Genomic DNA, 44761 nt, shown 5'->3' with positions numbered 1-44761 from the left:
TTGGTCTTTTTCGCTCCTGTTCTTCGTCAGATAGCCCGCTATCTTCCTCATCACAGAAGCGAAAATGCCTCAAAAACTCATCCCAAATCATCGCACGATAAATTCAAAACAGCTTCTAAGTACGCCCACAAAAAGGAAAAGTTGAAAGTAAAAGAACTTTTTTCCTGATAAATATTTGGATATTACACGCAAACACTTTACATTTGCAAACGAAAGAAAAAAACAAGAGAACAAATATGAGAAATTACACAACACATCGCCACCATCATTACCTGACGTAAATATACGGTAGGCTGAAGGTCGTGTAATTTGATTATTATAAGATAAAAAAGGCTTGCCGTAAATACGGTAAGCCTTTTTGCTTTTTGAAACAACTAAAAAACAGAAATAACATGCTAAGAATTGCCGTACAATCCAAAGGTCGTTTATTCGACGACACCATGGCTCTGCTTTCCGAAGCAGACATTAAAATCTCTACATCGAAACGGACATTGCTCACCCAAGCCAGCAATTTCCCAGTCGAAGTTTTATTCCTGCGCGATGATGACATTCCGCAAACCATAGCCAGCGGAGTGGCAGACATAGGCATTGTAGGCGAAAACGAATTTGTAGAACGCAACGAAAAAGCAGACATCATCTATCGTCTCGGATTCAGTAAATGCCGTCTCTCACTAGCCATACACAAAGAAGAAAATTATCAAGGGCTATCGTGGTTTAACGGCAAGAAAATTGCCACTTCGTACCCGGGGATACTACGCAACTTCCTCGAACGCAACGGTATCCAGGCAGACATCCACGTTATAACCGGCTCTGTAGAGATAGCTCCAGGTATCGGACTGGCAGATGCCATCTTCGATATTGTCAGTTCCGGCTCCACACTTATCAGCAACAACCTGAAAGAAGTGGAAGTAGTAATGAAAAGCGAAGCCGTACTAATCGGTTATCCCGGACTCTCGCCCGAAAAGAAAACCATTCTTGACGAACTTCTCTTCCGCATCGAAGCCGTAAAAGCAGCTGAAGACAAAAAATATGTACTGATGAATGCCCCTACCGACAAACTGCAGGAAATCATCGAAGTATTACCTGGAGTGAAAAGCCCCACCATCATGCCGCTGGCTACAGAAGGATGGAGCAGTGTACATACAGTACTCGACCAAAAATGCTTTTGGGAAATTATCGGTAAGCTGAAAGCGCTAGGCGCACAAGGCATACTGGTTATCCCGATAGAAAAAATGATATTATAAAACGCCCTTCAAAACGAAGATATATTCATGCGAATCAGGAGTTAAACGTAGGTATATTCCATAGGAGTTATCACTTCGTTCAGGTGTTAAAGGCCAATAGTCCTGCTTCTGAAAACAGTGCAAGAGGTATTGGCATCTAGCTTCCAGCCCACCAAGTGGGCAATAACTCCATCTAACTCCCTTTTAACTCCTGACTGGCATGATTCATAAGCCATTTCAGTCAACTGCTGCAGTCCACGAAGATAACTGAAACGGCAAAGTAATATATCTTTAATTGAATATCCGCAATGAGCCAATGTAGGGGTGGGGGTCGCCCGCCCGTATGCGCCTGCGTGGATGTATTCGGGCAGGCAAACCCTGCCCCTACAAGTTAATCGGCAAGATGCGGACATTCATATATCTTTATTTTGCGCATCATTATTTTTAACAAACACTTAACTTCAAAACGCTTATGAACATCATACGTTATCCGGAACGTTCCGAATGGAAAGAGATACTGAAACGTTCGGCACTCCATACCGAAGACATACGCGATGCAGTAAACACCATCATCAATAAAGTACGCACCGAAGGAGACCGCGCCATCATCGCATACGAAGAACAATTCGACAAAGTAAAACTTGAATCGCTCGCCGTAGACGAAACCGAATTTAAAGAAGCAGAAAACATGATTGCACCCGAACTGAAAGAAGCCATCCGGCAAGCTTCAGCCAACATCCGTACCTTTCATGCAGCCCAACGTTTCGAAAGCAAAAAAATAGAAACCACACCGGGCGTGACCTGCTGGCAAAAAGCTGTAGCCATTGAAAAAGTAGGACTATATGTACCAGGCGGTACAGCCCCCCTCTTCTCTACCGTACTGATGCTTGCCATCCCCGCCCAAATAGCCGGCTGCAAGGAAATCGTACTCTGCTCCCCTCCCGGACAAAAAGGGAAAATACACCCAGCCATCCTTTACGCAGCACGCATGGCTGGTGTAAAAAAAGTATTCAAAGCGGGAGGCGTACAAGCCATAGCAGCCATGGCTTACGGTACAGAAAGCATTCCCAAAGTATACAAGATATTCGGTCCGGGAAATCAATACGTAACCGTAGCCAAACAACAGGTGTCCCTGCGTGAGGTAGCCATCGATATGCCTGCAGGTCCATCGGAAGTAGCCGTACTTGCCGACGGAACTGCCAGCCCGGTATATGTTGCTTCCGATCTGCTGTCTCAAGCCGAACACGGTGCCGATAGCCAAGCCATCCTCATCACCACATCGGAACAGTTGCTGGAAAAGACAAAAGCAGAAGTAGAGCGCCAGCTCGCCACGCTTCCCCGCAAAGCATTGACCGAACTTTCGCTCCGTTCCAGCAAACTGATTCTGGTAAAAGACCTGGCAGAAGCCATTGACATGGTAAACGAATACGCTCCCGAACACCTGATTATCGAGACCCAAAATTACAGAGATGTGGCAGAACAGATAGTCAATGCCGGCTCGGTATTCATGGGGCCGTATGCTCCGGAAAGTGCCGGCGACTATGCGTCAGGTACCAACCATACCTTACCTACCAACGGCTATGCCAAGGCATATAGCGGAGTCAGCCTGGATAGCTTTATCCGTAAAATCACCTTCCAGGAAATCACGAAAGAAGGAATACGGCGCTTAGGACCTGCCATCCAAATACTGGCAGCCAATGAACAGCTGGATGCACATAAAAATGCCGTTACCGTACGGCTCGACTGAATAAACCTGAAAACAAACCGTAAAACCGTGAACGAATGAAACCATTACAAGAACTGACACGCCCCAATATATGGGCACTGAAACCTTACTCTTCTGCCCGTGATGAATACAGCGGAAAAAGCGCTTCGGTATTTCTCGATGCCAACGAAAATCCTTATAACATACCCAACAACCGTTACCCTGACCCGTTGCAACGGGAACTGAAAGGACTGATTTCCCCTGTGAAAAAAGTAGCTCCCGAACAAATCTTCCTGGGCAATGGAAGCGATGAAGCTATTGATTTGGCATTCCGTGCCTTCTGCAGGCCGGGCATAGACAATGTAGTTGCCATACACCCTACGTATGGCATGTACCAGGTATGTGCAGACATCAATGATGTAGAATACCGGAAAGTACTGCTGGATGAGAAGTTCCAGTTCAAAGCAGCAGACTTGCTCAACGCTTCAGACAACAATACCAAGCTGATATTCCTCTGCTCGCCCAATAATCCGACCGGAAACAACCTCGACTCCAAGGAAATCATTACCTTGCTCAATGAATTCCAAGGCATTGTCATCGTAGACGAGGCATACGCCGACTTTTCCGACCAGCCGTCATTCACAGGTATCCTTGACGAATATCCCAATCTGATTATCCTGCAGACTTTCTCGAAAGCATGGGGGTGCGCTGCCATCCGGTTGGGAATGGCATTCGCCTCACCGGAAATCATCGGCATCTTTACGAAAATAAAATACCCTTACAACATCAACCGACTTACCCAGCAGGAGGCCATCAGCATGATGCAACGTCATTATGAGGTACAACGCTGGGTAAATTCGGTATTGGAAGAACGCACACGATTAATGAAAGCATTTGCACAACTGCCGTGCTGCAAACGTATATTCCCGACTGATGCCAACTTCTTCCTGACACGTGTAACCCATGCCAAAGCCATTTACGACTATCTGGTAGGACAAGGCATCATCGTACGGAACCGTTCGAATGTTACACTTTGCGAAGATTGCCTGCGCATTACCATCGGCACACGCCCGGAAAACGACAAGTTACTGGAAGCATTACGAAACTATAGCACATCTGATACGAAATGAAAAAGAAAGTCCTTTTTATAGACCGTGACGGAACACTCGTTATCGAACCACCTGTCGATTACCAGCTCGACGCTTTCGAAAAGCTGGAATTTTATCCTTATGTGTTCCGCAACCTGCATTTCATCCGGACAAGACTGGATTTTGAGTTTGTCATGGTAACTAATCAAGACGGATTGGGGACAAGTTCCTTTCCCGAAGAAACCTTCTGGCCCGTACATAACCTCATACTGAAAACTTTTGCCAATGAAGGCATTACCTTCGACCGCATCTGTATCGACCGCTCTTTCCCTGAAGAGAATGCCCCTACCCGAAAGCCCCGTACGGGTATGCTGACCGATTTTCTGGACAATGACACATACGACCTTGCCGGCAGTTTTGTAATAGGCGACCGTGTTACGGATGTAGAACTGGCAAAAAACCTAGGATGCCGGGCTATCTTATTACAACCGGATATGTCAATGATAAAAGAGGCTGACCTGAAAAAGACCTGTGTCCTTGCCACTACCGATTGGAACAAAATTGCAGAATTTCTTTTTGCCGGAGAACGTACTGCAGAAGTGCGTCGCACTACCAAGGAAACAGATATCCACATCTGCATGAATCTGGACGGGAATGGTACATGCCACATACAAACCGGATTAGGCTTCTTCAATCACATGCTGGAACAGATAGCCAAACACGGAGGAATCGACTTGGACATTGATGTAAAAGGAGATTTGGAGGTAGATGAGCATCACACCATCGAAGATACGGCAATAGCATTGGGCGAATGCTTAAACCAAGCCTTGGGGAACAAACGTGGTATCGAACGATACGGCTATTGCCTACCGATGGACGATTGTCTGTGCCGGGTAGCACTCGATTTCGGAGGACGCTCCTGGCTAGTATGGAATGCCTCGTTCCACCGGGAAAAGATAGGCGATATGCCTACCGAAATGTTCTTGCATTTTTTCAAGTCGTTAAGCGATGTCGCCCGGATGAACCTGAACATCTGTGCTGAAGGTGAAAATGAACACCATAAGATAGAAGGTATCTTCAAAGCTTTTGCCCGAAGCCTGAAAATGGCTATCCGCCGGGATATCTATCACTTCGAAATACCATCAAGCAAAGGAACATTGTAAATAATCCCCCATAAAACACGCCGAGGGTACATCTAAAACAGATGCACCCTCGGGTGTTTATTTTATATCAGATAAATTATATTATTTCAATAATTCAGCCAGCTTGGCAGCAATGTCTTCACCACGCAAGTCACGCGCAATGATATTTCCTTCCTGATCTACCAATACTGTAGCAGGGATAGCACGTACACCATACAATTTGGCACCCTCGCATTCCCAAGCTTTCAGGTCAGACATCTGCGGCCATGTAATATTCAAATCTTTAATCGCTTTCTTCCATGCTTCTGCATCACGGTCAAGAGATACACCTACGATACCAAAACCTTTGGCACTGTACTTTTTATAAGCAGCTACGACATTCGGCATTTCAGCACGACAAGGACCACACCAGCTTGCCCAAAAATCAATCAGTGTATATTTATTATTGCCAATGAAGTCAGACAATTTTACACTTTCTCCTTCCGGAGTATTCATGGTGAAATCTACAAACTTCTGACCTACAGCAGTCTTAGCCAAAGTAGCCAAGTGCTCTTTCAGCTGAGCGACACCTTCGTTATTGGCAGCAATAGAAGCAGGAATCTGATCTACCAACGGCTGGATACGTTCTGACGGGAACGAGCTTGAAAAACGAGTCAACAGCTGTACACCTGCCACATTGGTGATATTCGAAGAAATTGTATTATAAATAATTTCACGGCTTAAGCTATCTTTCACATTAAGCTGTTCTTCGGCTTCCTTACGTTGTTCTTCACTCAATGAATCATTTTGAGTCTGCTCATACAACGCACGCATTTCTTTATTGATTGCATAAAACTCTTCAATGAACTTCTGGTAAGCATCGTTACATACAGTACCTGATACCTTCGACAGTTCATTATTCAATTCCATCGTAATAGTTCCTGCTTCGAGGAATACCGGGGAACTCATACCTTTCGGAGCATAGGATACGATACGGCTTGCAGCAATCGTATCAGCATCTCCCTTGAACTGGAAAGCCCCACCTTTAACTACTGCAGAATCGAGGTTAATCATCTGTCCATCCACAAAATTCTGCAAATACACCATCTCACCATCAGCTACATCGGCAATTGTACCATTAATTGTGTAACCCGGTTTGTTCTGACAAGAAGCAAACGCCAACATACCGGCGGTTGCCATCCACAAAAATGTTTTCATATCTTATGATTATTATAAATTTTTTTTCGCTGAGCAAATATACGCTTTTTCTTTGACAAAACGAGACACGCCTCTTTTTTTTACATTTTTTAATTTCTCAAATATCATCACACTTCTCTTTTCAATCTTATCAGATTCTTTCTTTTTTGCCCGCTTTTGTTGTAAAAAGCCAGAAACCACATCATCTGTTGTCCCTGTCTCTTGCAGGCTTATTCCCCGAAAAGAACAACATGCCCAATGCACATACGGTATAACAGATGCGAAATGCTACAGGACTTATCCCTAACAAGGCATCAAGCCCTGTATAGTGTAAAGAGGCAAAAAACTGCACTACGAAAAACAATGTAATAAAATAGCCCGAAAAATAAACAAAGCCATACGACAGACCTCGTACCAAATCACGGTCGGTACGGTACATATCGATTGCAAAGCCATACACCATAGCCATCATCCCTACCATTACCGACAATAAACTGGTAAATCCCTCGGCCAATGGAGAGTTTCTTAACCCACCTGTTATACTTCGCACAACACCCCACGGTCCCCATGCCAATACAATACCGATAAACAAACATATGGCTCCCGCTACGATACTCCATCCCAATGCCCGCTTTTCTTTACGGGTACACTTTCCACGTTTCTGCAACAAGCGTAATCCAAGTGCCCCCAATCCTGAATGCATCCACAACCCTGCACCGAATGCCAGCACCAGCAAATGTCCCAGCAAAGGAGCATGCAGAAACCCAGGCACACTATTACGTAATTGCCAGCGGAAACCTTCGGCGCTGAGCAGGCTCTGTATGCCTTCCCAGCCGTAAATGCTTCCTACCCACGATAAAAACGCTGCCAGCAACGTAAGCAAGAAGAACACAGTAGCCGGATGCAAAAAATACCTATTCGTCATCAGGCTCCAGGTTATCAATATCCAAAATACGTAATTCGAAAGCACGGGTCACCAGTCGGCAGGCATTGACACCGGTACGCTCGTCAGGACGGAAGAGACGGCTTATCAAGTCATTCTGACGTTTCTCAATGGATTTTACCCCGAAAGGCATCCCTTTCAGATTCGTTATCATTTCTTTAGTATACCCCAATGCCAAGTGACGGAGCAAACGTTCGTCATACTCGTCAATATCATAATCAATCAAAGCTTCCTGCCTGCGTTGTTCGACAAGCACCGATTGTTTGAAACGTTCCACAATCTTCTCCAAAATAGGATAATTGAAAACCAATTTCTTACCTGCCATAACTGCGTCTACATCAGTAGCGGTCAGTAATTCACCGGTCTTCAATATGATGCCGTCGGCACCAGCGTTCAAGGCATCTACCCATAACCTTTCGTTCAGCACCTCTCCAGTGAATATCAGAACCTTCAGTTCTGGACGCTCCTTATGCAGACGGGCACAGATAGATACACCGATAGTGGTGGAGCCTCCCAGACCCAAGTCAAGCAAAACCAAATCCGGCGTCTGTTGATCAAGTAAATCCCAAAACTCAGCCTCAGTCATGGCAGTTCCAATCACTTCAGCATTCGGTATCTCATGACGGAAGATTTCTTCCGTACCTTTCAATTCTAATTTCACATCCTCAACAATAATGACTTTAAACTTTTCCATAATTATAATGTGATAATTTGATAATGTGCTAATGGGTTAATATCAATAGATTTTCTGTGTTATACCTTATTTGTTTTTTGCGGAATGGTAAACCATACCGTATATCCTCCTCCCTCTTCGGGACATGCATTGATACGACAGCCCCGCCTGCCCGCAAACTCATCGTGGTCACGTATAATCTGCTTGCACACCAGAAATTCGGTCCCGACCAGTTTATTACCACTTCCGGCATACATCCTCGAAAGTGAGGGATAAAACAAACCATTCAATTCTTCTTGCGTAAACGTGCGACGCCTGTCGGTAAAACAAAACCGGACAAATCCATTATCCAATTGTGCTGATACCGTAATCGTACCAGATTCCGGATAACGCAATACTTCATTTACCAGATTCTCGAACAGAAACTCCAACAGGACACTGTCGCCCGAGACCGCCAGTCCTTCAGGCATCTGAGTTTCCAGCATAAGCTGAAAAGGCAATTTACGGGTAACCTTCCGGAAATAGCGGTCCAGTCTTTCATTCAAGTATTCTACACGGACTTCAGCACGACGAAAAGTCACCTCATCCAATTGGCGGGCAGCACACGAACTGAGCAAGGTAAAAATATCCTTATAATAATTTACCAGCTCATCCACAGTCTGCAACTGCTCTTGTTCTTCCGTTTCCGGAAGCACATCCTTTTCATTCAACCGGTCGATTATCTGCTTGATGCGGTTGGGATAATAAATAGTCTCGTGCTTGATAGTAGACAAGCAGTTGTCGAGCACCATATTCTGTACGTGAAGCATATTTTCCTCGTGAGACACCCTGCGGGCATCATCCTGAGCTAATTCAATGTCGGTATATTTTTCGCGCACCCGCACCACTGCATTATACAATACGGCCGCCAGATAATCTACCACCAGCTCTACCAACAACACATCTTCCTCGTTCAGCCTTTGCTGCATGACCTGCAGCGCAAACACTCCCATATGATGGATTTCACCACCCACTTCTACCCGAAGCGGCAAAGCCATCCATCCCGATGCTTCACCATACACCACAGCCTGCTTGTCGAAACACCGCTGCATCAATGTGCGTGCCTCATCAGCATCGGTATGAAAAGAGAAATACCAACGCAATGCAGCCGTTTCTTCATCGAAAAGCGCCAGTCCCAAAGCTGAAACAGGGAAAAGTTCATTCAACTCATCAATCAGCCTGGAAAACAATACCTCAGACATAATTTCACCGTCTCCATTAAGCCGGATCGATGAAACAATCCCCTGGTTTATGACAAACACTTGCTCCATATTGTAACGATAATGCACCCTCTTCCGCCAGTACAGCAAATAATACCCCACCAGACAAGCGACAACAAGCAATACCAACAATACCAAAGCAATGATTTTATTATTGGCAGACTGACGCATCTGCACACAATACTGCTCCAGCGAACGGTCTTTGCTGATTTGCTTGTATAGCGAAGTATAAGCCAGGTTATTATAATAATAAGTAGGAAAATCTTTCACAGCCAAAGCGGCTACAGCTGACTCGTTGCGCACATCCAGCAAAATGTAATAATCGGTATCAAAATCCTTCTCCAGCCAGCTTTGCTCTGCCAGCACGTTATCATTGCGATACAGCTGCAACAACGGAGCATCGCATCCCGAATAGCACAAATAATGCATATTGAGGTAACGGAGCACACTGTCCGCATAAACCAATGCATCGGCATAACAACCTTCCACATTACACTCGTAAACCTGATTGGCATAATCATTTGCTATTGCCAGCAGACTATCGTACGAAGCCACCCGGCCAGGAGCCTGGACCTCATCAGAAACATGCCTGCCGCAACTGGTTCCGGCACATGCCACCAATACGATCCCTATGAGACACAATGCCCGTTTCACCCCTTTGGGCAAACGAAAATAAAAGCGGCTTCCCTTGCCTGGTGTGCTTTCGATGGCAAAACAGCACACGCTAAACAAGGCATTGGTCTTCCGGTATTTTTCAATAATGCCTTTACAATTCATCAATCCGAATCCGTGCCCTTTCTGGCTGCGCAATGATTGCACATCACCCGCCGTAGCCAGTCCGATATGACCCGAATCGTAAACCTTCTCACCCAAAATACAGTTCACATCTTCTGCCGTCAATCCAGGTCCGTTGTCCGAAACCGATATTTCCACATACGCATCAGTTTCATCCGCCCTCAGTTCCACATGCCCTCCTTCAGGCGTATATTTACGCGCATTTTCGGCCAGCGTATTAATCATGAACAGAGTCAGGGCACGATCAGCCTTTACCACGGCACTGGTAGAACAAATATCCAGGGTCTGCCGTTTCATTTCAAACGACCGCCTGCCCTTCCCTATCATTTCGAACAATTCATTCAAGGAGAAACTCTCGATGTTCAAGCTGACTATCCCTTGGCGCATCTTAATCCAAAGGGCAAGAATATCATTGTACTCGTTGATACGAGTTATCAATTCATCAATATAAACATATTTCCCCCTCTTTACTGCCTCCTGACGGGCATAGGGAGCCAGCCTCAACTTACGCACTTCATTGGCCACACGGTCGATATAAGGTAAAATGCCGGTCACGATAGCCAGACAAGCTTTCTTCACCACATTTTCCTTCTTGTTTTCTGTCAGATGTTGCTGGTGGATATATTGCTCTTTCTCCACCTTGCGGCGCTCGTCATCAAGCGAAACCAGATTAGCCCCATTGACCAATGTCCATGCCAGGTAAGGCGAGACCAATTGCAACAAAGCTTTTTCTTCCTTATGCAAGGGATGCTTCAAAGCCATCCAGACACATCCGATAACCCTTTCGTCCTCGGAAGAAATCAAATCGAAACGAAAACCTGTTGTTCCCTCTGGCAACAGAAACGGCAATGTATCGGACAATACCCCCGTATCTTCATCCTTCAGGCAAATCTGTATGTCCACGGCACCGAATATATGGAGGAAATCTTCCCGTACAGTCTGTTGAACCGCATCGACTACCTCTTTCATGTCTCCTGCCGAAGCCGGTACGGCCGATATGATTTTCCGGCACAATTCAAACACCTGTTTCAAGACAGACAGATACAGCCGGTTCCGTTTTTTCCAACGCCGGTTCAACATGACAAACAAACCTATCAGCATTCCCAGTCCAAACAATACCAGAAAGAGCAATGCATTGAGCTGTTTCGCTTCACGCTCTAAAGCAGCATAACGGCTTTCCAGTAACTTATCCTGCCGGGTATAGTCCAGCAAGTCCAAGTAAATGTTCCGGTTATAGTCGGATTGCTGCTTCATCCCCATTGCCGAATACGTACGGCTCAGCTGTTCGCGCAAACGCAGAATCCACTCCGGAACGGTCTTAATGCCCTCATCAGCTATCCATTTCAATTCAATGGGACGTCCACTGCCTGGAATATACGTGCGGAGGCGGTCAAAGGTATCGGTACAATGATAAAACCTTTCATGATGCAAGTTAACATATTGCAAAGCTGTATCCAGATTGGGCAAAGCCTTCTCAGGACAACCCATATAATTATAATAGGTAGCCAAAGTGCGGTAAGTCCCCGAAATCTGATACCAGTCACCGTATTGCTTGAACAAATCCAAAGCCTGACGCGCATACGCAAGCGGAAGGCTGTCAAGAGGCAGGTCGCGGTCGTTTACCAGACGTAACATATCCCGGCTGTTGCGAGACAATATCTCACGGTTCCGCCGGAAATTCAACAATTCGGCCAATGCCTGCAACGCGTTTGCCTCAAAATAAACATAACCTCTCGCTCGGCTAGTCATCAGACAATTGACCAAATACCCCAACTCTCCCGCAAGCAACTTCTCGCGTGTAGGAGCTTCATACATACCGCCTGACCCCCGCATATAAACATAATACAACCATTGCGCCGTATCTTTCCGGATAGCATCCACATCTATAGCATCTATAGCCTGCAAAGATGCCTCTTGCTGCTGAAGGTAATAAAAGTAAATACCTGAAACGATATAAAACTCGGATATGGCATAGTTCAGACGAAGCCTGGTATGTGCGTCGGTAATCTGCTTCTCGTCTTCACGGATGCGTTTCATCCTGCGAAGTGCACTGCTCCGGTAATCATAAAACTCTTTATTCATAGCCGTGCGCTGGCAAATCTTCATCATTCCCACATCAGCTATCAGGAACTCGATTTCATTATCACCTTCTCCAAGCGCCTGACGGTACAGCCGGGAAGCATGTTCGAAATCCATCCGCATAAAAGCACAGAAAGCCTCACTATTCAATGCCTCGGCACGCAAGTCAGAATTGCCAGCCGCCAGCCGAAACGCTTCCCGTGCAGCCTGCGCCGATGCATCCAGGTCGCGGTAACGCATGGCATAAGCCGTCCGGTTCAGCGAATCCGCCCGCAAATAAGCATCCGTTCGTCCCGTGTGCCTGCCACATGACAGGCATACCCCTAAAAACACCATCCATAACCAAACCGCACCGTGTAATGTCCGCATAATCCCTCCCTGCATGACAATGAAAAAAGAGGTCATACCATCAGGTACATAAAAACCAAATGGTACAACCTCTTAGCTCCAGTCGAAAGAATTGTTATTTTTTAGATTCCTCTAAAGATACTTTTCTAAATTCTTTCAATGCCTTTTCCAATTCCAACGAAGCTTTGCGAGCACGCGTACCTGCAGCCTTATTTCCTTTTGAAGCCTGCAATTCGGCATCTGCAATCAAAACTTCATTCAATTCTTTGATTTTTGCAATTAATTCGTTCATAGCTTTTTCTATTTTGACCTTAAACATTTTCAAAGTAAATATAAATAACCCAATGTATAGCAGTTCGCTCCTTCTTTTTTACATTATTTAGTATTTCCGGTTCCATTCTATTGCAACCAAGTTGCAAAAACACAAATTGAATACAAAATCCGGACTTTCAAGTATTGGCTAACCTAAAGATTACGTTTACCTTTGCAGCAACATAAAATAACAAGAATCATGTCACATCAACACGTACACGAACACAACCATACGCTGACATCGCTCAACTCGATATTCATCGTATGCATCGTCATCAATCTGCTCTTTGTCGTCATCGAAGCCGGTGCAGGCTTCATCTTCAATTCACTGGGACTGCTGTCCGATGCCGGACACAACCTGAGCGATGTGTTCAGCCTGCTGCTGTCACTTTTCGCTTTCCGCATGTCAAAACACCGCAGCACCGAACATTTTACTTATGGGTACAAAAAAAGTACGGTGCTAGTATCACTGCTCAACGCCATCATCCTGCTGATTGCCGTAGGCGCCATTATTATCGAAAGCATTTACAAGCTGAAAACTCCCGAACACGTATCAGGCGCAGCTGTATCATGGACGGCAGGCATCGGCATCATTGTAAACGGCGTAACAGCTTGGCTCCTGATGAAAAACCAGAAGCACGACCTAAATGTGCGGGGAGCTTTCCTTCACATGGCAATGGACACCTTGGTTTCAGTAGGCGTGGTCATATCCGGCATCATCATCATGTTGACCGGATTTGTACTCATTGATACCTTCATCAGTTTAGCCATCGCCCTCTTGATACTGGTTTCTACCTGGAAATTATTGAAAGAAAGTCTTTTCCTTTCCTTAGACGCCGTACCCGAAAGCATTGACCTGCAAGAAGTGAGGAAACACATCGCCGAAGTACCTGGCGTGGAAAGCTTCCACCATTTCCACGTATGGGCGATGAGCACTACCGAAAATGCAGCCACCATCCACATCGTGTTAAAAGACCTGACCCAAATGGAAACCGTAAAACATGCTGTAAAAGAAGAACTGTGCGAACATGGCATTCAGCACAGCACCGTAGAATGCGAATCTCCCGGAAGCCATTGCAACGATTCGTGCTGCTGCCGGTAAACATACATTATGACTGATGATAATTCTCTTAGGGATTACCCACTATTTATAATGAATAGTACTGATCCGTATTGTAGGGGAGTATCGCATACGTCCTGAAAACATCCACGTGGATTAGTTGGCGCATTCGGGCGTATGCAATACGCCCCTACATGGGATGTTTGCGGAATTCAAATAAATTTAACGAAGTATTATGATTAGTTTATATAATGCGAATCAGGAGTTAAACGTAGTTATACTTCACAGGAGTTATCACTTCGTTCAGGAGTTAAAGGCCAATAGCCTTGCTTCTGAAACCGGCGCAAAAAGGTAGTGGCATCTGACTCCCAGCCCGCCAAGTGGGCGATAACTTCCTATAACTCCCTTTTAACTCCTAATTGGCATTTATATAATGAAAATTCACCACAGAGTATTACAGGTAAATCTCATTTTGCAGTGAAAGTTTCTGTGTCCTCTGTGGTAAAATGATGTAGAATTATAATTCTTCTATTTCTTCATGTGTAAGCCCCGTACATTGGATTATGTTTTTTACGGAAAGTCCCATTTCTTTCATCCTTTTAGCAACTTCTTTTGCTTTCATTTTCTCTCCTTCAGCTCTTCCTTTAGCTTTTCCTTCTTTGAATCCTTCTGTATGTCCTTCGTCCCAGCCTGTCTTAATAACACTGCGTTGGTAGCGCAGGGCTTCCATATCCCGGTAATAGGCACGCTTTTCTGCATCGGGTAGCGTGTCGATACGAAGCCGTTCTCTTGCTTCCGGGAGTCCTTTTGCAGTAGCTTCTTTATCTATTTCTCCGGTTTTGAGAAATTTAATCCATTCATCAAGAGGAGTCTTTGCTACTTTATCGAAATCATTTACGCGCAACACATAATATTCAGGAAAGATATCTCCTGCATCTTTACCTATAAATAATTCTTGTTGGCGGACGGATAATTTTAGAAAGTTGTCTGAATCGTGTAAACCACGGAAGATTATTTCCCCATGATATGCATAGTCCTTGCTTTTAATCATGCTGAAATAAACAATATTGATGGAATAGATTTTGCATATCTTGTTATAGTCTGTTTCCTCATCAGTGTATCGCGATAGGATGTCAGAAGCCCCATAAAGCATTTGGTGATAATAATATAGTTCGCGATAGTTTTGGATTTTAATGACAAGCAGCCTCCCTTTGCTGTCTTCTACCAAGATATCGGCGCGGTTGAATTTGTCTGTTTCATCTGTTTGGTTTGATTCACTTTCCAAAAAGCGGGAGATGCGCAAATCTTCTTCCAATAAAGTTGACAAGAATCCTTCAAGCACGACATAATTGCTTTTGTCGCGCAATAACCTTTTCATCGCCCAGTCGAAACGTATAAAATTATCTTTCATATTCAGATGTTTATGGCTTGATGCAAAGATAGGAATTAATTTTATTTAGGACAAAAACAGTTTGGATTTTCTGCTTGGGAGAGACCGCATGAAAAATAAAAAAACCTTGTATTGCCCTATCGTCCTCCCGACGACAGATTGCAATGCAAGGTTTTGACTTATTAGAAATATCAAAAATGAATGTTCATTTAGTATCCGGCGTTCTGTTCCCAGTTGGTGTTGGCATTAAGTACATCAAGACTCAACGGCCATAAGCGGTATCTTGGATCATTGGCGTTCGGATTAAAGTCGTTTTTGAACCCCCAGTCGCGTTCGAAATCACCAAAGCGGATTAGGTCATTACGGCGCCAGTGTTCATCCAGAAATTCGCGACCACGTTCGTCCAGGATGTCTTGCAGGCTGGGATCACCAACGATTTGAGGAGCATTGACATACGCACGGATTTGATTAAACAAGCTCATCGGTGTATCACCGTTGGTCGCTGTTCCGCCACGTACGATGGCTTCGCATTTCATCAGCAGCACATCCGCATAACGGAATACAGGTACGTCGTTGCTTTGGTTACGGCTATAGGTGTTATAATCTGTAGCATTCGGGAAGAACTTGATGGAGCGATATCCTTGTGTCCATCCGGTCATGTCGTTACCCACATTGAGATCTCCATCCGGGACGATAGGAGGATCAGCTGTTGGGTCAGACTTTAAGGTAATGGATTTGGTGAAAGTCACATCCACTCCTCCATATGTATTGCGAACATCAGTCGGTTCGCCGGTAGCATTGTTGTATTGGTAAACATCAAAAGTTTCCATATCAATGTTCTCACCTACATTACCGGCTATGACATCGTTACGGCGGTCACCTGGAAGGTTGAATAGTTCTACAAATTCCGGTGTCAACGTCATATTACCTCCTAATGAATTAGTAAGAGGAATGCTATAGAATCCGTTTTCACTTTGTCCACGGCGCCATGTGCGGAAACGGGCGTATGTCATTCCTTGTGCTGTAGAGGCATCGAACGGCATCACATAAATGAAATCTTTTATCTGATAGCCGTTATTATACATAAACTTGGTTTTGTAGTCATCGCTTAAATCAAAGTATCCGGAAGCGATGATACGGTCGCAGGCAGCAATACAATCGTTTAACTTTTCATTAGTGGCGTTTGGATCCCAGCTTGAACTGGTTACGTCCTGTGTATAAACATTCCAGTTGATATATAATTTGGCAAGTAATGCATCTACCATCCAGCGAGTCGGTTTACCGTAGGTAGAAGCATCGACGTTTTCATAACAATTGTCACGTACGGCAAGCAGTTCCGATTCAATCCAACGGGCTACATCAGCACGCGGAGAACGGTCTATGCGTTCATCATCTGCCAGCAGATGGTCGAGAATAGGCGTGTCTCCCCAGTGCTCCATCATCATAAATGTGTAAAAAGCACGAGCTGCACGTACAGGAGCTACTTCAGGGACATCCTCGCCTCCCAAATCAAAAATGACCCGGTTGCAATTGGTGATACCCGTCTGCAAATCGTTGTACACATTCAATTGGTTTGCCGAATTAGTCGGGTCAATCATATGTAACGAGAAGTTTGCCATGTCACGACCGTTCAAGTAGTCACTATCGAAACTGACCGCGGTGTATTCATCCGAATTACAGGATACGCCTTCATCATAACGGCGTCCGATAGCTGCACGAAATGCATAGAAAGCATTGTTCATAGTGGCTTCTATGGCAATCTCCGAGTCAGGCAGTTCTGTATATTGGGATTTGATGTCTACGTCAAGGTCGGTACACCCAACGCTTGTCAGTGCCAATAAGGCACCCGAAAAAAATATATGTTTTGTTTTCATAAAAGTCTTTTTTTGTTAATTTAGAAATTTACGTTTATTCCTACAAGGAACGTGCGGGTACGCGGATAGTTGGTATTTCTCCAGTCCATACCGGGAGTCAATCCGCCAAGGTTTACTTCTGGGTCGACACCGCTATAACCGGTGATAGTAAAGACGTTGTTGCACGTAGCATACAGACGCAGGTTGTTCACCCAGTTGCCAATCTTGCCGAAGTTGTAACCCAGTGTCAATGTAGACAAACGAAGGTACGAACCGTTTTCCAAATAACGATCAGAAGGAGCTTGTGCCCGTGAATCATGTGGATTTTGTTCGGTTGCGACTTCTGCCAGTACATTTTTCCCAGCAGCCACCAGACCCACTTGGCTGTAATAGCAACGGGTAGAATTGAAAATCTTGTTCCCTGCTACCCCCTGGAAGAATGCGGTCAGTGTCCAGTTTTTCCATGTCAAGTCATTGTTCCATCCGTAGGTGATTTTAGGTTGTGCTGAACCAGCCATACGACGATCGCTATCATCAGGTGCATCTGTTACACCTACCAGATTTCCGTTTTCGTCATAGTCATTAAATATAGAACCACCGTTTTCATCATATCCTGCCCATTCCCACAAGTAGAATTGTCCGATAGGTGCACCCTCCATGATGCGTTGTACATTAGTGCTGGAATAACCACCTACGTCCGGATTCGCTTGGTCAATGTAGTTCACCGAGTAGGTTTCGTTAGAAAGCTTTTCTACTACGTTCTTGTTGTGCGAAAGGTTGAGGGTAGTACTCCATGTAAAGTCTTTAGTTTGTACCGGTACTGCATTCAAGGTTATTTCAATACCTTTGTTGCTGATATCGCCTACATTGGCAGTCATTACACCGTATGAATAGCGGTTGGTAGAAACCGGATAGTCGTAAATCAAGTCACTGGTTTTCTTGCTGTAGTACTCGATGGTACCGGTCAGGCGGTTGTTGAAAAAACCAAAGTCCAGACCTACATTAAACATACCGGTGCTTTCCCATTTCAAATCAGGGTTCGAGTTACGGGTTGCCCCTAAGATGCGGTAATCGGATTCAGTACCGTTGGCATCTACATAAGTAAACCATCCGGTGTGTCCGTATACCTGACGGGCATAGAAGGCATCGAAACCTAATGAGTTACCGCTCACACCATAACCGATACGGAATTTCAAGTCATCGAATATGTCTTGGTCTTTCATGAAGTCTTCTTCTATGATGCGCCATGCGGCAGATACCGAAGGAAACGTACCCCAACGATTGTTAACACCGAAAGCCGAAGAACCGTCTCGGCGTACAGTAGCTTGCAGCAAGTATTTGCTTTTATAACTGTAGTTGGCACGTCCGTAGAATGAAATCATACGCAGGGTGGCAAGATTGTTGCTGATAACATCGTTGATGTCAATGTTGTTTGCCATGCCCATGTTGTAATAACCCAGGTCATCACTGTAGAAGTTATATACTCTCAGTCCGAAACCATCGTTGTTGTCAGACTGTTCCCATGAGTATCCTAACATTACGCCCACCTTGTGTGCGTCGTTGAATGTATGGTTCCAGTTCAGATAAGTTTCCATCTGTTTGCGGATGTTTTCTACCGTGCTACGGTCTGCTTGTCCGTTTCGGGCTGCTACGCTGGGCAATTGAGTCTTGCTGCTGTTGTAATTGCTGTAGATATACTGTTGGTTTTGATAAGAGAGATTTAAATTCCAGTCCAGACCGTCTATGATATGGAAAGTGGCTTTGGCCACACCTTGCAGCAATTTTTCTTTAGTATCGTAACGGTCTTCATTGACCATCGACATCGGGTTGTAGTTTTGTGAAATGGATGTATTACTGTACCAAGAGTCATCGGCATTCTTAACAGGAACCAATGGGCTGTAATAATACATGGCATCCAGAACACTTTGTCCTTGTGAGCCGGTAGGACCGGTAGAACTGTTACGGATGCTGGCATTCAGACTCAGCGAGATGTCCAACCGGTTGTTGAATGCTTTGGTTTGCAGGAAAGAACGTGCGGTCAGGCGGTCCATGTTAGTACCTCTTACTACGCCTTGGCGTTCGAGAAAGTTGAGAGAAGCATTATAACTGGTTTTTTCATTACCCCCGTTGATAGACACATTATGGTTGTGGCTGAATCCGGTACGAAGCACTTCATCTTGCCAGTTGGTATTGGCTGGGTTACTTGCATCATAATAAGCCGAAATATCTATGTCGTTTGCATTGGCATATGTCAGCAGTTCGTTGGCATCCATCATATCTACGGTTTTCATCGTCTTGTCCCATGCTACATATCCGCTGTAACTTACGTTGGTACGTCCATCCTTATTGCCTTTCTTGGTGGTGACGATGATTACGCCGTTGGCAGCTTTCGAACCATAGATGGCGGTAGCCGAAGCGTCACGCAAGACATCAATGCTTTCAATGTCTTCTGGAGCTACCAATGAAAGGCTTACACCGGGCACACCGTCTATAACGTAATAAGGTTCCATTGCCTCGCCTGTACGAAGTGTAGAGGCGCCACGCAAAGAGATAGAAGCCGAACCGTTCGGGTCGCTGGTGTTGGCGATAGTCAGACCGGGTACTTTTCCTTGCAGCAATTGTGCCGGAGTGGTGTAGACACCCACATTCAGGTCTTCAGCCTTTACGGTTGTGATGGAGCTGGTCACGTCTTTGCGTTCCATTGAACCATAACCGATGACTACCACTTCGTCCAGCAACTGGCTGTCTTCGTTCATCGTAACATTGATGACGTTTGATTCTACTTTCACTTCTTGTGTCTGATATCCGATGTAAGAGAATACCAGTGTCTTTCCTTTTTCTACTTTAACTGAATATTTACCATCAATGTCGGTAACATTGCCATTTGTAGTACCTTTTTCTACTACACTTACCCCAATCAGCGGCATACCGGATTTATCGGTAACTGTTCCGGTTACTGCACTTTGGGCAAATGCATACGTACTTACCAATAAGAAAACAGCCAAGGAGAAGAGTTTCCTCAGCGCATGTTTGTTTGTAATAAGTTTGCTTTGCATAAGTTGTTTGTTTATTAGGGTTTAAATTCGTTGCAAAAGTAAAATAGCGGTTTTGCAGGGGTGTTTCACCGACATTTCATTTGTGTGTTAAACTTGTTACAAACTTGTTAAACCGGGAGGATGGAAAGGTGTTGAATTAATCCAAGAATAATGTTATGGGCATCATAATCAAATTCCAAAAGCCATTAAAATAATTGGTATTTCTGATTGGATTGGATTATATTATCAATCCAGGCATCATCCTTTTATGGTTTCCATATCAAAACCGTACGTTCTCCAATTGAAAACCGTACGTTCTCGATATGTAAACCGTACGGTTTTGATATGGAGAACATAAAAAGAAGACAGCTTGAAACAGATACTGAACCTTTCAATCATACATTGACCCGTATCTGCCAAGCAAACTTATCGGAGAAATTAAGAAGCTGTTTTGAATTTCTCCAAAAAGTTTTTCTTGGCTTGATGTATCTGTTTTCGTGTGTGCTTTGGGTGATTTTTTGGTCCTTTTCGCTCCTGTTCTTCGTCAGATAGCCCGCTATCTTCCTCATCACAGAAGCGAAAATGCCTCAAAAACTCATCCCAAATCATCGCACGATAAATTCAAAACAGCTTCTAAAACAGTTTTTTATAGAAAAATTGGTTTGTGAAAATGGAATGGAACACAGAGGCACAAATTGCCCATTGTCAATTCTTCTGTGTCTCTGTGTTCAATGGAACGAATCATGCGGAATTTCAGTATTTCATTTTGGATTGACTATAAATAATTCTAAAATAGGGAAAACCCTACCGCGAAATAGGGAAATCCTACTTGCAGGATACAAGATTCTCGCTAATTTTGTATTGCAGAAATAGGCAGGTTCCGGCAGATTATGGTAAACAATAAATTTTTAATAGGTATGAAGATGAAGATAAGATTAGGCGTTTCGTTGCTGATAGCTTGCTTGCCGTGGCTGGCTATGGCACAGAATGACGACCTTTATTTTGTTCCGAAGAAAGAAAAGAAGGCGGAAACGAAAACCGAGGTACGTCAGGTGACGAGGCAGACAACAACGACTACAACTACAACGGCATCGGTTTCTCCGGGCACAACAGTGGTGGTAAAGGACGTGACGGGGAAAACGCGTGACATTGATGAATACAACCGCCGGTATACATCGAGAGAGAATACGTTCAGCATGCAGAACGATACCCTATACATAGAAGAGAAACCTTACGGAGAACGGGGTGAATGGGTGAACGGCTTCGAAGGTTCGCAGGACGATTACGAATACGCCATGCGTATCGTCCGTTTCCGTAGTCCGGCGTATGCCATTCCTATCAGCAGCCCCTTGTATTGGGATGTTGTGTATGGTGCTTTTCCATCGTGGGACTGGAACGTATACGACGATGGATTGTATGCTTACGTGTTCCCCACCTATTCCAATCCGTTGTGGTGGGACTGGCGCTGGAACTGGAGTATAGCCGGTCCGCGTTGGGGATGGTACTCGCCATGGCATTATGGCGGGTGGTATTCTTCGTATTGGTATGGCGGTTACTGGGGCGGTTGGTATGCCGGCTATTGGGGACCGTGGCATCATCCGCATCCGTATTGGGGAGGCAGCGGATGGCATCGTCCGGGACATACAGATTACAGGTACACGCGTTATGAAGGCTATTCCGGTTCTCGCCGGAGCCGTATAGTAAGCGGCACGCAATCTACGAGAAGACGTGTTGTCAATGGCTCCTCATCAGGAGCACGCCGGTATACGAATGGTAGGGTAGTCCGTCCAAGTACAGGAGGAGAAGGTGTATCTGTCCGTCCTTCAGTTCAGTCGTTTGGAAACCGGAACAACGGGGTAGGAAATGTCCGTCCTTCACGCGGTAATAGCAGTTACGTACGTCCGAGCAGTACGATAGACCGGACCGGCTCGTCTTATAACCGTCCAAGCAGTACACGACGTACATACAATCAGGTTTATAATCGTAACGTGAATAATTCGAATAAAACCCGCAGCTATAATTCGAACCGTAACAGTTTCTCAAGTGGAGGAAGCGGATTCAATCGGGGTTCAATGGGAGGCGGAAGCACACGTACACGTAGTACAGGTGGAGGCGGTGGTTCACGTAGAAGATAAATTAGTTAAACTACAGATATGAAAAAGATAAGCATGATAGCCTTACTGCTTGGCTGTATGTCGGCAGTGATGGCTCAAAATCAATATGATGTAGTCCGTTATATGGACGATGATTTAAATGGGACAGCTCGTTTTGTCGGCATGGGAGGTGCGATGAGTGCGTTAGGAGCGGATATCTCGACCATTGGAACCAATCCTGCAGGTATTGGACTATTTCGGGGAAATGATGTTACGGTCTCATTTGGCATGAACAATAATCAGGCAAAATCGGATATGGGTGGTTCGGTTGCCAATGAGAAACGTACGAAAGCTTCGTTCGACCAGGCAGGACTGGTGTGGAGCACGAAAATAGGCAACAAGACCAATATCCGTTATTTGAATTTTGCATTTAATTATCACAAGCGTGCTAACTTTAATCGCCAGTTCTCAACATCGGGACAATACGCCAATGGTGCTTCACTTACGTGGCAAATGGCGGATATGTTGCTGAACGCAGGTTATTATAATACGGAGGTAGATTTTGCGGAGTTGTATGATGCCGAAAATCCATACATCGACGAGTATTTTTACGGTACTCCTTTTTTGGGCGCATTAGGTGCACGCACTCATTTGGTTTCTCCCATCCTTCAATCATCTGAATCGGGTGATCGGATAGTAGGTATGGAAGGTTGGAAGGCGTTAAGTAATCAATATTACAGTCGTGAGGAAGGAAGCGTCAACGAGTATGATATCAATATGGCTGTCAATGTGCAGGACCGTTATTATTTTGGTGTGACATTAGGTATATATACCCTCGATTATAATCGTTATTCATCGTATGGTGAAACATTGTCGGGCAATGGCAGTTATACTTTAAACAACTTTTATAGTGCAGACGGTTCGGGTATTGATTTGAAATTGGGAGCAATTGTCCGTCCGTTTGCTTATTCGCCGTTCCGTATAGGTTTGGCGATTCATACCCCGATATGGTACTCGATAACCGAACGTTATACGGCTAATTTAACTTCTAACCTGCCGGGGTTTGGAGAAATGACTGAAAATTTAGCTGATTATCTTCATCCTCAGTATGTCCGTGATTTTCGTCTGACCACTCCTTGGCGTTTCAATGTCAGTATGGGAACGGTAGTAGGGGGCATCATGGCGTTGGATGCAGAATACGAATATGCCAAATATTCTTCTGCCAAGTTGTCTGAAACGGACGGTAGTGAATACATTAACGGAACGGCAGCTGTAAATGAGTCGTTAAAAGGTGTTCATACATTTCGTGTCGGTATGGAAACAAAAGTATCATCAACGTTCAGCGTGCGTGCCGGTTATAATTTCCGTTCGGCATTGATATACGATGATTCGTATAAAAATATCGCAGATACTGACGAGACGCGTACGAATCCGGAATATATGAATACGAAGTCATTGCAGGCCGTAACGGTAGGTCTGGGCTATCGGGGTAAGCTGTTCTATGCCGACTTGGCTTATAAGTACGATTTTTATAAGGCCGACTTTTATGCGTTTGATTTGGAGGAAGGTCTTCCTGCCGTCAAAGTAAACAATGACCGTCATCAGCTGTTGTTCACGTTAGGTGTGCATTTTTAAGAATGTCTTAGAACCTGTTTAAATTTTCCAATAAAGTAATATTCTATCAGGTTCTGAACGCTGAAAAGATTTTAACCGGAAGACACAGAAATACAAAGTTTTATGGTGAATATCAAATATTTTTGTATCTCTGTGTCTTTTTGTTGATTCTTATATTGGTACGAAGTCGTTTTTAGATGATTTACCTGTTGAGTGTCACGCGTCTGATGGTTCCGTCTTCATTGAACTCAAGCCGGTCGATGCAGACTTCGCGGTGCACGCCCGGACCTTTGTCTTTATCCAGATAATTCTTGTTGATGCGGTGGTAGACGATGTACCATTCATCGGTACCTGGTTTGCGTACGACAGAGTTATGCGCCGGTCCGTAGATTTCTTTTGCCGGGTCTTGAATGGTTACGATAGGGTCCTTGGCTACCTTTATCGGACCGAGAGGCGAATCGGAGGTGCCGTATGCCACATGATAGTTGGGCGAGCCGGTATCGTCTACCGACCATAAGAAGTAATAGGTACCTTTCCGGTAGAATACATACGGGGCTTCGCGATAGGCATAGTCTTTCAGGGTTCCGCCTTTGGGAGTCAACACCTTGATGGTTTCTTTCTTTACCGATACCATATCGCTGTTCAGTTCGGCTCCTGCCATGTAACCGTTGCCCCAATATATATAAGGTGTACCAGTCATTGGGTCGGTAAATACATCCACATCAATTTGCTGCCCGTGTCCGGCAGGAGAATCGGTGATGATGGGTTGTCCCATGTCCTTAAACGGACCTGTGGGCGAGTCGGCTATGGCTACACCGATTTGTTTGCGCGAATTGTCGTTGGGGTTGCCGCTATAATAGAAGAAGTATTTGTATTTTCCGTCTATCAGTTTTTCTTCAATGGCGGGTGCCCATGCATTGCCGTTTGCCCAAGGAACTTGTGGAGAGCGCAGGTCGAGGATTACGCCTTCATAAGTCCAGTCTTTCAGGTCGGGAGAAGAGAATGCCGTGAAATACCAGCCTCCCCACCCGGGTTGACCGTCGGTAGTGGAATAAATGTAATATTTATCGGTTTTCTTTGAATAGAGCACTTCGGGGTCGGCATGAAAACCGGGCAATACCGGATTCTGAGGCAATTCGCCCAGTTCCTCCGGCTTTCCCCATTTATCTGTAATGCGTTTCAGTTCAGCACGCGTAATGGGAATAACCGTTCCGTGACGCGGATGGAAGTCCATCTTTACTGCATGGTCAATCACTTTAAAGTGTTTCAGGTCGGTGGTTTCCGTAAATTGGTAAGCTCCTTTCATGTACACGTCATACATCAGGATGTATTTGTCCTGTCCTATCAGCTTGAATGTGCCTGCACCTTCTACCGCTTCTTTGGTCTGTTGTTTGTAGTCGGGGCTTTCTTTCCATTCCCCTGATGTAAGCGAGCGGGTAGTGGCTACTTTGATGCCGTTTCCATGTCCTTCTGTTTTATAGAACAGATGGTACACTCCGTCTTTATAAACAATATCCCCGTCAATGCACGATTTCTTGTCGGCAGGGATAAATAAAGGTTTCGGTTCACCGGTCAGGTCGGTGAAGTCCTCGTTGGCGTATGCGTAATAGATAACGTCCGGTCCGCCTTCGTATTGCATGGACCAGTAAAGCATATACTTGCCTGCTTCTTTATCGAAGATGGTCTGAGGCGCCCATACACGTTTCAGTTTTTCCTGTCCTTTATAGCGCTTCTGCATGTTGATGATGGAGTGCGACCAGTTGACAAGGTCGGTAGATTTCAGCATCACCAGGGCGCGGTTCGAATCCCATCCGTTATCCGACACCATATCGGTCACGACCATGTAGAAAGTCTTTCCGTCTTCGCACCGCAGGATATGCGGGTCGCGTACACCTCCGGTCGAACTGATGACTTTCGAGTCGAGCACCGGCTTGTTGCCGTTCAGTGCATAAAAAGAATACCCGTCCATACTGACGGCAAAACATACCGCTTCTTCACTGATGTGGTTTCCGGTGAAATACGTGAAGAGATAGCCTACATAGTCTTTTTCTTCTGTCTGGGATGCCCGCGATACTGAAATTGTCAGCAGAAACAACGCGAGCAAGGCAAGCATACGTGTCTTGTAATTCATGGTTAATTGTTTTTGGTTAATAGTATTTGTTTGGATTATTCTTTTAACAAAGATAGGGCTTTCTGCATTACGATGTATGCGAGAAAGTGTTTTTGACCGGTTTATGCCCCTAATTTGACTGATTATTTTCTCTTTCGGCTATCCATTTTTTCCTATCTTTGTGCAGACAATCTGATAACATGAAATTATTTGTTAACTTTTAAAGAAAACTTGTATGAATAAATTGGCAACTATTGGCGTGTCGCTTCTGCTTTCTATTGGAGCGATGACTGGATTTCAGTCGTGTGCGCCGAAAGCTGAAAGCGGAACGTTTGAGGCAGGGAAAGGAAGTTTCCTGCTCAATGGCGAGCCTTTTGTGGTAAAGGCTGCCGAGTTGCATTATCCTCGTATTCCACGTGCCTATTGGGAGCATCGCATCAAGCAATGCAAGGCGTTAGGGATGAATACTATTTGCCTGTATGTTTTCTGGAATTTCCATGAAGAGAAGCCGGGAGAGTTCGACTTTACCGGGCAAAAGGACTTGGCTGAGTTCTGCCGCCTGTGCCAGAAGAATGATATGTATGTTATCCTCCGTCCCGGTCCGTATGTATGTGCCGAGTGGGAAATGGGCGGTCTGCCCTGGTGGCTTTTAAAGAAGAAAGACATCCGTTTGCGTGAGGACGACCCGTATTTCCTGGAACGTGTGGCTATCTTCGAGAAGGAAGTTGCCAATCAGGTGGCTGGATTGACCATACAGAAGGGCGGTCCTATTATTATGGTGCAGGTAGAGAATGAATACGGATCGTATGGCGAAAGCAAGGAATATGTAACGAAGATACGCGACATCGTGCGCGAGAATTTCGGCGATGTAACCTTGTTCCAATGCGACTGGGCATCCAATTTCCAACTCAATGCATTAGACGATTTGGTGTGGACCATGAACTTCGGTACGGGTGCGAATATCGATGAGCAATTCGCTCCTTTGAAGAAGGTACGTCCCGACAGCCCGTTGATGTGTAGCGAGTTCTGGAGCGGATGGTTCGACAAATGGGGAGCCAATCACGAGACCCGTGCGGCAGATGATATGATTGCCGGCATTGATGAAATGCTTTCAAAGGGTATTTCGTTCAGCCTTTACATGACTCACGGCGGTACCAACTGGGGACACTGGGCTGGAGCGAACTCGCCGGGATTTGCACCGGATGTGACTTCGTATGATTATGATGCGCCTATCAGCGAATCGGGAAAGATTACGCCGAAATACGAGAAATTGCGTGAGACCTTGGCGAAATATATGGACGGAAAGAAGCAAGCTAAAGTGCCCGATGATATCCCGACTATCTCCGTACCGGCTTTCGAGTTTACCGAAGTGGCTCCCCTGTTCGCTAATCTGCCCGAACCGAAGAGCGATGATACCATCCGCACGATGGAAGAGTACGATCAGGGATTCGGAAGCATTCTTTACCGCACAACTTTGCCCAAGATTGACCGTTCAGCGACACTTACCGTAACCGAAGCTCATGATTATGCACAAATCTTTATTGACGGGAAATATATCGGCAAACTGGACCGCCGGAACGGGGAAAAGCAACTGGATATTCCGGCATGTGCCGAAGGTGCGCAATTGGATATCTTGGTGGAAGCCATGGGACGTATCAATTTCGGACGGGCTATCAAAGACTTTAAAGGAATTACCGAAAAGGTCGAATTGAAGAACGGAGGACGTACTACCGAATTGAAAGGCTGGAAGGTTTATAACCTGAAAGACCGTTACGAAGAGTATAAAGGATTGAAGTTTGAACCGCTAAAGTCGGTAAAAGATGCGCAAGGCCAGCGTGTGCCGGGTTGCTACCGGGCTACATTCCACGTAGAGAAGCCGGGCGATACGTTCTTGAACTTTGAAACATGGGGCAAAGGCTTGGTTTATGTAAACGGATATGGCATCGGACGCATTTGGGAAATCGGTCCTCAGCAGACATTGTATGTCCCGGGATGTTGGTTGAAAGAAGGCGAAAATGAAATATTGGTATTTGATATCGTAGGTCCAAAAGAAGCCCGTACGGAAGGGTTGGAAGAACCGATTCTGAACCAATTGCTGGTGAATAAGCCGCTGACACATCGCAATAAGGGTGAAGAACTCCGGCTTGCGGGAGAGACTCCGGTATTGAGCGGAAGCTTCAAAGCGGGCAACGGATGGCAGGAAATGAAATTCGGCAAGCCGGTTTCGGGACGTTATGTCTGTATAGAAGCCTTGAATGCGCAAGACGGAAAAGACTTGGCATGTATTGCCGAAATGTATCTGCTTGATAAAAACGGAGAACGTCTTTCGCGTGAACCGTGGATTGTAAAATATGCGGATAGCGAAGATGTATCGCAGGTGAACCGTTCGGCTGATAAGATTTTCGATTTGCAGGAGTCTACCTACTGGAGTACCGAAACCGGTTCGGCTTATCCTCATGCGGTCGTAATTGATTTGGGAGCGAAGCATACCCTGACTGCAATCCAATATCTGCCCCGTATGGAAAGCAATGTGCCCGGAGGCATCAAAGATTTTAAAGTATATGTGAAAGGCGAAAATTTCTCTTATTAACATTAGATCTTCAGTCCCCGATTGGAACATCAGACATCATTTTTGTGTATCTTGTTCCGATTGGGGCATTTAGTTAGGCCGATGTCTTAAATTATGCTATAAAACACACATTTTGTAATATAGTGTTGCCTGTAATAAGAAAAATGCAATTTTTTTAGGTAAACGGGAAAAAAAAACGAACTTTTCATTTTGCCTTGTTTATTTAATTACTAATTTTGAGGTGTTAAAGAAATAACATTTTTATGCAATTAATAACCTTAATATAACAGCTATGAGTTATTTACGATTTGACAAGACGCTGATGACGAATTTGGAAGAATCTTTGACACGTGAAATTCTTCGGACTAATCGTTCTGGCGCGTATCATTGCTCTACAATAGTAGATTGCAACACTCGCAAATACCATGGTTTATTGGTCATCCCCGTGCCGGAACTGGATGATGAAAACCATGTGTTGTTGTCCTCGCTCGATGAAACGGTCATCCAGCATGGGGCTGAGTTTAATCTGGGACTCCATAAATATCATGGAGACACTTTCAGTCCGCGTGGTCACAAGTACATCCGGGAGTTCGAATGCGAGAAAGTGCCTACTACTATTTACAGAGTGGGAGGTGTAGTGCTGAAGAAAGAAAAGTTGTTCGTGCATCATGAGAACCGTATTTTGATTCGTTATACTTTGCTGGACGCTCATTCCAGTACGACACTTCGCTTGCGCCCGTATTTAGCTTTCCGTAGCGTACGTCAATACACTCATGAAAACGCACAGGCAAGTCGCCAGTATGATACCGTAAAAAACGGAATCAAAACATGTATGTATCCGGGATATCCCGAATTGTTCATGCAGACCAATTGCCCGAACGAATTCCATTTCCAACCGGATTGGTACCGGGGCATAGAGTATCCGAAAGAACAAGAACGCGGATACGATTTCAATGAAGACCTGTATGTGCCGGGGTATTTCGAAATGGAAATCACCAAAGACCATCCGGTTGTGTTCTCGGGAGGCATTTCGGAAATTGAAACCGCTAATCTGGACCAGCTCTTCTCGGAAGAAGCAGACCGCCGTACTCCGCGCGACAATTTCAAGCATTGCCTGATTAATGCCGCCCACCAGTTCCTGAACAAACAAGGAGACGAGTCATACGTCTTGGCAGGCTACCCATGGTTCAAATGCCGTGCACGTGACATGTTCATCTCTCTGCCGGGGCTGATGCTTGCCATCAACGAAACGGACAAGTTCGAAACGGTGATGGACACGGCATCTAAAGCGATTTACGAATTCATGAAAGGCGAACCCGCAACGCTGAAAGTCTACGAAATGGAACATCCGGATGTATTGTTATGGGCAGTATGGACTATCCAACAATACGCGAAAATGGTATCACGCGATGCGGCACGAAGCAAATACGGGGCATTATTGAAAGACATCATGACGTATCTTACCGAAGGAAAACATCCGAACCTGAAAGTATGTGATAACGGACTGGTATACGCCCAAGGAAGAGACAAAGCCATTACGTGGATGAATGCAATGTCGAACGGCCGTCCGGTTACTCCGCGTACAGGATATATCGTCGAATTCAATACACTGTGGTACAACGCGTTGATGTTTGCCGGAGAATTGCTGGGCGAAGGAGGTGATACAGAATTTGCCGGAACCTTAACCCAATTGGCAGAAAAAGCAGGAAAGGCTTTCATTGACACATTCTTGAACGAATACGGTTATCTGCTCGATTACGTAGACGGAGACATGATGGACTGGAGCGTACGCCCGAACATGATTTTTGCAGCAGCATTCGATTATTCTCCGTTGAATGCCAAACAGAAGAAAGGCGTGGTCGATATTGTGACAAAGGAACTTCTTACTCCGAAAGGTTTACGCTCGTTAAGCCCGAAGAGCGGAGGCTACAACCCGAATTATGTAGGCCCGCAAATCCAACGCGATTACGCTTACCATCAAGGTACGGCATGGCCTTGGCTGGAAGGATTCTATCTCGAAGCCTATTTGCGCATCTACAAGCGTAGTGCCATTTCGTTCGTAGAACGTCAGATGATTAGCTTCGAAGACGAATTGTCACTCCATTGCGTAGGCTCTATTCCTGAATTATTCGATGGAAACCCGCCATTCAGAGGCAGAGGAGCCATTTCGTTCGCCATGAACGTGGCTCAAATATTGAGAACTTTAAATCTGTTAGAAAAATATGACAATCAGTAAAAGGGAGGAAATACTATGAAAGTTTTAATGTTTGGATGGGAATTTCCTCCCCATATCTTGGGAGGTTTAGGTACAGCCAGTTACGGACTTACCAAAGGTTTAGCGCAACAAGAGGACATGCAGATTACCTTCTGCATACCGAAGCCATGGGGAGATGAAGACCAAAGCTTCTTGAAAATCATCGGCATGAACAGCGTACCTATCGTATGGCGCGATGTACAATGGGATTACGTAAAAAGCCGTGTAGGAAACTATATGGACCCGCAGCTCTATTACGACTTGCGCGACCATATCTATGCCGATTTCAACTATATGCATACCAATGATTTGGGTTGCCTTGAATTTTCAGGGCGTTATCCGGATAATTTGCATGAAGAAATAAACAATTATTCCATTGTGGCGGGAGTGGTTGCCCGTCAGCAGGAATTTGATATCATCCATTCGCACGACTGGCTGACCTATCCGGCAGGTATTCATGCCAAGCAGGTATCAGGCAAACCGTTGGTCATCCATGTTCATGCTACCGATTTCGACCGTAGCCGTGGCAATGTAAACCCTACAGTTTATTCCATCGAAAAGAACGGTATGGACCACGCCGATTGCATCATGTGTGTGAGTGAATTGACACGACAGACGGTTATTCATAAATACTATCAGGATCCGCGTAAAGTCTTTACGGTCCACAATGCCGTGTCTCCGTTGTCGAAAGAGATTCAGGATATTGTACCGCGTAAAAATCCGAAAGAGAAAATCGTTACCTTCCTGGGACGTATCACCATGCAGAAAGGACCGGAATATTTTGTTGAAGCGGCTGCGATGGTATTGCGCCGTGCGCGTCACGTGCGTTTCGTCATGGCAGGTAGCGGTGATATGATGAATGCCATGATTCGTCTGGCTGCCGAAAGAGGCATTGCCGACCGTTTCCATTTCCCGGGCTTCATGAGAGGCAAACAGGTGTACGAGGTATTGAAAGCCAGCGATGTGTACATCATGCCTTCCGTATCCGAGCCGTTCGGCATATCGCCACTGGAAGCTATGCAATGTAGTGTGCCTACCATTATTTCCAAGCAGTCGGGGTGTGCCGAAATCTTGAGTAAATGTATAAAGACCGATTATTGGGATATTCATGCCATGGCAGATGCCATTCATGCTATTTGTACTTATCCGGCATTGTACGAATACCTGCGCGATGAAGGAAAGAAAGAAGTCGACGGTATTGTATGGGAGAAAGTAGGCGTGAAGATTCGCGGCTTATACGAACAGACTTTAAAAAATTGTGGAAAACTATAATTATACAAAATCGATATGAAAACAATCTGTCTTTACTTTGAAATACATCAGATAACACATCTCAAACGCTATCGTTTTTTTGAAATTGGTACAGACCATTATTACTACGATGATTACGCAAACGAACAGGGCATCAACGATGTTGCCGAACGTTCGTATATTCCGGCATTGACCACCCTGATTGAAATGGCAAAAAACAATGAAGGAGCTTTTAAGGTTGGTCTTTCCATTTCAGGTGTAGCACTCGAACAATTGGAGATACATGCACCGGCTGTTATCGAACTGTTGCAGGAACTGAATGCCACAGGCTGTTGCGAATTTATATGCGAGCCTTATTCTCACGGCTTGTCTTCGTTGGCAAACGAAGAATGCTTCCGTGAAGAAGTAGAATTTATGCGTAAAAAAATCAAGGATTATTTCGGTCAGGATCCGAAAGTGTTCCGTAATTCCAGCTTGATTTACGACAATGAAATAGGTGGAATCGTAGCCAGCATGGGCTTTAAGGGCCAACTGATAGAAGGTGCGAAGCATGTGTTGGGATGGAAGAGCCCGCACTATCTGTATCATTGCGCCGAGAACCCGAATCTGAAACTGTTGATGCGCGACTTCAAGTTGTCGGACGATATCAGCCTGCGCTTCTCTAATTCGGAATGGAGCGAATATCCCTTGTTTGCAGATACTTATATAGACTGGATTGCCGCTTTGCCCGAAAACGAACAGGTCATCAACATTTTTATGGAACTGTCGGCTCTCGGTATAGCACAACCGTTGTCTTCCAACATCCTGGAATTCTTGAAAGCATTGCCTGCATGTGCCAAGCAGCGGGGCATCACATTCTCGACCCCTACCGAAATTGTTACGAAATTGAAATCGGTAGATATGATGGATGTGCCTTATCCGATGTCTTGGTCGGATGAAGAAAGAGACATCAGTCCATGGCTGGGTAATGTGATGCAGCGCGAAGCGTTTAACAAACTGTACAGTGTGGCCGAGCGTGTGCATTTGTGCGACGACCGCCGTATCAAGCAAGACTGGTTCTACCTGCAGGCAAGCAATAATTTCCGTTTTATGACTACAAAAGATACGGGAGTTGGGCTGGATAGAGGTATCTATGATTCACCTTATGATGCATTTACTAATTATATGAACATCTTAGGCGATTTCTTGGCTCGTGTCAATTCGTTGTATCCGGCAGATATGGACAATGAAGAGTTAGGGTCTTTGCTTACCACTATCAAGAATCAAGGTGAAGAGTTGGTTCAGCTGAACGATGAGGTGACCAAGCTTCAAGCCGAATTGAAGAAATCTGAAGCTAAGAAGCCTGCGGCAAAGAAAACAACAACCACAAGAAAGACAGCTGCGGCTAAGAAAGAAAAGTAATTTTTTCAGATATTTGAGAAACTGTTTTGAATTTATCGTGTGCTGGTTGGGGATGGGTTTTTAAGGCATTTCCAATACTGTGAAGAAGAAGACAGCAAGCTATCTGACAAGAACAGAAGCGGAAAGGATTAAAAAATCGCCCAAAACGCATACGAAAATGAATACATTAAGCCAAGAATACTTTTTGTAGAAATTCAAAACAGTTTTTGTTAAGTTTGCGCCCGATTTCATATGAATGAAGTCGGGCGTTTTTAGTAATAATAGTATGAGTGCATTTCTTGTAAGATTATTAATCTTCATGCCGAAAGATTATTAATCTTCACGCTGTAAGATTAATAATCTTAGAAGCTGTTTTGAATTTATCGTGCGATGATTTGGGATGAGTTTTTGAGGCATTTTCGCTTCTGTGATGAGGAAGATAGCGGGCTATCTGACGAAGAACAGGAGCGAAAAGGACCAAAAAATCGCCCAAAGCACACACGAAAACGGATACATCAAGCCAAGAAAAACTTTTTGGAGAAATTCAAAACAGCTTCTTACAAACAATGCAGCTATATTGGTGATGAGTTTTTGAGGCATTTCCGTTTGTGTGATAAGGAAGATAGCGGGCTATCTCTGACGAAAACAAAAACGGGAAGAACCCCCCAAATCGCCCAAAGCACACACGAAAACGAATACATCAAGTCAAGAAAACTTTTGGAATATTTCAAAACAATTTCTTATTGCCATACAAAGATTATTTTTTCACCCAATCATGGAAACTAAGGAATAGGTTTCTTTGACAGAGAAGGTAAAAAAATGTATCTTTGTAAAAACATCAACCCAACCATTATCAACTTTTTACATAAAATACAATAGAGCAACATGAAACTTCAAAAACTGATTGGCTTGACGGCTGGTTTGTGCCTAAGCGGCATAATTTACGCCTCCGCTCAGACGCAACTGACCGACTATGTAGACCCGCGCATCGGGTCGGAAGGACTGGGACGGGTATTTATCGGTCCGTCTTGCCCTTATGGAATGGTCAAACCTTCTCCCGACTGCACTCCTTCACCCAATAGCGGCTGGCTGCCCATACCTGAACGGGTGGACGGATTCTCGCAAGTACACGTAAGCGGAACCGGAGGAGGTCCCAAGTATGGGAATATTTTAGTGACGCCTTTCTGCAACGGAATGGACCAAACCCAACACTTGGATTATCGAGCTTACGAAAACATCCGGCTGGGATATTACGATACCCGATTTAAGCAGAGCGGCATCCGTACGGAAATCACCACCACGGAGCGGGCTTCGTTCTACCGCTTCACCTATCCCGCTGATTCCTTGAAATCATTGGCTATCGATGCCGGTTTCTTCTTGGGAGAAAGCCCCGTGCCCGATGCACGTGAAGCCCAACAGTTCGTAGGTTCGGAAATAGAAATCCTGTCCGACCATGAAGTGAGCGGCTATACCCGAATCCGGGGAGGCTGGAACAACGGACGCGCCTATACGGTTTACTTTTACGCCGAAACCGACAAGCCTTTCACCCAGTGCCGCACATGGAAAGGAAGCAAGATAACCGACGAACGCTCCCAATTCGATTCGTATGAGAAAACCGGCGCCTTGCTCCGTTTTGCCCAAGGAGACTCGGTGGTGCAACTGAAAATCGGCATCTCTTTCCTGAGCAGCCAACGTGCCAAGCACAATGCCCGTACCTACATTCCCCACTGGTCTTTCGAGAAAGTGCATAACGGCCTGCTGGCACAATGGGAAAAGCTGTTCAAGGCGATTGAAATCGCTCCCGATACTCCCGAAACGCAAAAGCGGATGTTCTATACCGCGCTCTATCACACGATGATTATGCCCGTAGACCGCACCGGAGAGAATCCGCTTTGGAACGACCCTGAGCCTTATTACGATGACTATTACGCCATTTGGGACACCTACCGCACCTCTACTCCACTCATCACACTTATCGACCCGCAACGCGAAACCGACATCGTGCGCTCGCTCATCACCATCTATAAACGGGATGGATACATGCCCGACGCACGAAGCGGAAACGCCAACGGACGTACGCAAGGAGGCTCGAATGCCGAAATCGTCATCGCCGACGCTTTTGTGAAAGGCTTGAAAGGCATCGACTATGAACTGGCGCTGAAAGCGATGTTGCAGGATGCTACCGTGCCTCCCGGAGGAAACCAGGAAGCGGAAGGACGGGGCGGACTGGTCCCCTACCTGGAATTAGGCTACATCCCGTATGGCATTCCACGTGCAGGAAACCGCACCGTAGAATATGCGTATTGTGATTATGCCATCGCATTGGTAGCTAAAGGACTGGGAAAAGAAGACCTCTACCGACACTATCTGAAACAATCGGAGAACTGGAAAAACCTGTGGCGAAGCGATTACAAACACGAAGGGGCAAAAGGATTCATCATGCCGCGCGACAAGGAGGGGAACTGGCTCGACCAGATACCTTTCGGTAACTCGAAAGTGCAGAAGCCTACGTACACCTACACACCGGTCACCTTCGAAGGACCGTGGTACACCCCGTGGTGGGACATGTTCTTCTACGAAGCCAGCTCGTGGGAATACTCGCTCAGCATCCCTCACGATGTGCCGGGGCTTATCGCACAATGCGGAGGGAAGGAGAAATTCGAAGAACGCCTCGACATCTTCTTCGACAAAGGGTTTTATAATGTGAACAACGAGCCTTCGTTCCTTACCCCCTGCCTGTATCACTGGATAGGGAAACCCTGGCGGAGCGATGATCGCATCCGCGAAATCATCACCACCCACTTTAACGACTCTCCGATGGGACTTCCCGGAAACGATGATTCGGGAGCGATGTCTTCGTGGCTTGCCTTCCACATGACAGGACTTTATCCCAATGCCGGACAAGACTATTATCTGATACATGCCCCGATGCTGAAAAAAACCACCTTCCATCTGGAAGACGGAAAAGACTTTACCATCCGAGCAGAACGCCTCTCGGACGAGAACCGGTACATCCAGTCGGTTACTTTGAACGGGAAGGATTACCCTTACTCCGCCCTGCGCCATAAAGACCTCGTGGCTGGCGGCGAACTGGTATTGAAGATGGGAAACAAACCCGGCAAATGGGGAACAGAATTAGGATTATAAACGAATATAGTTGCATCATGAAAAAGATATATCTTCTCTCCTTATTGATTATAGGTGCATGCTGCACCGGAAGTATATGCGCGCAAACCGCCCTGCCCGATACATTACTGTTCGTGTTCAAACTCCACGGACAGACCCGCAAATACGAAATGTCATTCCGCGAAAAGAACGACACGTTGCGCATAGACTGGCGCATCTTGCGGAACCTGCATTGGCAAAAAGGAAGCTACCTGATGGCTCCCGCATCGCAAGAAGCGGGAAACACATTATGCTTCCTCCAGCCCGTAGATAAAGAAAACCGCCTGTTAGGCATAAACGAAACCGCCTACATGCTCTCACGCCAAGCCTACAAGGAACTGAAGACGACCGGGACATTTCACTATAACCAGACGGTTTACAAGAAAGGAAACAAAAAAGGAGAAGCCTTGGAATGCCCGCTCATCTATTGCATAGACCAAACCGAAGGAGCAGAAATATGGATATTGGATAATGAGTCCCTGCCCTTGATATGGAAGATGCAGAACAATCCGCTGAACGTAAACTGGCAGGTAGAGCATCCTTCTGTTACATACAAGGACCCGATAGAGGTAGTGGTACACCGGGGCGCCAACCATTTGGCACCCGAAAACACGGTGGCTTCGGCATACGCAGCTTTGGAACACGGTGCCACGTGGATAGAGCTGGATGTACGGAAAAGCAAAGACGGAGTGCTGTATAACCTGCACGACGAGACCCTCGACCGCACCACCAACGGGCAAGGCGCATTAGCCGATATGAATTCTGACGAAGTGGACAAATTAGACGCAGGAAGTTGGTTTGGAAAAGAATATGCCGGCACACGTATCCCTCGCATCTCGGAAATGCTCGATTCACTCTACGGAAAAGCAAATGCATTCTTCGATGTGAAACGCGGCACGCCCGTAAAAGATCTCGTAAGACTGGTCCGCCTGAAAGGATTCGCCACGAACAGTTTCTTCTGGTTCGCCGATGAAGGAATGCTGAAAGAGTTTGTCCGCCTTGCTCCGGAAATGAAAATCAAAGTAAATGCGGATGACATCGCCCGCCTGCAATATTGGATGACGGTATGCCGCCCATCGTACGTAGAAATCAATCCCGAACAAATCACACCGGAATTCAAGGCGTTCTGCAAGGCTAACGGCATCCGCATTATGGCGGCTATCCAGAACGGTACCGAAGAAGCCTATCGCACCGCAATAGAAAAAGAGCCCGATTTGGTCAACCTGGACCAGCCTGAACTTTTTCAGAAAGTGCTTGCCGAATAAAAGACGATTTCACTTATACACAAGAAAGAGGCTGTATCAAAATGAAAACTAATTTTTATTTTGATACAGCCTCTTTTTCTATCTGAAAAATCGACCTTTATTTATACTCGTCCCAACTCTTGATGGCAATGTCATCAATGCTCATCGAGCAAAATGCATTGATAAACGCACTTGCCAGACGGGCATTTGTTATCAACGGGATATTCAAGTCAATAGCCGCACGCCGAATCTTGTAACCATTGGTAAGTTCACCTACCGACAAGTCACGCGGAATATTTACCACCATATCGATTTCTTTCTTGTGAAGCATCTCAAGTGCCTGCGGATGTCCTTCTTCGCTGGGCCAGTACACACGGGTATTCTCAATGCCGTTCTCGGTGAGGAACTTCGAAGTACCGCCAGTAGCATAGAGATTATAGCCTTTCGCTTTCAATGCACGCGATGCCTGAAGCATATCCACCTTCTGCTTGGTGCTACCCGTAGAAAGCAGAATATTCTTTTCAGGGATACGATATCCCACCGAAAGCATCGCTTTCAGGATGGCGCATGAAGTATCATCACCCAAACAACCGACTTCGCCCGTAGATGCCATATCCACGCCCAATACAGGGTCGGCTTTCTGCAAGCGGTTAAACGAGAACTGGCTCGCCTTGATGCCTACATAATCCAGTTCGAAGAGGTTCTTTTCGGGTTTCTCTACCGGAAGACCGAGCATCACCTTAGTGGCAAGTTCAATGAAGTTTATCTTGAGCACCTTGCTCACGAACGGGAACGAACGGGAAGCACGGAGGTTACACTCAATTACCTTAATGTCATTGTCGCGGGCAAGGAATTGGATATTGAACGGTCCGGAAATGTTCAGTTCCTTGGCAATCTGACGGGAAATGCGCTTGATACGGCGCACAGTCTCTACATACAGTTTTTGGGGAGGGAACTGAATGGTAGCATCTCCCGAATGCACACCGGCAAACTCAATATGTTCGGAAATTGCATAAACGATAATCTCACCGTTCTGAGCCACGGCGTCCATTTCCACTTCCTTGGCATGTTCGATGAACTGGCTCACTACTACCGGATGTTTTTTCGATACATTGGCGGCAAGCTGCAAGAAACGTTCCAGTTCGTCTTGGTTGGAACAAACATTCATAGCTGCTCCTGAAAGTACATACGACGGACGTACCAATACCGGGAAACCGACTTTCTGAATAAAGGCGTTGATATCATCCATCGAAGTCAATGCGCTCCATTCGGGCTGGTCTACACCGATGCGGTCGAGCATAGCCGAGAACTTATCGCGGTCTTCAGCATTGTCGATACTCTTGGCGGATGTTCCCAGAATATTCACTTTTTGTGCATCGAGGCGCATGGCAAGATTGTTTGGAATCTGACCGCCAGTCGAAACAATGACTCCATGCGGATTTTCCAAGTCAAGAATATCCATTACGCGTTCAAATGTCAGTTCGTCGAAATAGAGACGATCGCACATATCATAGTCGGTAGAAACCGTTTCGGGATTATAGTTAATCATTACCGAACGATAACCTTCCTCGCGGATGGTATTCAATGCCTGCACGCCGCACCAGTCAAATTCCACCGATGAACCGATACGGTAAGCTCCTGAACCAAGCACCACAATACTCTTGTGGTCGCCCAAGTAATGCACATCGTTTGCCACACCGCTATACGTCAGATACAGATAGTTGGTCTGTGCAGGATATTCAGCGGCAAGGGTATCAATCTGTTTTACGACCGGAAGTACACCGATGGCTTTACGATACGCACGCACGGCAAGAATGCCGTCTTCCATCTCACCTTGATAACCGATGGCACGTGCCACCTGAAAATCGGAAAATCCCTGACGTTTGGCTTTATAAAGCAATTCTTTCGGAAGTTCGGAAAGCTGTATATGATTGTTCCCCCATTCGTGCAGTTCTTTGGAGGTCTGCATAATGTTCTCCAGTTTGTAAAGGAACCATTTGTCTATCTTGGTCAGATCGTGGATTTGGTCAACGGTATAACCGGCACGCATCGCCTTCGAAATAACAAAGATACGCTTGTCGGTAGGTTCGCGCAATGCCTTGTCGATATCGGCAATGACCAGTTCTTTGTTTTCTACAAAACCGTGCATGCCCTGCCCTATCATACGAAGGCCTTTCTGAATCGCTTCCTCAAACGTACGTCCGATAGCCATAACCTCGCCTACCGACTTCATCGAAGAGCCTAACTCACGGTCTACACCGTGGAACTTGCCCAAGTCCCAGCGCGGAATCTTACATACCACATAGTCGAGTGCAGGTTCGAAAAATGCCGATGTGGTCTTGGTCACTGAGTTCTTCAGGTCGAACAGTCCATAGCCCAATCCCAACTTGGCAGCTACAAATGCCAGCGGATACCCTGTTGCCTTCGATGCCAGTGCAGAGGAACGGCTCAGACGGGCATTTACCTCAATCACACGATAGTCTTCCGATTCAGGGTCGAAAGCATATTGCACATTACATTCGCCCACGATACCGATGTGACGGATGATACGGATGGCAAGCTCGCGCAGCTTATGGTATTCACTGTTGGTCAGCGTCTGGCTCGGAGCAATGACGATACTTTCACCCGTATGAATGCCCAGCGGGTCGAAGTTTTCCATATTGCAGACCGTGATGCAATTGTCGAACCGGTCACGCACTACCTCGTATTCCACTTCTTTCCATCCTTTCAGGCTCTTTTCCACCAAAACCTGCGGAGAGAAGGAAAATGCTTTTTCCGCCAGCACATTCAGTTCTTCTTCGTTATCGCAAAAGCCTGAACCAAGACCTCCCAAGGCGTATGCTGCACGGATAATAACCGGATAGCCCAAGTCGCGTGCCGCCTGGCGTGCCTGCTCAATATTCTCGCAAGCCTCGCTCTTGATGGTCTTCACGTTGATTTCATCCAGCTTCTTCACAAAGAGTTCGCGGTCTTCCGTATCCATAATGGCCTGTACGGGAGTACCCAATACCTGCACACCGTATTTCTCGAACACACCTCCCTGATAGAGAGCGACACCGCAATTCAATGCCGTTTGTCCGCCAAACGAGAGCAACACCCCATCCGGACGTTCCTTATCGATGACTTTCTCCACAAAATAAGGAGTGACAGGAAGGAAATAAATTTTATCAGCCACACCTTCCGAAGTCTGCACCGTAGCGATATTGGGATTGATAAGCACCGTTTCGATACCTTCTTCCTTAAGAGCCTTCAGTGCCTGCGAACCGGAATAATCAAATTCGCCAGCTTCACCGATCTTCAATGCGCCGGAACCCAGCAACAATACTTTCTTTATGTTATCTTTCATTGATATTTCTATAATTAGTTGTTAGTTCTTATTCCTTTTTTGAAACGCAGATTAGCGCAGATTCACGCAGATTAAATTTTTTATTAAAATAATCCGCGGAAATCTGCGTTAATCCGCGTTTTATCCTAAATCTCAGAGCAGTTTCACGAACTCATCGAAAAGGAATTCCGTATCTGTAGGCCCGCTGGCTGCTTCCGGATGAAACTGAGCCGAGAACCAAGGATTGCATTTGTGGCGGATTCCTTCGTTCGAGCCATCGTTCATGTTGATGAAAAGCGGTTCCCAATCGGCTCCCAAGGTATTATTGTCCACCGCATATCCGTGATTCTGCGAAGTGATGAAACAACGCTCCGTCCCTACCATACGTACCGGCTGGTTATGGCTCCGATGACCGTACTTTAACTTATATATTTTTGCACCTCCTGCCTTCGAAAGCAACTGATTACCCATACAGATACCGAAAATGGGAAGTTTTTCGTTCTGCATCGCTTTGCGGATGTTCTGCACAGCCGCATCGCACGTATCAGGGTCGCCCGGTCCGTTGGAAATAAAAAGCCCGTCAAAGTCCAGTCCGTTAAAGTCGTAATCCCAAGGCACACGGATAACCTCCACACCACGCTTGAGCAGACAACGGATGATATTGGACTTCACCCCACAATCCACCAACACTACCTTCTTGCGCCCGTTACCCTCGTTATAGCGAATCACGTCTTTACACGATACTTTATCCACATAGTTCACTCCGGCGTATTGCGCTTCGGGAACGTTGTCCGGTTCATCATCGAACACAATCTTTCCCATCATCACACCGTGCTCACGCAACACCTTCGTAAGTTCGCGTGTGTCAATGCCTGTGATACCGGGAATCTGCTCACGCTTCAACCAGTCTGCCAAGCTCTCCACAGCATTCCAGTGGCTATACCGCTCGCTATAATCACTCACGATAATCGCCTCAGCATGTATTTTTTCACTCTCCATAAAAGTAGGCAAACCGTTCGCCTCGAATGTGAACGGAGGCACCCCGTAGTTTCCTACCAGCGGATAAGTCAACGTCATCAGCTGACCTGCATACGAAGGGTCTGTCAGGCTTTCCGGATATCCGGTCATCGCCGTATTAAACACCACTTCACCCGCTACCGGCTTCTCATAACCGAACGACTTGCCGTGAAACCGGCTCCCGTCGTCAAGGATTAACGTCACGTTTCTCATTCTAATCTAATTCGTCTTTATTGTTTTGTGTTTTTTCTTATTCTTAGTATAAAGATAAATTCCTATAGCAACTAAACAAAGGCCTATCAGCAAATTATCCGCTATTATTGCAATACCCATACCTAAAGCTATAAATACAAGCCAAAGATAATTTTTGTCCTTTTGTTCACTCATTGCTTTTTATTATCTTTCTTTCCTTTCAAACCGCAATCAATAGTAATGCCAACGAGTAAGCCTAAGGGCATCCATAAGGCTATGTTATCAAGGCAAACACCGATTGCCACTCCCAGCATCAGCCCTACTGCCAAACCATACCCTGCATCAAATTTCGATTTGTTTTTCTCTTCCATATCACTTTTTCATTTGTTCATCCGACCATTTCTGAAGGCGTTCGTATTCCTCTTTCGTAAGCCGCATAAACGAACCATGCTGAGGATGGGCTACACCTTCAAGGGTAACGGGCGAATGGAAATTCTGAAGATATTCATCAGCCTGGCAAATGCGGTACCGCTTGGGATTGGACGAATACTCGATGTAGGCTACGCGCCACGTAGAATCGCCCACCAGCTGGAATGCCGAGCAGCCTTCGCACTTCTTGTTGCCCTCGAACTTCACATAATCGTTTTCATCCTTTATCTTATAAGGTCCGGTCAGTTTGTCAGAAGTAGCGGCAAAGATGCCCGGTGTGCCTCCCTCTTTCTTGATAAGCATGTGGTAAAGCCCGCCGGCAGGCACATAGTTGATGTCAGCATCAATGGTAGCATAACCCCAGTCGACCAGCACACGAGGCTTGGTCAATCGGGTGAACGAAGCATCAGCGTACGAATAAAATACCCGGTCGTACTTATCCTCGGCAGGATTGAGCAAGGAATAATAAATCATGTATCCTCCTTTGGTTCCGTCGGGCCATACATAAGCAGGGTCCCAAAAGATTTGAGGTGCCCATACCCGCTTGATGCCGGCATAATCCTTATACACATCCGGTGAATCGGGATCGCAGAAAATATCCGGTCCCTTGCGGAAGTCGAAGGTAGTAGAAGTCCAATGAATCAAATCATCGCTACGGAGCAGGTTGATGCCATAGTTAAACCATTGCTTGCTCTTTCCGACACACATGTCAGTAGTAACCATCAGATAACCTTTCCCGTCCGAAGTGCGGCAGATAAAAGCATCGCGCGCGCCTCCCTCAATAGGCGAAAGCTTCTGCACATCATACACGGGACCTCCGTCCAACAGGTCGTGATAGTTCAGTCCGTCGCGGCTCAAGGCGTATGCCGTCCATTCCCCGCGTCCGCTCATGTGGCAATACAGATACCCGTAATCGCCTTTCTGCACATTTTGCGCATGTCCTCCGGCAAGAGCCAAAGCTGCAACCGAAGCCAAGAAAAATCTTCTCATACCTTATTATATATAGAAGTTAAAATTGGTATATTTGTTCAATGTAATCAATAAATGCCTTGTTGACCAGTTTCACGCCCCCTGGAGTAGGATAGTCACCGCTGAAGTACCAGTCTCCTTCATGGTCGGGACAAGCCTCGTGCAAGCCATCGAGCGTCTGGTAAACGATTTCCACTTTTGCCTGTGTACCCACAGGGGTAAGAAGTTCCACCATCTTGCGTGAGATTTCCTCATCGGTAAATGGTGCATAGATTTCTTTCACATAATTCACCATGTCTTCTTTAGGCAAGCCCACTTGCTCTTTCGACTTACGGTATGCATCTTCGATAACGCGACGCATCCCCCTGTCCTCCAACAAGGCAATAGCGGCACGGAAAGCAATGAACTGCTCCATACTTGCCATATCAATGCCGTAATAGTCGGGATAACGCACTTGGGGCGAAGATGACACAATGACAATCTTTTTCGGATGCAAACGGTCGAGAATACTAATAATGCTCTGCTTCAGCGTAGTTCCCCGCACGATGCTATCGTCGATTATCACCAGGTTATCGGCATAGGGGACCAGACTTCCATACGTTACATCATATACATGGGCGGCAAGATCGTTCCGCGTATTGCCTTCGGCGATAAATGTACGCAACTTGATATCCTTGATAGCTACCTTTTCGCTCCGGATGCGTTGCGACAGGATTTGTTCCAGTTCCGTATGGCTGGGCTTATGCCCCAATGCCTCGATGCGCTGCACCTTGAGCTGGTTCAGGTAATTGTCGAAACCTTCCAACATGCCATAGAATGCCACCTCCGCCGTATTCGGAATAAAAGAAAATACGGTATGCACCACATCGTAATCGATTACTTTCAGAATCGGATCCACCAGTTTCTGCCCCAAGAGTTTCCGTTCGCGGTAGATATCCATATCGCTTCCCCGGCTGAAGTAAATGCGTTCGAACGAACAAGCCTTCTTCTTCTTCGGCTCATTGATTTGCTCCAGACGCATCTGCCCCTTCTTGTTCACCCAGATAGCCTGCCCGGGCAAAAGTTCGT

At 45.8% G+C, this 44761-nt stretch carries 30 protein-coding genes (1 of these 30 running past the window's edge); 14 read left to right on the top strand and 16 right to left on the bottom strand.

Annotated features, from left to right (window positions below; all coding sequences use genetic code 11):
- Nucleotides 1-392 precede the first annotated feature (392 nt).
- The 4 genes from hisG (at nt 393) to hisB (ending at nt 5179) form a co-directional block, all read left to right on the top strand.
- Nucleotides 393-1244 carry an ATP phosphoribosyltransferase gene (gene hisG / locus B5F25_RS02400; protein WP_087211149.1) on the top strand — a complete coding sequence of 284 codons (852 nt, stop codon included), beginning with the start codon at nt 393-395 and terminating at the stop codon, nt 1242-1244.
- Nucleotides 1245-1695: 451 nt separating this feature from the next.
- Nucleotides 1696-2970, top strand: a complete 1275-nt coding sequence (gene hisD / locus B5F25_RS02395) for a histidinol dehydrogenase (protein ID WP_087211152.1) — start codon at nt 1696-1698, stop codon at nt 2968-2970.
- 35 nt (nt 2971-3005) lie between these two features.
- A complete protein-coding gene (gene hisC, locus B5F25_RS02390) occupies nt 3006-4058 on the top strand; it encodes a histidinol-phosphate transaminase (protein ID WP_022041194.1) in 1053 nt (350 codons plus the stop codon).
- Entirely contained in the window at nt 4055-5179 is a 1125-nt protein-coding gene (gene hisB / locus B5F25_RS02385) for a bifunctional histidinol-phosphatase/imidazoleglycerol-phosphate dehydratase HisB (RefSeq protein ID WP_087247351.1), read from the top strand. The genes hisC and hisB overlap by 4 nt, the downstream gene beginning before the upstream one ends.
- 81 nt (nt 5180-5260) lie before the next feature.
- Here hisB and B5F25_RS02380 read toward each other — a convergent pair whose 3' ends face one another.
- The 5 genes from B5F25_RS02380 to B5F25_RS02360 all read right to left on the bottom strand — a co-directional run bounded on the left by B5F25_RS02380 (nt 5261) and on the right by B5F25_RS02360 (nt 12723).
- Complete coding sequence (locus B5F25_RS02380; protein WP_087247349.1) at nt 5261-6355, bottom strand: TlpA disulfide reductase family protein; 1095 nt, start codon at nt 6353-6355, stop codon at nt 5261-5263.
- Nucleotides 6356-6536: 181 nt separating this feature from the next.
- The gene (locus tag B5F25_RS02375) at nt 6537-7259 is read right to left on the bottom strand and encodes an AbgT family transporter (protein ID WP_022041191.1); all 723 of its coding nucleotides are present in this window, start codon (nt 7257-7259) and stop codon (nt 6537-6539) included.
- On the bottom strand, nt 7249-7971 hold the full coding sequence (locus tag B5F25_RS02370; RefSeq protein WP_087247347.1) for a DUF5932 domain-containing protein: 723 nt from the start codon (nt 7969-7971) through the stop codon (nt 7249-7251). Before B5F25_RS02370 ends, B5F25_RS02375 begins: the two co-directional genes overlap by 11 nt.
- A 59-nt stretch (nt 7972-8030) precedes the next feature.
- A complete protein-coding gene (locus B5F25_RS02365; RefSeq protein WP_241148340.1) occupies nt 8031-12488 on the bottom strand; it encodes a DUF5113 domain-containing protein in 4458 nt (1485 codons plus the stop codon).
- 58 nt (nt 12489-12546) lie between these two features.
- On the bottom strand, nt 12547-12723 hold the full coding sequence (locus tag B5F25_RS02360; RefSeq protein ID WP_022041188.1) for a hypothetical protein: 177 nt from the start codon (nt 12721-12723) through the stop codon (nt 12547-12549).
- Between the two features lie 219 nt (nt 12724-12942).
- On the opposite strand from B5F25_RS02360, the gene B5F25_RS02355 reads away from it, so the two are divergent.
- On the top strand, nt 12943-13845 hold the full coding sequence (locus B5F25_RS02355) for a cation diffusion facilitator family transporter (RefSeq protein ID WP_022041187.1): 903 nt from the start codon (nt 12943-12945) through the stop codon (nt 13843-13845).
- A gap of 475 nt (nt 13846-14320) precedes the next feature.
- Here B5F25_RS02355 and B5F25_RS02350 read toward each other — a convergent pair whose 3' ends face one another.
- From B5F25_RS02350 to B5F25_RS21500, 4 genes are all read right to left on the bottom strand, one after another.
- Nucleotides 14321-15214 carry an Rpn family recombination-promoting nuclease/putative transposase gene (locus tag B5F25_RS02350; protein ID WP_087247345.1) on the bottom strand — a complete coding sequence of 298 codons (894 nt, stop codon included), beginning with the start codon at nt 15212-15214 and terminating at the stop codon, nt 14321-14323.
- A 188-nt stretch (nt 15215-15402) separates the two neighbouring features.
- Nucleotides 15403-17067: a RagB/SusD family nutrient uptake outer membrane protein gene (locus B5F25_RS02345; RefSeq protein ID WP_087247343.1), complete on the bottom strand. Its 1665-nt coding sequence runs from the start codon at nt 17065-17067 to the stop codon at nt 15403-15405.
- Between the two features lie 20 nt (nt 17068-17087).
- Nucleotides 17088-20102, bottom strand: a complete 3015-nt coding sequence (locus tag B5F25_RS02340; protein WP_087247341.1) for a TonB-dependent receptor — start codon at nt 20100-20102, stop codon at nt 17088-17090.
- A 417-nt stretch (nt 20103-20519) separates the two neighbouring features.
- Nucleotides 20520-20690 carry a hypothetical protein gene (locus tag B5F25_RS21500; protein WP_158098095.1) on the bottom strand — a complete coding sequence of 57 codons (171 nt, stop codon included), beginning with the start codon at nt 20688-20690 and terminating at the stop codon, nt 20520-20522.
- A gap of 314 nt (nt 20691-21004) precedes the next feature.
- Here B5F25_RS21500 and B5F25_RS02335 point away from each other — a divergent pair, with 314 nt between their 5' ends.
- Both B5F25_RS02335 and B5F25_RS02330 read left to right on the top strand, forming a co-directional pair.
- Nucleotides 21005-22216, top strand: a complete 1212-nt coding sequence (locus tag B5F25_RS02335; protein ID WP_087247363.1) for a hypothetical protein — start codon at nt 21005-21007, stop codon at nt 22214-22216.
- A gap of 18 nt (nt 22217-22234) precedes the next feature.
- Nucleotides 22235-23809, top strand: a complete 1575-nt coding sequence (locus B5F25_RS02330) for a hypothetical protein (protein WP_087213051.1) — start codon at nt 22235-22237, stop codon at nt 23807-23809.
- 181 nt (nt 23810-23990) lie between these two features.
- Here the strand turns inward: B5F25_RS02330 and B5F25_RS02325 are convergent, their stop codons facing one another.
- Nucleotides 23991-25919 carry a family 43 glycosylhydrolase gene (locus tag B5F25_RS02325; RefSeq protein WP_140406843.1) on the bottom strand — a complete coding sequence of 643 codons (1929 nt, stop codon included), beginning with the start codon at nt 25917-25919 and terminating at the stop codon, nt 23991-23993.
- Nucleotides 25920-26133: 214 nt separating this feature from the next.
- Between B5F25_RS02325 and B5F25_RS02320 the strand changes: the two genes are divergently transcribed.
- From B5F25_RS02320 to B5F25_RS22340, 7 genes are all read left to right on the top strand, one after another.
- The gene (locus tag B5F25_RS02320) at nt 26134-28488 is read left to right on the top strand and encodes a beta-galactosidase (protein ID WP_087247339.1); all 2355 of its coding nucleotides are present in this window, start codon (nt 26134-26136) and stop codon (nt 28486-28488) included.
- A 271-nt stretch (nt 28489-28759) separates the two neighbouring features.
- Nucleotides 28760-30703, top strand: a complete 1944-nt coding sequence (locus B5F25_RS02315; protein ID WP_022041177.1) for a glycogen debranching enzyme N-terminal domain-containing protein — start codon at nt 28760-28762, stop codon at nt 30701-30703.
- 15 nt (nt 30704-30718) lie between these two features.
- A complete protein-coding gene (locus B5F25_RS02310) occupies nt 30719-31993 on the top strand; it encodes a glycosyltransferase family 4 protein (RefSeq protein WP_087247337.1) in 1275 nt (424 codons plus the stop codon).
- A gap of 15 nt (nt 31994-32008) precedes the next feature.
- Nucleotides 32009-33373 carry a glycoside hydrolase family 57 protein gene (locus tag B5F25_RS02305; protein WP_087247335.1) on the top strand — a complete coding sequence of 455 codons (1365 nt, stop codon included), beginning with the start codon at nt 32009-32011 and terminating at the stop codon, nt 33371-33373.
- Nucleotides 33374-33742: 369 nt separating this feature from the next.
- A complete protein-coding gene (locus tag B5F25_RS21495; RefSeq protein WP_162614340.1) occupies nt 33743-34138 on the top strand; it encodes a hypothetical protein in 396 nt (131 codons plus the stop codon).
- A 99-nt stretch (nt 34139-34237) separates the two neighbouring features.
- Nucleotides 34238-36499 carry a GH92 family glycosyl hydrolase gene (locus B5F25_RS02300; RefSeq protein ID WP_087247333.1) on the top strand — a complete coding sequence of 754 codons (2262 nt, stop codon included), beginning with the start codon at nt 34238-34240 and terminating at the stop codon, nt 36497-36499.
- A 17-nt stretch (nt 36500-36516) separates the two neighbouring features.
- Nucleotides 36517-37782 carry a glycerophosphodiester phosphodiesterase family protein gene (locus B5F25_RS22340; RefSeq protein WP_241148339.1) on the top strand — a complete coding sequence of 422 codons (1266 nt, stop codon included), beginning with the start codon at nt 36517-36519 and terminating at the stop codon, nt 37780-37782.
- Between the two features lie 97 nt (nt 37783-37879).
- Here the strand turns inward: B5F25_RS22340 and carB are convergent, their stop codons facing one another.
- From carB to B5F25_RS02270, 6 genes are all read right to left on the bottom strand, one after another.
- Nucleotides 37880-41107: a carbamoyl-phosphate synthase (glutamine-hydrolyzing) large subunit gene (carB, locus tag B5F25_RS02290; RefSeq protein WP_022041171.1), complete on the bottom strand. Its 3228-nt coding sequence runs from the start codon at nt 41105-41107 to the stop codon at nt 37880-37882.
- Between the two features lie 132 nt (nt 41108-41239).
- Nucleotides 41240-42316, bottom strand: a complete 1077-nt coding sequence (carA, locus tag B5F25_RS02285) for a glutamine-hydrolyzing carbamoyl-phosphate synthase small subunit (RefSeq protein WP_087211457.1) — start codon at nt 42314-42316, stop codon at nt 41240-41242.
- 6 nt (nt 42317-42322) lie between these two features.
- Entirely contained in the window at nt 42323-42490 is a 168-nt protein-coding gene (locus B5F25_RS21490; RefSeq protein WP_162614344.1) for a hypothetical protein, read from the bottom strand.
- A complete protein-coding gene (locus tag B5F25_RS02280) occupies nt 42487-42666 on the bottom strand; it encodes a hypothetical protein (protein ID WP_087247331.1) in 180 nt (59 codons plus the stop codon). Before B5F25_RS02280 ends, B5F25_RS21490 begins: the two co-directional genes overlap by 4 nt.
- 1 nt (nt 42667) lies before the next feature.
- On the bottom strand, nt 42668-43714 hold the full coding sequence (locus tag B5F25_RS02275) for a glycoside hydrolase family 43 protein (protein ID WP_087247329.1): 1047 nt from the start codon (nt 43712-43714) through the stop codon (nt 42668-42670).
- Between the two features lie 19 nt (nt 43715-43733).
- A protein-coding gene (locus tag B5F25_RS02270) for an amidophosphoribosyltransferase (protein WP_022041166.1) crosses the window boundary here: on the bottom strand, nt 43734-44761 show its 3' portion. It continues 856 nt past the right edge of the window; 1028 of the gene's 1884 nt are visible here — the last part of the coding sequence; its start codon lies beyond the right edge, outside the window; it ends in the stop codon at nt 43734-43736.

Source organism: Bacteroides sp. An19 (genome assembly GCF_002160215.1).
Taxonomy (GTDB): domain Bacteria; phylum Bacteroidota; class Bacteroidia; order Bacteroidales; family Bacteroidaceae; genus Phocaeicola; species Phocaeicola intestinalis.
The sequence above is the reverse complement of the archived record's forward strand: the minus strand, read 5'-3'. Positions and strand labels throughout refer to the sequence as shown.

Coding starts and splice junctions, on each gene's coding strand:
- B5F25_RS02335 (WP_087247363.1), top strand. CDS start 21,005: ATGAAGATAAGATTAGGCGTTTCGTTGCTGATAGCTTGCTTGCCGTGG.
- B5F25_RS02325 (WP_140406843.1), bottom strand. CDS start 25,919: ATGAATTACAAGACACGTATGCTTGCCTTGCTCGCGTTGTTTCTGCTG.
- B5F25_RS21495 (WP_162614340.1), top strand. CDS start 33,743: ATGATTTGGGATGAGTTTTTGAGGCATTTTCGCTTCTGTGATGAGGAA.
- B5F25_RS02280 (WP_087247331.1), bottom strand. CDS start 42,666: ATGGAAGAGAAAAACAAATCGAAATTTGATGCAGGGTATGGTTTGGCA.
- B5F25_RS02380 (WP_087247349.1), bottom strand. CDS start 6,355: ATGAAAACATTTTTGTGGATGGCAACCGCCGGTATGTTGGCGTTTGCT.
- hisG (WP_087211149.1), top strand. CDS start 393: ATGCTAAGAATTGCCGTACAATCCAAAGGTCGTTTATTCGACGACACC.
- B5F25_RS02330 (WP_087213051.1), top strand. CDS start 22,235: ATGAAAAAGATAAGCATGATAGCCTTACTGCTTGGCTGTATGTCGGCA.
- B5F25_RS02305 (WP_087247335.1), top strand. CDS start 32,009: ATGAAAACAATCTGTCTTTACTTTGAAATACATCAGATAACACATCTC.
- B5F25_RS02350 (WP_087247345.1), bottom strand. CDS start 15,214: ATGAAAGATAATTTTATACGTTTCGACTGGGCGATGAAAAGGTTATTG.
- hisD (WP_087211152.1), top strand. CDS start 1,696: ATGAACATCATACGTTATCCGGAACGTTCCGAATGGAAAGAGATACTG.
- B5F25_RS22340 (WP_241148339.1), top strand. CDS start 36,517: ATGAAAAAGATATATCTTCTCTCCTTATTGATTATAGGTGCATGCTGC.
- B5F25_RS21500 (WP_158098095.1), bottom strand. CDS start 20,690: ATGATTTGGGATGAGTTTTTGAGGCATTTTCGCTTCTGTGATGAGGAA.
- B5F25_RS02275 (WP_087247329.1), bottom strand. CDS start 43,714: ATGAGAAGATTTTTCTTGGCTTCGGTTGCAGCTTTGGCTCTTGCCGGA.
- B5F25_RS02375 (WP_022041191.1), bottom strand. CDS start 7,259: ATGACGAATAGGTATTTTTTGCATCCGGCTACTGTGTTCTTCTTGCTT.
- B5F25_RS02355 (WP_022041187.1), top strand. CDS start 12,943: ATGTCACATCAACACGTACACGAACACAACCATACGCTGACATCGCTC.
- B5F25_RS21490 (WP_162614344.1), bottom strand. CDS start 42,490: ATGAGTGAACAAAAGGACAAAAATTATCTTTGGCTTGTATTTATAGCT.
- B5F25_RS02320 (WP_087247339.1), top strand. CDS start 26,134: ATGAATAAATTGGCAACTATTGGCGTGTCGCTTCTGCTTTCTATTGGA.
- B5F25_RS02365 (WP_241148340.1), bottom strand. CDS start 12,488: ATGACCTCTTTTTTCATTGTCATGCAGGGAGGGATTATGCGGACATTA.
- B5F25_RS02370 (WP_087247347.1), bottom strand. CDS start 7,971: ATGGAAAAGTTTAAAGTCATTATTGTTGAGGATGTGAAATTAGAATTG.
- B5F25_RS02300 (WP_087247333.1), top strand. CDS start 34,238: ATGAAACTTCAAAAACTGATTGGCTTGACGGCTGGTTTGTGCCTAAGC.
- B5F25_RS02340 (WP_087247341.1), bottom strand. CDS start 20,102: ATGCAAAGCAAACTTATTACAAACAAACATGCGCTGAGGAAACTCTTC.
- B5F25_RS02310 (WP_087247337.1), top strand. CDS start 30,719: ATGAAAGTTTTAATGTTTGGATGGGAATTTCCTCCCCATATCTTGGGA.
- B5F25_RS02315 (WP_022041177.1), top strand. CDS start 28,760: ATGAGTTATTTACGATTTGACAAGACGCTGATGACGAATTTGGAAGAA.
- hisC (WP_022041194.1), top strand. CDS start 3,006: ATGAAACCATTACAAGAACTGACACGCCCCAATATATGGGCACTGAAA.
- carB (WP_022041171.1), bottom strand. CDS start 41,107: ATGAAAGATAACATAAAGAAAGTATTGTTGCTGGGTTCCGGCGCATTG.
- B5F25_RS02360 (WP_022041188.1), bottom strand. CDS start 12,723: ATGAACGAATTAATTGCAAAAATCAAAGAATTGAATGAAGTTTTGATT.
- B5F25_RS02345 (WP_087247343.1), bottom strand. CDS start 17,067: ATGAAAACAAAACATATATTTTTTTCGGGTGCCTTATTGGCACTGACA.
- hisB (WP_087247351.1), top strand. CDS start 4,055: ATGAAAAAGAAAGTCCTTTTTATAGACCGTGACGGAACACTCGTTATC.
- carA (WP_087211457.1), bottom strand. CDS start 42,316: ATGAGAAACGTGACGTTAATCCTTGACGACGGGAGCCGGTTTCACGGC.